General features: G+C 66.8%; 56 protein-coding genes. 32 read left to right on the forward strand and 24 right to left on the reverse strand.

The features are described 5' to 3' along the window. Positions 1 to 152: 152 nt before the first annotated feature. The 5 genes from NWF34_RS21120 to NWF34_RS21140 form a co-directional block, all read right to left on the reverse strand. Positions 153 to 1,094 (reverse strand): phytanoyl-CoA dioxygenase family protein, encoded by a 942-nt coding sequence (locus tag NWF34_RS21120; protein ID WP_024499676.1) that lies wholly within the window; start codon positions 1,092 to 1,094, stop codon positions 153 to 155. A gap of 246 nt (positions 1,095 to 1,340) precedes the next feature. Continuing rightward, the gene (locus NWF34_RS21125; RefSeq protein WP_024499675.1) at positions 1,341 to 2,129 is read right to left on the reverse strand and encodes an acyl-CoA thioesterase domain-containing protein; all 789 of its coding nucleotides are present in this window, start codon (positions 2,127 to 2,129) and stop codon (positions 1,341 to 1,343) included. 13 nt (positions 2,130 to 2,142) lie between these two features. Beyond that, positions 2,143 to 3,720 (reverse strand): FAD-dependent oxidoreductase, encoded by a 1,578-nt coding sequence (locus tag NWF34_RS21130; RefSeq protein ID WP_332108854.1) that lies wholly within the window; start codon positions 3,718 to 3,720, stop codon positions 2,143 to 2,145. Beyond that, positions 3,617 to 4,480, reverse strand: a complete 864-nt coding sequence (locus tag NWF34_RS21135; protein WP_024499673.1) for an SDR family oxidoreductase — start codon at positions 4,478 to 4,480, stop codon at positions 3,617 to 3,619. The genes NWF34_RS21130 and NWF34_RS21135 overlap by 104 nt, the downstream gene beginning before the upstream one ends. A 146-nt stretch (positions 4,481 to 4,626) precedes the next feature. Next, entirely contained in the window at positions 4,627 to 4,776 is a 150-nt protein-coding gene (locus NWF34_RS21140; protein WP_232513026.1) for a hypothetical protein, read from the reverse strand. Positions 4,777 to 5,026: 250 nt separating this feature from the next. On the opposite strand from NWF34_RS21140, the gene NWF34_RS21145 reads away from it, so the two are divergent. The 5 genes from NWF34_RS21145 (at position 5,027) to NWF34_RS21165 (ending at position 9,952) form a co-directional block, all read left to right on the forward strand. Beyond that, entirely contained in the window at positions 5,027 to 5,674 is a 648-nt protein-coding gene (locus tag NWF34_RS21145) for a PAS and ANTAR domain-containing protein (RefSeq protein ID WP_159405826.1), read from the forward strand. A gap of 160 nt (positions 5,675 to 5,834) precedes the next feature. Beyond that, positions 5,835 to 7,001: a glycosyltransferase gene (locus NWF34_RS21150; RefSeq protein WP_024499671.1), complete on the forward strand. Its 1,167-nt coding sequence runs from the start codon at positions 5,835 to 5,837 to the stop codon at positions 6,999 to 7,001. Beyond that, on the forward strand, positions 6,994 to 8,103 hold the full coding sequence (locus NWF34_RS21155) for a glycosyltransferase family 4 protein (protein ID WP_159405794.1): 1,110 nt from the start codon (positions 6,994 to 6,996) through the stop codon (positions 8,101 to 8,103). The genes NWF34_RS21150 and NWF34_RS21155 overlap by 8 nt, the downstream gene beginning before the upstream one ends. Further along, the gene (locus NWF34_RS21160) at positions 8,100 to 9,077 is read left to right on the forward strand and encodes a hypothetical protein (protein WP_159405793.1); all 978 of its coding nucleotides are present in this window, start codon (positions 8,100 to 8,102) and stop codon (positions 9,075 to 9,077) included. The genes NWF34_RS21155 and NWF34_RS21160 overlap by 4 nt, the downstream gene beginning before the upstream one ends. After that, positions 9,074 to 9,952 (forward strand): glycosyltransferase family 2 protein, encoded by an 879-nt coding sequence (locus tag NWF34_RS21165; protein ID WP_159405792.1) that lies wholly within the window; start codon positions 9,074 to 9,076, stop codon positions 9,950 to 9,952. The genes NWF34_RS21160 and NWF34_RS21165 overlap by 4 nt, the downstream gene beginning before the upstream one ends. Positions 9,953 to 9,962: 10 nt before the next feature. Here the strand turns inward: NWF34_RS21165 and NWF34_RS21170 are convergent, their stop codons facing one another. Then, positions 9,963 to 10,388 (reverse strand): anti-sigma factor, encoded by a 426-nt coding sequence (locus NWF34_RS21170; RefSeq protein WP_024499667.1) that lies wholly within the window; start codon positions 10,386 to 10,388, stop codon positions 9,963 to 9,965. Between the two features lie 314 nt (positions 10,389 to 10,702). Between NWF34_RS21170 and NWF34_RS21175 the strand changes: the two genes are divergently transcribed. Continuing rightward, complete coding sequence (locus NWF34_RS21175; protein WP_024499666.1) at positions 10,703 to 11,137, forward strand: hypothetical protein; 435 nt, start codon at positions 10,703 to 10,705, stop codon at positions 11,135 to 11,137. A 4-nt stretch (positions 11,138 to 11,141) separates the two neighbouring features. After that, positions 11,142 to 12,320, forward strand: a complete 1,179-nt coding sequence (locus tag NWF34_RS21180) for a zinc-dependent alcohol dehydrogenase (RefSeq protein WP_159405791.1) — start codon at positions 11,142 to 11,144, stop codon at positions 12,318 to 12,320. 83 nt (positions 12,321 to 12,403) lie between these two features. Here NWF34_RS21180 and NWF34_RS21185 read toward each other — a convergent pair whose 3' ends face one another. Beyond that, entirely contained in the window at positions 12,404 to 13,210 is an 807-nt protein-coding gene (locus tag NWF34_RS21185) for a SigB/SigF/SigG family RNA polymerase sigma factor (protein ID WP_159405790.1), read from the reverse strand. Between the two features lie 416 nt (positions 13,211 to 13,626). On the opposite strand from NWF34_RS21185, the gene NWF34_RS21190 reads away from it, so the two are divergent. After that, positions 13,627 to 14,070, forward strand: a complete 444-nt coding sequence (locus NWF34_RS21190) for an STAS domain-containing protein (RefSeq protein WP_024499663.1) — start codon at positions 13,627 to 13,629, stop codon at positions 14,068 to 14,070. A gap of 25 nt (positions 14,071 to 14,095) precedes the next feature. On the opposite strand, the gene NWF34_RS21195 is transcribed toward NWF34_RS21190, so the two are convergent. Together NWF34_RS21195 and NWF34_RS21200 are read right to left on the reverse strand one after the other, a co-directional pair. Continuing rightward, positions 14,096 to 14,779, reverse strand: a complete 684-nt coding sequence (locus NWF34_RS21195) for a GAF and ANTAR domain-containing protein (protein ID WP_159405789.1) — start codon at positions 14,777 to 14,779, stop codon at positions 14,096 to 14,098. A gap of 212 nt (positions 14,780 to 14,991) precedes the next feature. Next, complete coding sequence (locus NWF34_RS21200; protein WP_159405788.1) at positions 14,992 to 16,164, reverse strand: acyl-CoA dehydrogenase family protein; 1,173 nt, start codon at positions 16,162 to 16,164, stop codon at positions 14,992 to 14,994. 128 nt (positions 16,165 to 16,292) lie between these two features. On the opposite strand from NWF34_RS21200, the gene NWF34_RS21205 reads away from it, so the two are divergent. Then, positions 16,293 to 17,312 (forward strand): LacI family DNA-binding transcriptional regulator, encoded by a 1,020-nt coding sequence (locus NWF34_RS21205; RefSeq protein WP_159405787.1) that lies wholly within the window; start codon positions 16,293 to 16,295, stop codon positions 17,310 to 17,312. A gap of 17 nt (positions 17,313 to 17,329) precedes the next feature. Here the strand turns inward: NWF34_RS21205 and NWF34_RS21210 are convergent, their stop codons facing one another. Then, positions 17,330 to 18,142 carry a mycofactocin-coupled SDR family oxidoreductase gene (locus NWF34_RS21210; protein WP_024499659.1) on the reverse strand — a complete coding sequence of 271 codons (813 nt, stop codon included), beginning with the start codon at positions 18,140 to 18,142 and terminating at the stop codon, positions 17,330 to 17,332. Between the two features lie 125 nt (positions 18,143 to 18,267). Continuing rightward, the gene (locus NWF34_RS21215; protein WP_159405786.1) at positions 18,268 to 18,756 is read right to left on the reverse strand and encodes a nuclear transport factor 2 family protein; all 489 of its coding nucleotides are present in this window, start codon (positions 18,754 to 18,756) and stop codon (positions 18,268 to 18,270) included. 148 nt (positions 18,757 to 18,904) lie between these two features. Here NWF34_RS21215 and NWF34_RS21220 point away from each other — a divergent pair, with 148 nt between their 5' ends. The 6 genes from NWF34_RS21220 (at position 18,905) to NWF34_RS21245 (ending at position 25,342) form a co-directional block, all read left to right on the forward strand. Beyond that, the gene (locus NWF34_RS21220; protein WP_159405785.1) at positions 18,905 to 19,531 is read left to right on the forward strand and encodes a TetR/AcrR family transcriptional regulator; all 627 of its coding nucleotides are present in this window, start codon (positions 18,905 to 18,907) and stop codon (positions 19,529 to 19,531) included. 88 nt (positions 19,532 to 19,619) lie between these two features. Then, entirely contained in the window at positions 19,620 to 20,813 is a 1,194-nt protein-coding gene (locus NWF34_RS21225; RefSeq protein ID WP_159405784.1) for an acyl-CoA dehydrogenase family protein, read from the forward strand. Further along, positions 20,810 to 21,544: a hypothetical protein gene (locus NWF34_RS21230; RefSeq protein WP_258326004.1), complete on the forward strand. Its 735-nt coding sequence runs from the start codon at positions 20,810 to 20,812 to the stop codon at positions 21,542 to 21,544. The genes NWF34_RS21225 and NWF34_RS21230 overlap by 4 nt, the downstream gene beginning before the upstream one ends. Then, entirely contained in the window at positions 21,541 to 22,413 is an 873-nt protein-coding gene (locus NWF34_RS21235) for an alpha/beta fold hydrolase (protein ID WP_258326005.1), read from the forward strand. The genes NWF34_RS21230 and NWF34_RS21235 overlap by 4 nt, the downstream gene beginning before the upstream one ends. Further along, positions 22,410 to 24,107: an AMP-binding protein gene (locus NWF34_RS21240; RefSeq protein ID WP_258326006.1), complete on the forward strand. Its 1,698-nt coding sequence runs from the start codon at positions 22,410 to 22,412 to the stop codon at positions 24,105 to 24,107. The genes NWF34_RS21235 and NWF34_RS21240 overlap by 4 nt, the downstream gene beginning before the upstream one ends. Beyond that, positions 24,104 to 25,342, forward strand: a complete 1,239-nt coding sequence (locus NWF34_RS21245; protein WP_258326007.1) for an acetyl-CoA C-acetyltransferase — start codon at positions 24,104 to 24,106, stop codon at positions 25,340 to 25,342. The genes NWF34_RS21240 and NWF34_RS21245 overlap by 4 nt, the downstream gene beginning before the upstream one ends. An 8-nt stretch (positions 25,343 to 25,350) precedes the next feature. On the opposite strand, the gene NWF34_RS21250 is transcribed toward NWF34_RS21245, so the two are convergent. After that, positions 25,351 to 26,058 carry a tyrosine-protein phosphatase gene (locus tag NWF34_RS21250; RefSeq protein WP_024499651.1) on the reverse strand — a complete coding sequence of 236 codons (708 nt, stop codon included), beginning with the start codon at positions 26,056 to 26,058 and terminating at the stop codon, positions 25,351 to 25,353. Between the two features lie 76 nt (positions 26,059 to 26,134). Further along, positions 26,135 to 26,449: a DUF2470 domain-containing protein gene (locus NWF34_RS21255; RefSeq protein WP_258326008.1), complete on the reverse strand. Its 315-nt coding sequence runs from the start codon at positions 26,447 to 26,449 to the stop codon at positions 26,135 to 26,137. Between the two features lie 104 nt (positions 26,450 to 26,553). On the opposite strand from NWF34_RS21255, the gene NWF34_RS21260 reads away from it, so the two are divergent. Further along, positions 26,554 to 27,186 carry a flavin reductase family protein gene (locus NWF34_RS21260; RefSeq protein WP_258326009.1) on the forward strand — a complete coding sequence of 211 codons (633 nt, stop codon included), beginning with the start codon at positions 26,554 to 26,556 and terminating at the stop codon, positions 27,184 to 27,186. Here NWF34_RS21260 and NWF34_RS21265 read toward each other — a convergent pair. The 3 genes from NWF34_RS21265 to msrB form a co-directional block, all read right to left on the reverse strand. After that, the gene (locus tag NWF34_RS21265) at positions 27,183 to 28,136 is read right to left on the reverse strand and encodes a PfkB family carbohydrate kinase (protein ID WP_258326010.1); all 954 of its coding nucleotides are present in this window, start codon (positions 28,134 to 28,136) and stop codon (positions 27,183 to 27,185) included. The two genes, NWF34_RS21260 and NWF34_RS21265, sit on opposite strands and share 4 nt — an antisense overlap. 114 nt (positions 28,137 to 28,250) lie before the next feature. Further along, on the reverse strand, positions 28,251 to 28,799 hold the full coding sequence (msrA, locus tag NWF34_RS21270) for a peptide-methionine (S)-S-oxide reductase MsrA (RefSeq protein WP_024499647.1): 549 nt from the start codon (positions 28,797 to 28,799) through the stop codon (positions 28,251 to 28,253). After that, a complete protein-coding gene (msrB, locus tag NWF34_RS21275) occupies positions 28,796 to 29,281 on the reverse strand; it encodes a peptide-methionine (R)-S-oxide reductase MsrB (protein WP_258326011.1) in 486 nt (161 codons plus the stop codon). The genes msrA and msrB overlap by 4 nt, the downstream gene beginning before the upstream one ends. A 191-nt stretch (positions 29,282 to 29,472) precedes the next feature. Between msrB and NWF34_RS21280 the strand changes: the two genes are divergently transcribed. After that, a complete protein-coding gene (locus NWF34_RS21280) occupies positions 29,473 to 30,885 on the forward strand; it encodes an amino acid permease (protein ID WP_159405776.1) in 1,413 nt (470 codons plus the stop codon). 94 nt (positions 30,886 to 30,979) lie between these two features. Here the strand turns inward: NWF34_RS21280 and NWF34_RS21285 are convergent, their stop codons facing one another. Beyond that, positions 30,980 to 32,713 (reverse strand): PEP-utilizing enzyme, encoded by a 1,734-nt coding sequence (locus tag NWF34_RS21285; RefSeq protein WP_024499644.1) that lies wholly within the window; start codon positions 32,711 to 32,713, stop codon positions 30,980 to 30,982. Positions 32,714 to 32,985: 272 nt separating this feature from the next. On the opposite strand from NWF34_RS21285, the gene surE reads away from it, so the two are divergent. Then, the gene (surE, locus tag NWF34_RS21290) at positions 32,986 to 33,774 is read left to right on the forward strand and encodes a 5'/3'-nucleotidase SurE (protein WP_258326012.1); all 789 of its coding nucleotides are present in this window, start codon (positions 32,986 to 32,988) and stop codon (positions 33,772 to 33,774) included. A 98-nt stretch (positions 33,775 to 33,872) separates the two neighbouring features. Here surE and NWF34_RS21295 read toward each other — a convergent pair whose 3' ends face one another. After that, entirely contained in the window at positions 33,873 to 34,502 is a 630-nt protein-coding gene (locus NWF34_RS21295; RefSeq protein WP_258326013.1) for a MarR family winged helix-turn-helix transcriptional regulator, read from the reverse strand. Beyond that, on the reverse strand, positions 34,499 to 36,070 hold the full coding sequence (locus NWF34_RS21300) for an AMP-binding protein (RefSeq protein WP_258326014.1): 1,572 nt from the start codon (positions 36,068 to 36,070) through the stop codon (positions 34,499 to 34,501). The genes NWF34_RS21295 and NWF34_RS21300 overlap by 4 nt, the downstream gene beginning before the upstream one ends. A 165-nt stretch (positions 36,071 to 36,235) precedes the next feature. On the opposite strand from NWF34_RS21300, the gene NWF34_RS21305 reads away from it, so the two are divergent. The 8 genes from NWF34_RS21305 to NWF34_RS21340 all read left to right on the forward strand — a co-directional run bounded on the left by NWF34_RS21305 (position 36,236) and on the right by NWF34_RS21340 (position 44,724). Further along, positions 36,236 to 37,435 (forward strand): cytochrome P450, encoded by a 1,200-nt coding sequence (locus NWF34_RS21305; RefSeq protein WP_258326015.1) that lies wholly within the window; start codon positions 36,236 to 36,238, stop codon positions 37,433 to 37,435. Next, a complete protein-coding gene (locus NWF34_RS21310) occupies positions 37,432 to 38,886 on the forward strand; it encodes an aldehyde dehydrogenase family protein (protein ID WP_258326016.1) in 1,455 nt (484 codons plus the stop codon). Before NWF34_RS21305 ends, NWF34_RS21310 begins: the two co-directional genes overlap by 4 nt. Continuing rightward, the gene (locus NWF34_RS21315; RefSeq protein WP_024499638.1) at positions 38,883 to 39,707 is read left to right on the forward strand and encodes an SDR family oxidoreductase; all 825 of its coding nucleotides are present in this window, start codon (positions 38,883 to 38,885) and stop codon (positions 39,705 to 39,707) included. The genes NWF34_RS21310 and NWF34_RS21315 overlap by 4 nt, the downstream gene beginning before the upstream one ends. A gap of 13 nt (positions 39,708 to 39,720) precedes the next feature. Beyond that, positions 39,721 to 41,205, forward strand: coding sequence for a pyruvate, phosphate dikinase (locus NWF34_RS21320; RefSeq protein WP_258326017.1), 1,485 nt, complete (start codon positions 39,721 to 39,723; stop codon positions 41,203 to 41,205). Beyond that, positions 41,202 to 41,915, forward strand: coding sequence for a TetR/AcrR family transcriptional regulator (locus NWF34_RS21325; protein ID WP_024499636.1), 714 nt, complete (start codon positions 41,202 to 41,204; stop codon positions 41,913 to 41,915). The genes NWF34_RS21320 and NWF34_RS21325 overlap by 4 nt, the downstream gene beginning before the upstream one ends. After that, a complete protein-coding gene (locus tag NWF34_RS21330) occupies positions 41,912 to 42,955 on the forward strand; it encodes a ferredoxin--NADP reductase (RefSeq protein ID WP_258326018.1) in 1,044 nt (347 codons plus the stop codon). The genes NWF34_RS21325 and NWF34_RS21330 overlap by 4 nt, the downstream gene beginning before the upstream one ends. A gap of 135 nt (positions 42,956 to 43,090) precedes the next feature. Next, positions 43,091 to 43,972: an NAD(P)-dependent oxidoreductase gene (locus NWF34_RS21335; protein ID WP_051349652.1), complete on the forward strand. Its 882-nt coding sequence runs from the start codon at positions 43,091 to 43,093 to the stop codon at positions 43,970 to 43,972. Then, positions 43,969 to 44,724, forward strand: coding sequence for an enoyl-CoA hydratase/isomerase family protein (locus tag NWF34_RS21340; protein WP_258326019.1), 756 nt, complete (start codon positions 43,969 to 43,971; stop codon positions 44,722 to 44,724). Before NWF34_RS21335 ends, NWF34_RS21340 begins: the two co-directional genes overlap by 4 nt. A gap of 110 nt (positions 44,725 to 44,834) precedes the next feature. Here the strand turns inward: NWF34_RS21340 and NWF34_RS21345 are convergent, their stop codons facing one another. After that, a complete protein-coding gene (locus NWF34_RS21345) occupies positions 44,835 to 45,053 on the reverse strand; it encodes a hypothetical protein (protein ID WP_024499632.1) in 219 nt (72 codons plus the stop codon). A gap of 143 nt (positions 45,054 to 45,196) precedes the next feature. On the opposite strand from NWF34_RS21345, the gene NWF34_RS21350 reads away from it, so the two are divergent. Next, entirely contained in the window at positions 45,197 to 45,838 is a 642-nt protein-coding gene (locus tag NWF34_RS21350; RefSeq protein ID WP_096274702.1) for a TetR/AcrR family transcriptional regulator C-terminal domain-containing protein, read from the forward strand. Then, positions 45,838 to 47,520, forward strand: a complete 1,683-nt coding sequence (locus tag NWF34_RS21355) for an acyl-CoA dehydrogenase family protein (RefSeq protein ID WP_159405825.1) — start codon at positions 45,838 to 45,840, stop codon at positions 47,518 to 47,520. Before NWF34_RS21350 ends, NWF34_RS21355 begins: the two co-directional genes overlap by 1 nt. Positions 47,521 to 47,539: 19 nt before the next feature. Here the strand turns inward: NWF34_RS21355 and NWF34_RS21360 are convergent, their stop codons facing one another. Then, positions 47,540 to 48,451, reverse strand: a complete 912-nt coding sequence (locus tag NWF34_RS21360; protein ID WP_024499629.1) for a LysR family transcriptional regulator — start codon at positions 48,449 to 48,451, stop codon at positions 47,540 to 47,542. Positions 48,452 to 48,782: 331 nt separating this feature from the next. On the opposite strand from NWF34_RS21360, the gene NWF34_RS21365 reads away from it, so the two are divergent. Continuing rightward, a complete protein-coding gene (locus NWF34_RS21365; protein ID WP_035760776.1) occupies positions 48,783 to 49,952 on the forward strand; it encodes a diguanylate cyclase in 1,170 nt (389 codons plus the stop codon). Here NWF34_RS21365 and NWF34_RS21370 read toward each other — a convergent pair. Next, positions 49,930 to 51,294: an FAD-binding oxidoreductase gene (locus tag NWF34_RS21370; RefSeq protein WP_159405772.1), complete on the reverse strand. Its 1,365-nt coding sequence runs from the start codon at positions 51,292 to 51,294 to the stop codon at positions 49,930 to 49,932. The two genes, NWF34_RS21365 and NWF34_RS21370, sit on opposite strands and share 23 nt — an antisense overlap. An 87-nt stretch (positions 51,295 to 51,381) precedes the next feature. Between NWF34_RS21370 and NWF34_RS21375 the strand changes: the two genes are divergently transcribed. Both NWF34_RS21375 and NWF34_RS21380 read left to right on the forward strand, forming a co-directional pair. Continuing rightward, complete coding sequence (locus NWF34_RS21375) at positions 51,382 to 51,807, forward strand: nitroreductase/quinone reductase family protein (RefSeq protein WP_024499626.1); 426 nt, start codon at positions 51,382 to 51,384, stop codon at positions 51,805 to 51,807. A gap of 72 nt (positions 51,808 to 51,879) precedes the next feature. After that, positions 51,880 to 52,824, forward strand: a complete 945-nt coding sequence (locus NWF34_RS21380) for a serine/threonine-protein kinase (protein WP_024499625.1) — start codon at positions 51,880 to 51,882, stop codon at positions 52,822 to 52,824. 14 nt (positions 52,825 to 52,838) lie between these two features. Here NWF34_RS21380 and NWF34_RS21385 read toward each other — a convergent pair whose 3' ends face one another. Beyond that, positions 52,839 to 53,966 carry an amidohydrolase gene (locus tag NWF34_RS21385; protein WP_024499624.1) on the reverse strand — a complete coding sequence of 376 codons (1,128 nt, stop codon included), beginning with the start codon at positions 53,964 to 53,966 and terminating at the stop codon, positions 52,839 to 52,841. A gap of 132 nt (positions 53,967 to 54,098) precedes the next feature. Between NWF34_RS21385 and NWF34_RS21390 the strand changes: the two genes are divergently transcribed. Then, complete coding sequence (locus tag NWF34_RS21390; RefSeq protein WP_024499623.1) at positions 54,099 to 55,250, forward strand: FAD-binding oxidoreductase; 1,152 nt, start codon at positions 54,099 to 54,101, stop codon at positions 55,248 to 55,250. Here the strand turns inward: NWF34_RS21390 and NWF34_RS21395 are convergent. Next, positions 55,244 to 55,477 carry a hypothetical protein gene (locus NWF34_RS21395; protein WP_309148655.1) on the reverse strand — a complete coding sequence of 78 codons (234 nt, stop codon included), beginning with the start codon at positions 55,475 to 55,477 and terminating at the stop codon, positions 55,244 to 55,246. The two genes, NWF34_RS21390 and NWF34_RS21395, sit on opposite strands and share 7 nt — an antisense overlap. Positions 55,478 to 55,652 lie beyond the last annotated feature (175 nt).

Genomic DNA, 55,652 nt, shown 5'->3' on the forward strand with positions numbered 1-55,652 from the left:
TGAAACAAGCCGACATTCCGAGATCGGCAGACCACCCACGCCCACATACCACCACCCCCAAAACCGCACGCCCACAACACCCTCCACCACCACCGGCACACCACATCGGTGCATCCAGGCTCAGGCAGCAGGGGGCCTGCACTCCTCACACCTCAGGCATCGATGGGCCTGTGCGCCAGGTGATCCGGACGAGGTGCCGTACCGTCGAACGGTTCCTGCAGGGCGTTCGACTTCGCGTTGAACACGACGAAGAGGTTGCTCCGCGGGTACGGGGTGATGTTGCCGGCCGAAGCGTGCAGGCAGTTGGAGTCGAAGTAGAGCGCCGACCCCGCGGGGCCGGTGATCGTGTCGATCCCGAGTTCGTCGGCGAGGGTCGCGACATCCTCCTCGTCCGGCGTGCCGAAGGGCGGACGGTACGAGGTCAGCGATTCCCGGTGGTAGCCATCGGGTGTCGCGCCGACGCAGCTGACGAACCGACGGTGCGAGCCGGGGATGATCATCAGCGGCCCGTTGGTGGACAGGTTCGGGGTGAGTGCCAGCGACACGCTGAGTGCTCGCGGTGCGGGCATCCCGTCCTCGGCGTGCCAGGTCTCGAAGTCGGAGTGCCAGTAGAACGGTCCACCGGCGAAGCCCGGCTTCAGGTTGATCCGGCTCTGGTGGATTGTGACCTCGTCGTCCAGGATCTGTTCGGCGACACCGCGGATCGAGTCGCGGTCACAGATCTCGGCGATGATGTCGCTGAGGCGATGTACCGCGAACAGCGAACGCACGTCACCGTTCGAGGACTCACGGATGACCCGGTCGTCCTCTCCGAGTCGGTCGGTGATGTCGGAGACCTCACGGAGACACGCGTCGATGTCGGCGGCCGACAGGACCTTGTTCTCGGTGTGGTACCCGCGGTCGGCATAGTGGCGCAGCTCGGGCGCCGACAGCGGCCCCGGGTTCCCCATGCTGCCCCACACGGTGTTGTGGGGTCGCGGTTCGATCTGGCTGCGGTGGGCGAGACGGGTCCGGTACACGTCGACGCCTCGGGTCAGGCTCTCGGTTCGGGCATTGCGGATATCGATGTTCTGGCTTGCTGTTTGAGTTACCACGATCGATTCGATCCTTTCCCTCATCCGGCAGGCCGCTCGGGACAGGGCATTCCGGCGGCAGGCAAGGTGATTGTGTTGTGCGCGAATCCGTCTCACGGGAACGGACCGCGAAAGATACGGCCGCACGAGGCACGCGATGATCTGCACGCACCTGACAGGGCCGTATGTGTGCAGCCTGCCAGGGAAATGCGGCCCCCCGCAACCATGCTGGTATGCCGGTTGCGAAGGCCGTGCATCGTCGCGATCTCAGATGTGTTGCACGACCACGGTTGCGATCGACGACGGTTTGCCCGACGAATTCGCCGATATGACGCGCACCACGGACAGGCTTCGGCCACGGTGCAGGGTCTCCGACGTGAAGGTCGTGGTGTCGGCGGCGTTGCACGGGCGGACATAGCTGATGTCGATGCTGGTGGTGCGCAACTGCCCGTCCGCCTCGACCGACGACATCGCCGCGAGTTCGGAGGCGCAGATCAGGATTCCGCCGTGCACGCTGCCCATCCCGTTGGCCGAGAGGAAGGTCGGGGGCATGGTCAGAACGCCGGGCGCGGTGGGGACCAGGCCGAGCTGGTCGCGAACCGGGCTGGCCGGCGCGTCGAGCACGTCGGCAGTCGCATGTGCACCCGGTGAGGTCGGGGCGTCGATGAGGTGGGACCGCTGGACGATCGTCGCGATCGTGCGACCGGAGGGATCCGAGATCCTTCCGGTGGTCATCGCGCCCCGCTCGTCGCGGGCGACGAGTTCGCCGGTGACGTCGAGGACCGTCCCGTCGAGCGGCGGGTCGGCGACGAAGTCCATCCGGATCCCGAGGGACACCGGCCAGCGTCCCTCGGGGCTACCCGCGTCCACGACATATCCCGTCACGTCGTCACAGACGACGGCCAGCGCCGCCCGGGTGACGCCGGCGGCGGGATCGGCGAGCCACGGCCCGGTCTCGATGCGGGCCTCACCGCGTTCGGCGGACATCGAGAGTCCCCTGATCCGCAGCATGACCTCGGGTCCGCCGAGGTAGAAGTCAGACGAAGTCGTCGGCATGGAACGAACTTACTCAGCGTCGGGAATCGGCGTACTCCAGGATCACGTCGACGGCCCGCGCCGCGCTCTGGCAGGCGCCCTCCATCGTGGTGGTCCAGTCTGTCCTGGTCCAGTCGCCGGCGAGGGCCAGACCGTCGACGGTGGTGCGCTGGTCCGGCCGGATTCCCGCGGTACCGGGACGCTGGGCGAACGTCGATTTCGGCATCCGGACCACGTGACTGTGGATGACCTGCGCGTCCGCGGCCTGCGGGTAGTACCTGCGCAGCATGTCCATCTGGATGTCGGTGATCTCGGCGTTGGTCTTGCCGATCAGGTCATACGACGCCGACACCGTCGTCGAGTAGAACCAGTTGTCCTTCGGTTCCCGTCCGTGCATGCGCTGACGGTCCCAGACCTGTTCCAGCACTCCCTCACCGCCGTGGAGGATCTCACCCCAGTCGGTCATCCCGATCGACCGGTCGAGGTAGAGGTTGACGCTCACGATCGGGACGGGCGTGAGGTTGTCGACGGCCTCGTAGATCCGTTCGTGTCCCGGGACCTGGTCGAGCAGCCCCTTGACGCTCCACACGGGTACCGCGCAGATGACCGCATCCGCCGCGACCTTCTCCCCGTCGGCGAGTGTCACCCCGGTGACGGTGCCGTCAGCAACGTCGATCGTCGAGACCACGGCGCGATGCCGGACGTCGACGCCGGCGTCGGCGAAGCGTTTCTCCGCGCCCGCGATGAACAGGGTGTCGAGGTCGACGGTCGGGAATCCGATGGAGACCGGGGTGCGGGTCGCGAGAGCGCGCCGCGCACCTGTGACGAGCAGATCGGCGGGCACCTTCGCCGACGAGATCTCGGTCTTGTCGCCGGTCAGGCCGATGACGATGCCATCCCACAGTGCGTCGCGTGCCGACTGTGGCATGCCGATGCGGCGGAACCACTCGTCGGCGGTCACCTCGTCGAGCCACTCGGGCTGGCGGAACGCGTGCCGGATCAGCCGTGCCTGGGCGATCGCGGTCCGCACGCGGTCCACACCGGTCACCCCGGGGAGGTCGCCGATCGCGGCACGCAGTCCGGTCACGCCGCCGAACGCCGACTTGCGGGTGGCGCCGCCGGGCATCCGGAACGTCATGTGTCCCGGGAACTCGACGTGTTCGCGGGTCCCGACGCTCTCGAGGTACCGCATGAGGTGTTCGTATCCGCTGGCGAAGACGTGTTGCCCGTTGTCGGGGACGTCGTCCACCGCGGCCAGCGGCATCGAGATGGTGCGGCCACCGAGCGAACCGCGCCGCTCCAGGAGCGTGACCCGCTGCCCGGCCTCCGCGAGCCACACCGCCGACGCCAGACCGGCGAGTCCCCCACCCACGACAACGCAATGCATGCGCCACAGCGTATCGGCCAGCGGTGACCGATGTGAGATGGTTCGACCGTTGCGTCTCAGTTCGTCATCCTGACGTTCCTGGCAGCACGCGGTCACTGCGCTACCGGCGGGCGAGCACCGGTCAGCCCGGCAACGTCTCACCACCGATCGGGGCGAGCACCTCGCCGGTGTAGTAGGACGACAGCTGCTCGGCCGCGAAGAACACATAGGACGGCGCGATCTCATCGGGTTGGGCGGCTCGGCCCATCGGCGCCTGCGTCCCGAAGTCCTTCACGGCCTCGGCCGGCATCGTCGCCGGGATCAGCGGGGTCCACACCGGTCCGGGCGCGACGCAGTTGACGCGGATCTTCCTCTCCAGCAACGACTGTGCGAGCGAATAGGTCAACGCCAGGACCGCGCCCTTGGTCGCCGAGTAGTCGATGAGACTGTCGTTGCCGCGCAATCCGTTGATCGACGAGGTGTTGATGATCGCGCCACCACCGGTGAGGTGGGGCACGGCGGCGCGGGTGGTGTGGAAGAAACTGTGGATGTTCACGTCGAACGTCCGGTACCACTGTTCGGGGTCCACCTCGAGGAAGTCGTCGACGACCTCCTGGTAGGCGACGTTGTTCACCAGGATGTTCAGCCCGCCGAGCTCGGCGACGGTGCGTTCGACGACGTCGGCGCAGTGGGCCGGGTCACCCAGGTCGCCGCGGTAGGCGCGCGCCTTGCGACCCTCGGCCTCGATCAGCGCGACGGTGTGGCGCGCGTCCTCGTCCTCGTCGAGGTACGCGATCGCGACGTCGGCCCCTTCCTTGGCGAAGGCGATCGCGGTGGCCCGGCCGATACCCGAGTCGCCGCCGGTGATCAGCGCCTTCTTGCCGGCCAGCAGGTCGCGGCCGCGGTACTCGCGCATCTCGTCGCGCGGACGGTCCGGCATGTCCCCGGTCTCGCCCGGGTAGGGAATCGTTTTCGCTTCGTGTGGGGAGTTGCCCTGATCGGTCATCGTCGTCGGTTGCCCGCTGTGCCGCAATCGAAAACCTGCTACCGCGTTCAGGGATTCTCGTCGGGGATCTCCTGATCGAGTTTCTCGTCGAGCGTCTCTCCCTCACGCTGCTCGCGGGCCGTCGTCCCGGTACGGTCACTGGCCGACTAGTCCTCCGGCGGGTCCATCCCGTCCTCGAGCGGATCGCGGGCGAGATGGTCCTCGTCGAGGTCCTCGGCACCCACCGTCGAGGTCAGATCGGGGTTGACTCCCTCCGTCGCCGCAGTCGCGTCGGTGCTCTCACTGTCGGTGCTCACCACGACCTCCTCAATCTTCTCGGGAAACGATCTCGTCGGCGACAGGTACGTTCGCCACGGCACCGTGCCTACCCGAGCACCGAACGACCAAAACAAGAGCGTTGACCTGCTTGTTCGTCCATGTCTCCGATCGGTCCGCGACACGGGTCGGGCCAATTCTTGCCGCTGATGAAACCCGGGTAAGCTCATATCTCGCCCGAGACCGCCGGCGCTGTCGTTTTTGCGTGCCTTCTTAGCTCTAGGGGTGACCGTGCCAAAGACCAACAACATTCCTGCCGATGATTCTCGGATTCGTCACGTCGGCAGCTTCCGGTTCCTCTTCGACACCGAGGAGTGGTGGTGGTCCGACGAGGTGGCCGAGATGCACGGTTACCAGCCAGGTGAGGTCACCCCGACCACCGAGCTGCTGGCCGGTCACAAGCATCCCGACGACCGCCACGCCTTCGACGAGATGGTCGCGACGATGCTGAGCCGACGCACGCCGTTCTCCAGCCGTCATCGCATCATCGATACCTCCGGCACGGTCCATCACGTCGCGGTGGTCTCGCAGCAGATCATCGACGAGCACGGCGTACCCATCGGAGCCGAGGGCTTCTACCTCGATCTGACCGGGTACGACGAGCAAACCGTCAAGTTCCAGGTCGACGAGCACGTCGCCCGCTTCCGCGAGAACCAGGGCGTGATCGAACAGGCCAAGGGCATGATCTCGATGGCGTATGGGGTCAGTCCCGAGCGCGCGTTCGAGGTGATGCGCTGGCGTTCGCAGACCGCCAACGTCAAGGTCAACGAGCTGGCCAAGAACATCGTCTCGGGCGTCCACAGGTACGTCGTGCTTCCCGACCCGGTGCGACAGTCCTTCGACCACCTCCTCCTGAACGCTCACCAGAACGAGAACTGAGACCTTCCCGACACGCATCGTCGTCGGGTTTCACAATCGTCGTACCGGGGTATCCGCAAGCCAACTGCCGCTCTCGGCAATTCTGCGGTGAAGACGCCGCAATCCTGCGGACCCGGTTGAGCCAACAGCCGTTCATGTCTCGAAGTGAACGGATGGAACAGTGGACGGACGTGTTATCGGGCAGCTCGGCGGTGCGGCAACCCTCGAGAAGGTGCACAGCTCACGGACGACGCGGTCGAGCACCGCGCACATCCGCGTCGCTTCCGTCCCGCAGTCGCATGTCTACGTCCGGCATCTCTCGCCGGTGAACGGGTCGGTCAGCCTCCTGGACACCGGTGCCGTGTCGGTGACCCGGCTGCCCGACCCGGTGCCTGCTGACGGCGCCAAGGTGCCCGGCGGATGGTGGCCGCCGTTGATGCTCGACCCGCGGTGGATTGCCGAGCACCACAACGAGTTCGACGTGTTCCACATCCACTTCGGCTTCGACGCCGTCGAACCGTCGGTGATGGCCGACGTCCTCGGTGAACTCGACCGTCACGACAAGCCGCTCGTCTACACGCTGCACGACCTCCGCAACCCTCACCACCCGGAGCCCGGCGCCCACGAGGAGGTCCTCGACCTCCTCGTCCCGGCCGCGGACGAGGTCATCACGCTGACCCCGGGTGCGGCCCAACAGATCTCGCAGCGTTGGGGTCGGTCCGCGGCGGTACTCCCGCACCCCCATGTGGTGCCGCCCGCCCGGTTCGCCCCCCGCGAGGCACCGACCGACGAGTTCATCGTCGGCGTGCACGCCAAGAGTGTGCGCGCCAACATGGACCCGCTCCCCGTCATCATGACCCTGCTGGACGCCGCCTCCGACTATCCGGACATGACGATTCAGATCAACCTCCACGACGAGGTCTTCGTCCCCGGGAACCACTGGTACAACCCGGACTTCGGCACCGCCGCACTCGCGCTGTCGCGCCACCCGTATGCCCGCGTGCGGGTGCACGAGTACTACACGGACGATCAGCTGTGGGACTACCTCGGCAAACTCTCGGTCTCGGTCCTGCCCTACCGGTTCGGTACCCACTCGGGGTGGCTGGAGGCCTGCCACGACCTGGGCACCGCGGTGATCGCGCCCAGCTGCGGCTTCTACCACGAACAGCAGGAGTGCTTCACCTACGACTTCACCGAGGACCATTTCGATCCGGAGTCGCTGGTTGCCGCACTGGCGCAGGCATATTCCGCTCGTCCGGCACCGGCGATGTGGCGCGATCGTCGCGCACAGCGGCTGTCACTCGCCGAAGCCCACGCGGGCCTCTACACCCGGGTGCTGCATGAGTGAGTCGCTCCGAATCGCCGTTGTCGCGTCCAGCCGGTACCCGATCGCACAGCCCTTCGCCGGCGGCCTCGAAGCCCACGTCTGGCATCTGACGCGGGCGCTGACCCTTGCCGGTCACGAGGTCACGCTGTTCGCGGGAGCCGGCAGCGACCTGCCGGTCGAGTCGGACCGATTACGTGGCGACCTGTTCGAGCCGTCGGCGGCGGCTCGGTCGGATGTGTCGATGCCGCCGATCGAGGTGCTGCACGATCATCACGCCTATCTGTCGCTGATGCTCTCGTTCACCCGGAACCCGGATGACTTCGACGTCATCCACAACCACAGCCTGCACTACCTGCCGGTCGCGATGGGTCCAGCCGTCGACACTCCGATGGTCACCACCTTGCACACCCCGCCCACGCCGTGGCTCGAATCGGCACTGGCGCTGGCACCGGATACCAGGTGCGTCGCGGTGAGCCGGCACACCGCCCACGCGTGGTCGCATGTTCTCGGTTCGATACCGGTGGTACACAACGGTGTTCAGCTGAATCACTGGCCGATCGGCACCGGCGGTGACGACCTGGTGTGGTTCGGCCGACTCGTGCCGGAGAAGGGCGCCCACCTCGCGATCGAGGCCGCCCGAATCGCCGGTCGTCGGCTCCGGCTCGCCGGACCGATCAGCGACAAGACCTACTTCCGTGATCACGTCGCGCCGGCCCTCGGCGACCAGGTCAGCTACGAAGGTCATCTACACCAGCACGAACTGGCCCGGCTGGTCGGGTCGTGCGGCGCTGCGCTCGTCACACCGGTGTGGGACGAGCCCTACGGACTCGTCGTCGCCGAATCCCTCGCCTGCGGAACACCAGTGGCGGGATTCGCTCGCGGCGGCATCCCGGAGATCGTCGGTGACACCGCCGGCATGCTGGTCCCGGGCGATGATGTCGTCGCGCTCGCGGAGGCCGCCGAGAAGGCATTCACGATCGACCGACGGGAGGTGCGCCGGCGCGCCGAGCAGCATTGTTCCGACATCGCGATGATCGACCGGTACACCGACATCTACACCGAACTCGTGGCCGAGCGAGAGCGCCGAGGCTCCCGCCGACTTGCCGGGGCGTTCTCGGCATGATCGGCTATTACGTCCACCATCAGGGTCGCGGACACTGTTCGCGGGCCGCCGCCATCGCCGCGCGCTTACAGACCGACATCGTCGCACTCACGAGCGCCGAACTGACCGATCCGGCCTTCGACGAGGTCGTCGTCCTGGACCGCGACGACGCCGATCCCGCTCCCTCCGACATCGACGCCGGCGGTCTGCTGCATTGGGCGCCTCGGCACGACGCCGGGTTGCGCAACCGGATGGCCCAACTGGCGGATTTCGTCGCGACGCGGCGGCCGGCCGCGATGGTCGTCGACGTGTCGGTGGAGGTCACTCTGTTCCTCCGGCTGCTCGGCGTACCGGTCGTGGTCATGGCGATGCCGGGCGTGCGCGACGATCTTCCCCACCAACTCGCCTACCGCGCCGCCGACGCCATCATCGCTCCCTGGCCCGGCGACCTGTACCAGCCGGACTGGCTCGTCGAGCACCTGTCCAAGACGGTCTTCACCGGCGGCATCTCCCGCTTCGACGGCCGGCCACAGGTCGCCCACCCGACCTTCGCCGCCGACATCCTCGTTCTCGGCGGGGCCGGCGGCAACGCCGGGGCAGCGCATCCGGCGATCGGCCTGGCCGACGCATTCCCCGATCTCAAGGTGGTGGGCCTCGGCCCGGCCTTCCGAACCTGGGTCGACGACCCGTGGCCGTTCCTGTGCAGTGCCCGCCTCACCGTCATCGGCGCTGGGCAGGGGAGTGTGGCGGATGCCGCCGCGGCTGGACGTCCCGCTGTCGTCATGCCGGAGGACCGTCCGTTCGCCGAGCAGCGCGCCACCGCGAACACTCTCGCGCGTTCCGAGCTCGCTCTGGTCGCCTCGACGTGGCCCGACATCGACCGTTGGCGATCGATCGTGGATTCGGTCGGTGATTCCGAACCGGCGTGGTCCCGGTGGCAGACCGCCGGCGCCGCCGAACGGGCGGCCCGCGCCATCGAAGCGGTGGCGAGATGACGACCGGAAGTGCAGAGGAGACCGTCGCGGTGATCACCATCGTGTCGGGACGCCACCTGCATCTGCGCCGGCAACTCGAGGCGTTCGAGCACTCGACCGCGCGACCCGACGTCCACATCGTCGTCGCCATCGATGACCCCGACATCGATGGGGTCGTCGCCGATTCGGCTCCCGCGGCGCATCCGACGCGGGTCGTCCACGTCGAGAAAGAGGAGTCCGGCACGTTGCCGCTCGCCGATGCTCGCAACACCGGCGCGCAGGCCGCCATCCACGCCGGGGCAACCCTGCTGGTGTTTCTGGACGTCGACTGCATCCCCGGGCCGGACCTGGTGCAGCGTTATCTCCGCTCATGCGCTGCGACACCAGAACTGCGTCTCCTCTATTGCGGGCCCGTGACCTACCTGCCACGCGACCAGGAGGTGTTCGACGCACGAGAGCTCCACCACTTCACCGACCCACATCCCGCGCGTCCGGTGCCTGGGCCGTGCCAGACTCAACTGTCCTCCGAGATGACACTGTTCTGGTCGCTGTCCTTCGCCGTCCGCTCGATCGACTGGCTCAGGATCGGCGGGTTCCACATCGGTTACCGAGGCTACGGAGGAGAGGACACCGACTTCGCGATGTGCGCCGCACGCAACGGCTTTCGCATCGCCTGGGTCGGCGCCGCCCACGCGTACCACCAGCACCATGCGGTGTCGGACCCGCCCGTCGAGCACCTCGAGGACATCCTCCGCAATGCGCGAGTGTTCCACCGGCGGTGGGACCGATGGCCCATGGAGGGATGGTTGAACGCCTTCGCGCGACAGGACCTCATCACCTACGACGAGACCGTCGACGACTGGCGCCGGACTACGGTCGAACGGTTGAGCAGATGATTGGCCGGACTTACTTCCGGACCTTCGAGAACCTGATGGTCACGTCGCGAGTCGCCTCGGCGGGCGACGATTCCGCGTAACTGATCGCGTGGGTGTCGGTGACGGTCTGGACGACTCGCCATCCGAACGTCGACTCGTCCAGCTCGACGCCATCCACGAGCTGACCCCGGACCTCCCCGACCACGCCGTTGGAAGCGAGGTGCAGAGTGACCTCCATCGAGGAGCTCTCGGCTGCTGCGGAGATTATCTGTGAGCAGATCTCGTCCACCGCGACCTTCGCGTCGATCACGTCGTCGAGCGACCAGTCGTCGATGTACAGAGCCGTCTCGACCAGCGCGCGCACCAGCGCAAGTCGATCAGTGGCCGCCGGGACCCGCAGCACCGTTGGCAGACTGCCTTCGATCGATAGCTGGGAAGTGGCGTCGGAGTCGGTCATCAAGTGAGTCTTCTTCGCACGTCGATATGAGTGGATCTTCATCGGTCTGCTCATGAATGCCCCGCGATGGTCTCGTCCAAACCGTGGTTGTTCAGCCGACATGCTGATCGTGCTCCCCGAAACACGTCTTCCGACGTTAGCAGAGGCGTCAACTGAATCGACTGCACCCGCCGACCCCAGAACGCGACGTCCACCCGCCCTCATCTGGGACAACGGCCGACGGCCGCAACGGCGACGTTTCAGCGCGAGGCGCCTGCGGTACCCGACGGACACAGTCACATCGGAGTTCACCACCACCTGGCGAAGGGACAGCTATGCCAGATCTCACACCTGAACGGGAGGTCGCCTCGCGCGAAGCCATCGCCCGACGACCGGCCCGGAAGTCGCGCGGACTCAACGCCATCGGTCTTCTCGGAATCTTCTGTCTCGGACTGATGCTGGTGCTCGGCGGTATGGCGATCGCGGCCGGTGCCGGCGACCGGGACGCGACCGTCTGGCTCGCCATCGGCGCCGTCATCGCCGGTCTCCTCGCGGTCGGCCTCCTCATGGGCAGCCGAGTTCTCCTGCGGCGGCGGGCAGGTCGCGACGGCGAACGAGCCCACCAGGATCCGATCCAGCCCGAGACCACGGCCGAGGAGGCCGAGCGCTACGAAGAGCGGTACCACGGTTTTCCCGTCGACCACGACGGCAAGCACGAACGGGCGCGGGTAGAACGCCGCGAAGACCACAACGACCACGGAAAGGCCTGAAAGCATGCGCGCAGTGACCTGGCAGGGCAAGCGAAACGTATCGGTGGAGACTGTGCCCGATCCGAAGATCATCGAACCGACGGACGCCATCATCAAGGTCACCTCGACCAACATCTGCGGTTCCGATCTGCACCTCTACGAGGTGCTCGGTCCGTTCATGAACGCGGGGGACATCCTCGGCCACGAGCCGATGGGGATCGTCGAGGAGGTCGGTTCCGACACCGGGGATCTACGGGTCGGGGATCGCGTCGTCATCCCGTTCCAGATCTCCTGCGGCTCATGCCAGTTCTGTAATGACGGATTCATGACGCAGTGTTCGACCACCCGCGTCACCGACCAGGGCACGGGGGCGGCACTCTTCGGCTACTCGCAGCTCTATGGCTCGGTGCCGGGCGGGCAGGCGGAGTATCTCCGTGTGCCGCAGGCACAGTTCACCCACATCAAGGTGCCGGTGGAGAACCCGGATTCCCGCTATGTGTACCTGTCGGACGTTCTCCCGACGGCATGGCAAGCCGTCGAGTACGCCGAAATCCCCAGCGGCGGAACGGTGACCGTCCTCGGACTCGGACCCATCGGTGACATGGCCGCACGTATCGCCGCCCACAAGGGCGCGCGGGTGATCGGCGTAGATCGCGTGCCCGAGCGCATCGCGCGTGCACAGGCGCGCGGCATCGAGACGGTCAACATGGACGACGTGGACGATGTCGGCGAGGCGATTCGCGACCTCACCGGTGGACTGGGCACGGACTCGGTCATCGACGCCGTCGGCATGGAAGCCCACGGTTCACCACTGAACAAGGCCATGCAGACCGTCGTTGGTCTGCTCCCCGACGCGATCGCGCGTAAGGCGATGTCGGAGGCGGGTCTCGACCGGCTGGGCGCGCTCTATTCCGCCATCGACATCGTCAAGCGCAGCGGGACGATCTCCTTGTCCGGCGTGTACGGCGGTGCCGCCGACCCGTTGCCGATGCTGACGATGTTCGACAAGCAGATCCGGCTCCACATGGGACAGGCCAACGTGAAGCGGTGGGTCGACGACATCCTTCCGCTGCTGACGGATGAGGACCCGCTCGGTGTCGACACCTTCGCGACGCATGAGCTCCCGCTCGGCGAGGCACCCGACGCCTACGCCAAGTTCCAGCGCAAGGCCGACGGGATGGTCAAGGTCATCCTGAAGCCCTGACCGAGACCGAGGGCCCGCGCCGATGCCTCCGGCGCGGGCCCTCGGTACCCGAGCGTGTGACCGCAGTTGGTGGACCGCAGTGGTTACGCGTGCTTGAGCAGGGGCTCCTCGTACTCGTCGTCGGCAACCTCTTCACGCAGCGTGTCGAGAATCCGGGTGAGAAGCCTCGACACATGCATCTGTGAGATCCCGACGTGCCGGGCGATCTCACTCTGGGACATCGAACGGAAGAACCGCAGGGTGAGGATCGTCCGTTCGCGTTCGGTGAGCCGCTTGAGCGCCGGCTGGAGGGTCACGAACTCCTCGATCATGTCGAGTCGCTCGTCCTCGTCACCCAGAGTGTCGGCGAGCGTCCAGCCGTCGGTGGACGAACCCGCCTCGGCATCTATGGAACTCGCTGTGTACGCCGACCGCGCGACCATCCCTTCGATGACCTCGCTGACCGGTAGTCCGAGGTGCTCGGCGATCTCACTCGGCCGCGGTGACCTACCGAGGGATTGCAAGAGCTCCTCGCTGGCCTTCGCGATGTTGAGTGAGGCCTCCTGCGCACGGCGTGGCACTCTGATCGACCACGTGCTGTCACGGAAATACCTCTTGACCTCACCCATCACCGTCGGAACGGCAAAGGCGAGGAAATTGTTGCCACGCTCGACATCGAATCTGTCGACTGCGTGCATGAGACCGATCCGCGCCACCTGGCGGAGATCGTCGACCGGTTCACCACGATCGGAGAACCGTCGTGCGACATGATCGGCGAGCGGTAGACACCGCTCGATCACTTCGTCGCGTTTTTTCGCACGTAAATCGTCATCGCGTTCACTGCGGATCTCACGCAGTATCGGGAGGACGTCGCTGTAATCGTCGTGCTCGGCGCGTTCTTGTGCCGCCATTTGTCACCACCCAGACGTTCTGATCTTGCGACCGATGGGCTGACTACTGCCCCATCTAGCATGGATTGCGATGTGCGCACGCGACTCGACGCACATCGCTACTAGACAACCACGTTCTACGGCGCAGGTCCAGCTACGGCGTCTCACGATGCGGGATTCCGAAACCTACGAACGTAACCTTCTCGACCTTGTTCGGCACTCGAAACACCCGTAGGGTTGGTAGAGCGGTTCAGGTAGGAGCTGCACAGTAATAGCGAGAGGGCACCCAGGGCTCCTCGGCTCACGCGACATCACGGTTTATCTCCATTCAGGACGATCGTGAACTTGGGGTCTCGCGCCGTCACCGGCGTCGGACACTGACCGGGCTCGATCGTCGATCGATCGCTCGGCACGCTTCCTACTGAGACGAGCAATCCATGCCACTCACCACCTCGACAGTCTTCCGTTCGGCGTTCGACACCGGCAGAGGGCCGTCGACAACCACACCCAGGCGCTTCGATTCCGCGAAATCCTATTGTGTACAGCGCTTTTCCGGCAGCGTCGACCGTGAAACGGCCGCCGACTTCGCGGCCGCCCTCGACCGCGTCGCGCGTGATCGAGTCCATGGCGTCGTCCTGGACTTCTCCGCGGTGAACTTCTTCGGCACGATCGGACTCGTACTGCTCCAGACCTTCGTCGACGACGCCACCGAGCGATCGATTCCCGTTGTCCTGGTTGGCGAACGAACCGTCAGCCGTCCACTGGAGATCTGCGGGATGACATCCTACGTACGGGTCTTCGACACCGTCGACGACGCCGGACGCCAGCTCACCGAAGGTGAGATCGGTCCCAGTGCAACGGAATTCGCTACCTTCGAGTAGAACTCCGCCGGCTCGCCCCGGCAGGTCACCTCTTCAGGGTGATCTGCCGCGCTATCTCGACGAGCTTGGTGTTCGATTCCTGGGACAGCTTCTTCAACAGCTCGAAAGCCGCCACGGCATCGATGCTGAAACGCTCCATCAGGATGCCCTTCGCCTGGCCGATCACATCGCGGTTGGCGAGGGCGCTGTGGAACTGATGGTCCTTCTTGATGGTGTTCCAGGCCAACGCGGCGTGGGTGGCGTAGACAACGCCGATGTCCTCGGCGTGTAGGTCGAAGACCTGCGGCTCATCCGCGAAGAGGTTGAGCGCACCGATCTTGTTCTGATTGGCGAAGAGTTGGAAGGACAGCACGGAACGGATCGGCACCTCGTCCATCGCGCGACTCCGGTATACCGGCCACCGCTCGTCCTTCTCGAGATCGTCGACGCGGACAACCCGGTCGTGGAGGGCAGCCGAAAGGCACGGTCCCTCACCGACCTCCGCCTGGATGCGATCATGCAATTCTGCGATCTCGTGCGTCGAACCGAAGGACTCGATGGATCGTCGATCCGTCGCGACCGTGAGTCCGGCGTATTGGGCACCGGGGATCTCCGACACCGCACCCTCGACGATGGTCTTGGCCACCAGTTCGTCGTCGGCGTCGTCCCCGTGCAGCTCCCGAGCCATCTCCGCGATGCGGAGATGGACGTCGTCGTTCGCGTCGGTCACGATCGAACTCCTTCCCGGCGGGCGGGGCGTAGCGGGACCGTCCATGGCCGCCGTGACTATACGAACCCGAGTACCCAACGTACCGCCTGCAAACCCCCTGAACGGGGTTTCAGTGCACTGGACGATCTCCACCCGTCCAGCTCGCAAATCCACCCCTTTTCCGCAACGTCACCCCCGAGTGGGTGGTATGGCGGAAAAGGGGTGGGACTACCTCAGCGGAACGCGGTTTCGCCGGTGAGGGCACGTCCGATGGTGAGCTGGTGGACCTCGGAGGTGCCCTCGTAGGTGAGGACGGACTCGAGGTTGTTGGCGTGCCGAATGACCGGGTACTCGAGCGTGATGCCGTTGGCGCCCAAGATGGTTCGGCATTCGCGGGCGATCTTGATGGCCTCTCGGGTGTTGTTGAGCTTGCCGGTGCTCACCTGTTCGGGGGTGATCTCGCCGCGGTCCTTCAGACGGCCGAGGTGGTAGGCCAGCAGATGCCCTTTGCCGACCTCGAGTGCCATGTCGGCGATCTTGGCCTGGGTGAGCTGGTACCCGGCGAGCGGCTTGTCGAAGACCTCGCGGGACCGGGCGTAGTCGATGGCGGTCTCGAGGCAGTCGCGGGCGGCGCCGATCGCACCGAAAATGATGCCGAACCGGGCCTCACCCAGGCTGGTCAGCGGGCCGCGCAGGCCCTGTGCCTTCGGCAGCACGGCGGATTCCGGCAGGCGGACGTTGTCGAGGACGAGTTCGGAGGTCACGGACGCGCGCAGCGACATCTTCTTGTGGATCTCCGGCGCGGAGAACCCGGGGGTGTCGGTGGGGACCACGAAGCCGCGGATGCCCTCATCGGTCTGGGCCCACACGACCGCGACGTCGGCGATCGAGCCGTTGGTGATCCACATCTTGGTGCCGTTGAGCAGCCAGTCACCGCCGTCGCGCTTGGCGTTGGTGCGCATGCCGGACGGGTTGGACCCGAAATCGGGTTCGGTCAGGCCGAAACATCCGATCGCGTCACCGGCGGCCATGCGCGGCAGCCACTCGTTCTTCTGCTCCTCCGAACCCCAGTGGTGGATGGAGAACATCGCGAGCGAGCCCTGCACCGACACCAGGCTGCGGATACCGGAGTCGACGGCCTCGAGTTCGAGGCAGGCGAGACCGTAGGCGGTGGCACTCATGCCCGGGCAGCCGTAGCCCTCGAGGTGCATACCGAGCGCGCCGATCTGACCGAGTTCCTTGGCGATCTCGCGGGCCGGGAGTCTCGCGTCCTCGAACCAGTCGGCGATGTGCGGCCGCAGACGCGCGTCGGCGAAGTCGCGGACGGTGTCGCGGATCGCGATCTCGTCGGCGTCGAGCAACGAGTCCAGGGCGAAGAGCTGGGTCAGAGTGCTGGGGCGAGACATCGGAACCTCCGGGGAGTCGGGCGGCGTAGAACTGATCCTACAAGTCCGTCGAGAACGTTTGCGAGAACGTTTGCATGGACTAACGTAAGGGGTCCGACGCGCAGCGTCAACAGAGGCACTCGACAGGAATGGGGACCAGCGTGGCCGGTGGTCAGCGGACGCCGACGCTCAAGGAGATCGCCCGACGCGCGGGGGTCCATGTGTCGACGGCGTCCCGGGTGCTGCGACAGTCGGAACCCGCCGACGGCTGGTCGGAGTCGGCACTGAGGGTCCGCGAGGTCGCCGACGAGCTGGGCTACCAGCGCAATCTGTGGGCGGCGAGTCTCCGCACCCGCAAGACCACCACCCTCGGCGTCGTGATGACCCGACTCACCGACGGCGTGGTCGCCACGACCTACCAGGGCATCGAGCAGGAGGCGACCCGCGCCGGCTACTCGGTGCTCCTGTCCAGTCCGCCCGACGACCCGGAAGCCCAGCGTGCGGCTATCGAACTGCTCGTGGGACGGCAGGTCGACGGTCTCCTCCTCAGCGGATTGCATCGCCCGGGCCGGAAGTTCATCGCCTCGTTGCGGGTCGGCGACGTACCGATGCTGACCCTGACCCGGCACGCAGACGCCGGACTCCCCTTCGTCGGCGGCGACGACGTGCGCGGCGGCGCCCTCGCCGCACGGCACCTGATCGATCGCGGGTACACCGACCTCGCCGTCATCGCCGGTCCGGCCCACGCGACGACGGCAACGGATCGACTCGCCGGCTTCCGGGCCGAGACCACGGCGGCAGGTATCGAACTTCCCGACTCTCGGGTCGTCGCATCGAGTTTCGAGGTGCGCGGCGGCACCGAGGCCGGGCAGGTTCTGCTCGACGCACCGAACCGGCCGCGGGGGATCTTCGCGGTGTCCGACACCATCGCCGTCGGTGTGCTCGGCGTCGCCCGCGACCTCGGACTACGTGTCCCCGAGGACCTGGCCCTCGTCGGCTACAACGACATCCCGATCGCCGCGCAGCTTCCGGTGCCGCTCACCACGATCCACTCCCCCGCCCTGGAGATCGGGCAGACCGCGGTGCGCGGGTTGCTCGATCTGATCGCGGGACGCGACGTCGAGTCGCGGCGCCTGCCGGTCGAGCTGATGGCACGCGGAACCACCTGAAAGCCGCGCGCCGCGTATCAGAAATGCTGCGCGCCGCCGTCGATCGAGATCTCCTCGGCGGTGATGAACTTCGACTCGTCCGATGCCAGGAAGGCCACCACGCCGGCGACCTCGTCGGCCTCGGCGGCGAACTGGTTGAGGAATGTCATGCCCATCCCGGCAAGGCGCGGGTTGGCCTTGTTCGTCTCCTCGATGCGTTCGACCATGCGGCCCGAGCCCATCGGCGTGATCACCGCGCCGGGATGGACGGTGTTGACACGAATGTCGTGCTGCCCCAACTCCGCGGCGAAGGCGCGCGACATCCCGACGAGCGCGTGCTTGCTCGTCGTGTAGTGAACCATGAACGGCTGCAGCTTCTTCCCGGCGAGCGAACTGATCAGGACGACCGATCCCCCGCCACGGCCGATGAGGTGGGGAGCCGAGGCGGTGACGGTGTTCCAGACGCCGGTCACATTGATGTCCATGGTGTCGCGAAAGCTCTGCGGGGTCACCTCGTCCCAGGTCTCGGGGATGCAGATACCCGCGTTGGCGACGACGACGTCGAGCCCGCCGAGCTCCTCGACCCCATCGGCAACCGCCGCCCGAAGACCGTCGAGATCTCTTGTGTCGCAGCGGGTGAGAATGGCCTTGGCGCCGAGGTCCTCGACCAGACGCTGGGTCTCGGCGAGATCGTCCTCGGTGGCCGGATCATACGGAACGCCCGGAAGCGGTCCGACGACGTCGACGCCGATGATCTGTGCCCCCTCGGACGCGAGCCGTACCGCGTGGGCTCGCCCCTGTCCTCGGGCGACGCCCGTGATGAACGCAACCTTGTCCGCCAAACGCGCCATGCCGATCCTTGTCTGCCGTAGATGTCGGGTCCGTGATCAGTCGACCGACTGCATACTGGCCGACCCTACCGACGACGGCCGGACGCGAAGTGGTTTCCCCCACTCACCGGTACGCGACGGCCCGATCAGGGATTGACCGCCGCGGCATGTGCCGAGTCGAGCGCGAACCGATTCTCGTCCCATCCGTCGGCGAGCGGGCCGAAGAAATGGAAGCGCACCCTCTTCACGCGGTAGAGCCACCGCCCGTCCTGCTTGACCAGCTCGTCGGTGTAGCGACCGGCAGCGATCGACGCGACACCGTCGAGGACGCACGGCTGCCAGAGAAATGACCGGGCAACAGCCGTGTCATCGTCGATCTCGATCTCGAGGTTGGTGATGAAGTGCCAGAACGAGGTGAGGCCGCCGTCGGCGAGACCTGCGAAGAAGGCGCGCATCTCGATCTTGCCCCGCGGGTTCGACAGGCCGTCGAACTCACCGTCGTCCGTGAACAGAGTCATCAGGTCATCCCAGTTCCCGTCGTCGAGGTGACGGCAATATCGCGCGTCCAGTGCGCGGATCGCCTCGAGATCCTCGAGGCGCGTCAACCGCGCGGCCAGATCGGGTTCGGTGCTCATGCTCATGCTCCAGAGTTCGTCGACGGACAGCGCAGCATATTAACGATTGTTCACGTGATCCACACCATAAGCCGGGTCGCCTGAGAGCGTCAACCAACCCGCGATCCGCTTCCTTGCTGGTGGAACCGCACCGCCCTACCCTGAGCGGATGAACACCCGATCGCCATCGGCCACCGCCGCATCCCGCGACCGCATCCTCGACGCCGCGCTCGACGAGTTCTTCACCGCCGGATTTCACGGCGCGACGATGCGCACCATCGGTAATCGCGCTGGTTGCAGCGCCGCAAACGTGTACAACCACTTCGAGAACAAGTCCGATCTGCTGGTCGAGATCCTCCGCACCGCGAGCGACGAGCAGTTCACCGCGACCCGCAACGCGATCCGCCGGGCCGGCAAGGACCCCGTCGAACAGTGGCGCGCAGCCGTCGTCGCACACGCCCTCTACACCGCGCAGAAGCCGCGCGAATGTCTGGTCGCGAACACGGAACTGCGCTACCTGGGCGAGATCGACCGCAAGCGTGTCGTCGGCTCGCGCGACGCCCAGGAGCAGCAGTTCATCGACATCGCCGAAAGAGCGGTCGATCAGGGGCTATTCCACATCGACCGCGTACACCAGGCTGTCACCGCGGTTCTCCTGATGTGCGCCGGAATCCCGGTGTGGTTCCGCCCGGACGGGCCGCGGACCGCGTCCGAGGTCGCCGAGGACTACGGCCAGTACGCCCTCAACCTCGCCGGATACCGCCCAGACGTCGGTCAGGCATTGACCGCGGGCTGACCCGGTGCTCTAATGGTGAACGCACGTTAATGAGTGGCCGGCGAGTACGACCCGGTTCACTCCGGCCCGCATTCACCAGGAGAAGGCCATGACCCATCGGCCGTCACAGCCCCGGACCGACAGCCCGCGATACCTGACCGAGGATCGGATCGCCATCCGCGACCTCGCCCGCGACTTCGCCATGAAGCAGGTGCTGCCGGTCGCCAACGAGCTCGACCCCGTCCAGGGGACCATCCCCGACACGCTCAAGAAGGCGATGGCCGAGGTCGGGTTCTTCGGCATCATGATTCCCGAGGAGCACGGCGGCCTCGGGCTCGGCGTCTTCGAATACTGCCTCGTCGCCGAAGAACTCTCGCGTGCGTGGATGAGCGTGTCGGGACTGTTGGCGCGCGGCAACGGCATGGGCGGCGGATTCACCCCCGAGCAGGAGTCCGCACTCCTGCCACGCGTGGCGCGCGGCGAATACCTCGGCGCCTATGCGCTTTCCGAGGCCGAGGCAGGCTCCGACGTCGCCAACATCTCCTGCCGGGCGACCCGTGACGGCGACGACTGGGTCGTCAACGGCACCAAGATGTGGTGCACCTATGCCGACGAGGCCGACTACCTCGTGCTGTTCGCCCGTACCGATCCGAACAAGGACCCGGCCAAACCGCATCGCGGCATCAGCGCCTTCCTCGTCGAGAAGGATCGCGGCGTGTTCCCCGAGGGCATCTCCGGCACCAAGGTCCGTAAGATCGGCTACTTCGGCTGGAACACCTGGGAACTGTCCTTCGACGATTTCCGCATCCCCGCCGACCGCATGCTCGGCGGGGAGGGCAAGGGCTTCTACCTCGCGGTCAGCGGGCTCGAGGTCGGTCGTGCCCACACGGCGGCTCGCGCGATCGGCCTGGCCCGCGCCGCACTCGAGGACTCCATCGCCTACATGCACACCCGCAAGCAGTTCGGCCACGAACTCGCGGACTTCCAGCACCTGCGTTTCAAGATCGCCACGATGGCCGCCGACATCGAGGCCGCGCGGCAGTTGATGTACTCGGTCGCCACCGACATCGACACCGGCCGGCGTTGTTCGCTCGAGGCCTCCATGTGCAAACTCGTCGCCACCGAAATGGCCGAACGGGTGACCAGCGAGGCCGTCCAGATCCACGGTGGCGCCGGCTACACCACCGACTTCCAGGTCGAACGTCATTGGCGCGACGCACGTCTCACCAAGATCTTCGAAGGCACCAGCGAGATCCAGATGCGGATCATCTCCGACGAGTTGCTGGGCAGGGCCGGGTCATGAGCTCCGCCCTCGCATCGATCCGCGTCGGCGTCCGGACCGCGACCGGCACCGAACCGGCCGCCGATGTCCTCGACCGCCACGGGCTCCGCATCCCCGCTCGTTCACCGTCGTTCGGGATGGTGGTGGCGGAGTGGCTGACCGACCCGGTCCCGGCTGCCGAACGGGTCGGCGTCACCTGGTCGGCCACAACGCCGATCACCGGGTCGGACCGTGTCCACGCCACCACCGTCGTGACCCGCGTCGGACCCGACGGCATCGACCGCGAGGTCCGGCTGCTCGACGACACCGGGCGGGTTCGCGAATCCGGGACGGAGACCTGGCGTACCGAGATCCGGACCGAAGTGATTCCGTCGCTTGACTTCTGCTCGATCGAGTGGGGTGAGCAACTGCGTGGACGCCTGCATCACGACGCCGCGTTCACGTCGTCGGTCTCCACCTGGGACGGCACCGTCGGACTGCGGTGCGGCAACCGCGAAGTGCACCTGCGCATCTACAAGGGCCAGGTCATCGACGTCACGCGGCGCGCGCTCCTGGGTGCCACGTTCACCTTCGAAGCGGCCCCTGTCACCTGGGTGGATCTGATGCTGTCCGACTCAGACGACTTCATGCGTCGCGCACTCCGTGGTGAGTTCTCCTCAGCCGGAAACGGATACGAGTATCTGCGATTGACCAAGCCGTTACACGCGATCATCCAGAACGCGCGAGCGATGGCGCGGGAGGTGCACTCATGATCGAGGCACGCTACCTCGAGATCCAGGGCGCCTTGGCGTTCGTCGAGATCGTCACCGCCGACCCCACCGCGCCGGGCCGACGCGTCGCCGACATACCGACGGTGCTGTGCATCCACACCGCCGGACAGAGCGGCGTCCAATGGCGTTGTGCCGCACAGGACATCGCCGACCGCGGCTACCGCGTCATCGTCCCGGACCTACCGGGTCACGGACGCTCCGAGCCCTGCCCAACCGGCCCGATCACCGGCCTCGGCGACTACGCCGACTGGCTCACCGCCGTCCTTCGGCGTCTGGACGTCGAGCGGCCGTATGTCATCGGGTGTTCCATCGGCGGCAAACTCACGCTCGAACTGGCGACGCGGCCGGAGTACCCGCTCGCCGGGGCCGTCGCCATGGCCGCCGAGACCGGGCCGGGCCGGGTCAGGATCGCCGGTCTACGACGCGAACTCGAGGATGTCGCCGGGCCCGCCCGCGCGGACCGCACCTACCTCGGCAGCCTGGCCTCCGTAGGACGGGCGGTGCCTGCGGCGCGGGCACATCTCATCGGCCTCATGCACAAACGTGAGGACCCGGAGATCTCCTCGTCGGATCTCATCGGCTGGGGCAGTCACGATGTCCGCGACCGGCTCACCGAACTCACCTGTGGCCTGCACCTGGTCTGCGGCGCCGACGATCCGTGGATCAGTGTGGACGCCGTCCGCCGAGCCGCCGACGAGATCAACGAACTCGACGGTCCGCGTGCGGAGTTCACCGAGCTGGCCGGATACGGCCACTATCCGATGGAGGAGCTCCCCGACTTCGGTTCACGCGCCGACGCCTGGCTGCGGTCCCTGTCGTCCGGCATGCGCACCCCGGAGGTCGTGTCATGACCGTCACCACCCGTCCCACGCTCGCGGGAATGCTCGCCGACCTCGTCCAGAAGTCCCCGGACAGTCCGGTGGCGATGGACGTCGCCGACGGCGAGGTGATCACCCTCACCCGATCCGAACTCGCGCGACGAGTCGAGCAGCTGCGCGAAGAGCTGTCCGACATCGGTGTCCGTCGAGGCCAGTGTCTGGCGGTATATCTGCCGAACTGGTCCGACGCGCTCGTCTGGCAGTTCGCCGCGTCGGCCGTCGGTGCGCACGTCATCGGGGTCAACACCCGGTACAACGTCGGCGAGGTCGCCCACATCCTGAACTCGGCGCGGCCCGTGGTGGTCGCCGTCCCCGCACAGTTCCACGGGCTCGACATCTCCGGCACCTTGCGCGATGCGAGTTCGGCGGCCGATCCCGTTCCCGCGATCGCGGTCGTCCCCGGGCCGTTGAGTCCCACCGCGACGCCGTCCGACTTCGATCTCGGCGCGGGAGCCTGGATCGCCGGAAGTGGCGACACCACCGGCGTTCACGCACCCGCGACCCCGTCGACGGCGGCATGGACACCTGCGGGTGAGCGCGCTGCGGACACCGGTGAACTCGGGGTCGCATTCACGACCTCGGGCTCCACCGGGACCCCCAAGCTCGCCGCGCACCGGGATTGTGCCGTCGTCCGACATGCGCATGCCGATTCCGTCATCATGGACGTCCGCGAGGGCGACGTGGTCCTCGGCGTCCTACCCGTGTCGGGTGTCTTCGGATTCAGCACGGCCATGGCTGGTCTCGCCGGTGGCGCAGCCATCCTGATGGAGCCCGTCTTCGACGCGGTGGCCGCCCTCGATCGAGTCGAATCGCTGCGTGTGACCCACATCGTCGGCGGCGACGACCTCTTCGGGCGCCTGTACGACACCTGGCATGACGGCCGGCGTACCGACCTGAGTTCGTTGCGTTGGCTCGGCATCGCGGACTTCCTCGGCCGGTCCCATGACATCGCCCGGTGGGCGCGTGACGAGGCCGGCGCCGAGACGACCGGTGTCTTCGGTTCGTCGGAAGTCTTCGCCCTCGCTCTGCTGTGGTCGTCGGACGACCCGGAATCGTTGCGCTGGAACGGCGGTGGCCGGCCGGTGGAGGATGCCATCGAGGTCCGTGTCGTCGATCCGTTCGACGACCGCATCCTGGGAGCCGACGAGGAGGGTGAACTGCAGTTCCGCGGTCCCAACGTCGTCGACGCGTATCTCGGCAACCCGGAAGCCGCCACGCGGGCATTCACCACCGACGGCTGGTTCCGCAGCGGCGATCTCGCGCGCACCCTCGGCACCGGCGGCTTCCGTTATGTGTGCCGTATGGGAGATGTGTTGCGGCTACGAGGTTTCCTCGTCGACCCGGCGGAGATCGAGCACCGCCTCGCCGAACACGAGAACGTGCAGACCGCGAAGGTCGTCGGGGTCACCGGTTCTGGTGGTTACACCGAGGCGGTGGCCTTCGTCGTACCCGTCGACCCCGACGCCGACCTCGACGCCGCCTCGTTGAAGGCCTGGTGCCGCGACCGCCTGGCCGCATTCAAGGTGCCTGCCGCCGTACACGTGATCGAGGAGATGCCGACCACGGTCGGGGGCAACGGAACCAAGATCCGGGCCGTCGAGCTGCGAGACTGGGCGCAGCGGTGGTCAGGCCAGGAAGTGGACTACCGCAAAGGAACACCCGCATGAGCGTCAACACCGCACCACCCGCAGCCGACGACGTCGTGCTCTGTGAGCCACTCCGTACGCCCGTGGGACGCTACGGCGGTTCGTTCGTCGACGTCCCGGCGACCGACCTGGCCGCGACGGTGATCTCGGAACTGTTGCAACGCACCGCGATCGACCCGGAGAGTATCGACGACGTGATCTTCGGCCAGTGTTACCCCAATGGCGAGGCGCCGGCCATCGGTCGCGTCGCCGCACTCGATGCGGGACTCCCCGTCACCGTGCCGGGTTCCCAGCTCGACCGGCGTTGCGGCTCCGGTCTACAGGCCGTACTCGACGCCGCGATGCGCATCCAGACCGGGGTCGCCGAGCTGGTGATCGCCGGCGGCGTCGAATCCATGAGTCGCGCAGAGTATTACACCGAATCGATGCGATGGGGCGCCAAGGGCGCGCCGGCCGCCCTGCACGACCGGCTGGCCCGCGGCCGCGTCACCGCGGGCGGAAAGAACCATCCGGTCCCCGGTGGCATGCTCGAGACCGCGGAGAACCTCCGCCGCGAGTACTCGATCCCGCGCCGGGAACAGGACGAGTTGGCCGTCGAATCGCATCGACGCGCCGTGGCCGCCATCGAGAGCGGCAAGTTCGCGGAAGAGATCGTGCCGGTGTCGGTTCCGCAGCGCAAAGGCGACGACCAGGTCGTCGACCGCGACGAACATCCCCGTGCCGACACCACGCTGGAGTCACTGGCCCGACTGCGCCCGATCATGGGCAGATCCGATCCCGAGGCGACCGTCACCGCCGGCAACGCCAGCGGCCAGAACGACGGCGCCGCCGCCACACTGGTGACCACCCGGGCGAATGCCGAACGCCTGGGTCTCGATCCGCTCGCCCGCCTGGTCACCTGGGCGGTCGCCGGTGTCGGCCCGGAGGTGATGGGCATCGGCCCGGTCCCCTCCACCGCCAAGGCACTCGCGCGGGCGGGTCTCGAACTGTCCGACATCGATCTCATCGAACTGAACGAGGCCTTCGCCGCCCAGGCGCTCGCGGTCACTCGAGAGTGGAAGTTCGCCGACGCCGATTTCGAGCGCACCAACGTCAACGGGTCGGGTATCTCATTGGGTCACCCGGTCGGTGCGACCGGCGTGCGGATCCTGACGACACTGCTGCGTGAACTCGACCGTCGTGAGGCACGTTTCGGACTCGAGACCATGTGCATCGGGGGCGGCCAGGGGCTCACCGCGATCTTCGAGCGGGTCTGAGACCCGGTTCAGCCGACGAAGGTGGCGACCCAGCGCTCGAAGCGCGGGACGTCGCCGCCGTGGGCCTCGAACCATCCCCAGGCCCCGCCCGGCGTGCCGGTCACCTCGTCGATGACGAGGTCGATGGCCTCACGCGGAGTCCGCAGGATCGGAGCGGCGAGTGTGGTGCCGGCCGGGATTCTGCGCCGCTCGCGCAATCGTGCGAAGACCCCGGCGATGAAGTCCTCGGTGCGCTGGTAGTCGGCGATCACCGAATCCGCCTCGACCCCGGCGAGGAGCAGTGCGATCGCCACGACCATGCCCGTGCGATCCTTGCCGGCCGCGCAGTGCACGAGTGTCGAACCGGTGGAATCGAATTCGTTGAGAGCCGCGGTGAGCCGGTGTTGCCCGGTGCGGATGACCGACGAATAGATCTCGATGAGCGCCGTGTCGGCGAGCCGGTCGATACGCGCACTCGACGACACCTGCCGATTGACGACCCGCACAGCCGACGGCCAGGTGACGGCTATCGGCTCGATCTCCGTGGGGTTCCGCAGGTCGACGACGGTACTCGGCGGCCACGGCACCCCCGCCGGGTCCTCGTCGGCGGGATAGGGCGCGTCGCTGCGGATCAACACGTTCGGCACCGTCACACCGCCCGACGCGAGGGGCAGCCCACCCAGGTCCCGAAGATTTGCGAACGTCCGGAGCCTGGCATCGGAGGAGGAGAGGGTCACGCGATTCCCGTCGTTGTCACTGACAAGTCGCACCTCAGGATACTGAAGTCTGGACCCTGCGGTATCCGTGCGTGAGCTATCTCTCCGGAGTCGCCTCCAGGCGGGCCTGCGCATCCCGGAACATCGCCACCACGGCCATGCGTACGTCCGTCCGGTTCACCACCGGACGGTCCCACTCGAATCGCATCTCGACGACCCCTTCCGGGACGGTGACGTCGAAGATCGCGGCTTCGTGATCGAATCCGGTCATCACGGCCGCAGTCGCGTCGCGTCGTTGTCCGAGAGCGTGGCAGATGACCAGCGAGTCGTCGGCGTGGTCGCCGTTCATGTGCGCCAGCACCCCGGCCACCACGTCCTCGGTGAACTGCGGTGTCGTGTCATGACCAGCCATGTCAACCTCTCTCGTCGATCTCGTCGAGGGTACTCGGCGCCGTCACCTCGTCCCCGGACGGTGTTGCCCCGGGACACGATGCAGCACTCACGTACGGTGAAGCGATGACCGGGTACCACTCCTACGAGCCGGCCGCGGGCCACCGGCTCGCCCATGACCCCCTCAACGCGATCATCGCGCCGCGTCCCATCGGCTGGATCTCCACGGTGTCCGACGACGCGGTGCGAAATCTCGCCCCCTACAGCTTCTTCAACCTCTTCAACTACTCCCCTCCGATCATCGGCTTCGCCAGCATCGGCTGGAAAGACACTGTCGCCAATGCCAAGTCGACCGGTGAGTTCGTGTGGAACCTCGCGACCGAGGCGATCGGCGAGCAGATGAACCAAACCTCCGCCGCGCTTCCTGCAGACGTCGACGAGTTCGACCACGCCGGCCTGACCGCGGTCGACTCCGACCTGGTTCGCCCGTCCCGGGTCGCCCAGAGCCCGGTCAACTTCGAGTGCCTGGTCACCGAGGCCTTCCAACTGCGGTCCGCCGCAGGCGAGTCCGTGGACACCTGGATGGTCCTCGGCGAGGTCGTGAAGGTGCACATCTCGACGGCGCTTCTCGATGACGACCTGACCTACGACACGGCGCGCCCCCGGCCCCTGTTACGCGCCGGCGGCAAGGGTGACTACTTCATTCCGAGCGACGAACATCATCTCTACATGGAGCGGCCCCAGCCGATGACGCGTTAGGTTCCCGACGCCGCGCGCTGGATCGCCGGCGCCGTCGGCATCCCGGTGCGCGCCCCCACGTGAACCACCGACAACGACGCTGCTGCCGCACCACGCCGCGCAGCCGTCACGAGATCGTCGCCGGCCGCAAGGGAAGCCGCCAGCACGCCGTTGAAGGTGTCGCCGGCACCTGTCGTGTCCACCACCGTCTCGACCCTGCCCGCCGGCACGGCGGTCGCACCGGCGCGGTCGACGACCAGCAACCCATCGGCGCCGAGCGTGACGATCACGGTCACCTCGAAGTGTTTCGCGAGGGCGACTGCCATCTCGGTCTCGGTCATGCGGTCATGATCCGCGACCACCGACGTCCGCACGTACAGGTCGCGCAGTTCCGAGGCGTTGGGGGTGAGGATGTCCGGAACCGAGATCACGCCGACGAGTTCGTCGAGGACGGGGGCCGGATTGACGACGCACGGGACACCAAGTTCCGCAGCGGCTTTCACCGCTGCAATGGCTGCATCGGGGGCTATCTCGGTGCTGACGAGTACGCAACCGACTCCCCAGTCCGCGGCGCGGTCGACGGCCGCGCGTACCCGCTCGGGGTCGACACGCGCATTCGCCCCCGATCCCACCGCGATCTGATTCTCGCCGGACGGATCCACCACGATCAGCGCGGCGCCGGTGGCGACTCCGGCGACCCGGGTGACCTCGGTGACGTCGACGCCCTCGTCCGCGAGCTCCGCGAGAGCCCCCGCTCCCATCTCGTCGTCACCGACCGCGCCGCAGTATCGGACAGCCGCGCCTGATCGCGCCGCCGCGACAGCGGCGTTCGCACCCTTGCCACCTCCGTGGCGGGCCACGTCCGGCCCGACGACGGTCTCCCCGGGGCCGGGCAGCCGATCGGCACCGACGACGAGGTCGACGTTCACGGCCCCGACTACGAGCACCTTCCCGGTGTCAGCATCGGTCATGAGGGCTCCTTCGACGTCGGCACAGGCAGGTGCGCACGATTCTGGCACCTCAGAAAGGCGCCGGACCGGGGCGCGCGTGAAGGAGACGCACACGTCCCGCGCGACCCCGGTACGTCACGGCGTGGTCGACGCACCGCGCCTGGGAAGTACCCAATCGGCGCGCGGGAAGTGGCAGGTGTAGCCGGACGGATACCTCAGCAGGTAGTCCTGATGCTCGGGTTCGGCCTCCCAGAACGGCCCTGCGGGCTCGATGGTCGTGACGGCCGCACCCGGCCACAGGCCCGACGCGTTCACATCGGCGATCGTGTCCCGGGCCACCTGCTCCTGCTCCGGGCTCAGCGGGAAGATCGCCGACCGGTAGCTCGTCCCGACGTCGTTGCCCTGGCGGTTACGAGTGGTCGGATCGTGGATCTGGAAGAAGAACGCCAGAATGTCCCGGTACGTGGTCTGCGTCGGGTCGAACACGATCTCGACGGCCTCGGCGTGACCGGGATGGTTGCGATAGGTGGCGTGGTCGTTCTGCCCGCCCGTGTAGCCGACGCGGGTGTCGAGGACACCCGGCTGCTTGCGGATCAGGTCTTCCATCCCCCAGAAGCATCCGCCGGCGAGGACCGCGGTCTCGGTGCCGGGTCGGACGGTGATCTGGCCGGTGTCGGTGGTCATGCGGTCTCCCCTTCGGTATGGGTGTCTGCGGTTGTGGTGTCGCGGAACAGCCCGGCGTACTGCCCGTAGCCCTCGGCTTCGAGGTCGCTAGCCGGGATGAAGCGCAGCGCTGCCGAATTCATGCAGTAGCGCTGTCCGCCGGCTTCGCGCGGACCGTCGTCGAAGACGTGGCCGAGGTGGCTGTCGGCCCCCGACGAACGCACCTCGGTGCGTCGCATCCACAGGGTGCGATCGGACTTGGTCGTCACGGCGGCGGCGTCGATGGGTCTGGTGAAGCTCGGCCATCCGGTGCCGCTGTCGTACTTGTCGGTGGACGAGAACAGCGGCTGGCCGGAGACCACGTCGACGTAGATACCCGGCTCGTGGTTGTCCCAGTACTCGTTGTCGAAGGCGCGCTCGGTGCCGTCGCGCTGGGTGACGCGGAACTGCGCGTCGGTGAGGCGGTTCAGGGCCTCGGGGGTCTTGCGGTATTCGGTGCTCACGATTCCTCCTGTCGACGCCGGCCGCTCGTCGATCTGGCAGAGCTTTCCGGCGTCATCATGCGCAACAACGCGGGGTCCCGATTTGGTCCCGCGTGAGTGAATCCGACAATTCAGGCTGGTGAATCCGGCTGCGAGGTCGTCGTTACCCTGAGGACCGCCAACCAACACAAAGGCGGTCAGGAGTTCTCCACGTGACGATCGAGCACGGAAGCGCCGAAACCGGCGTCGAGGCAGACGAGGGTTACCAGCGCGGGCTCACCGCGCGCACCGTCCAGATGATCGCCATCGGCGGCGCGATCGGCACCGGACTCTTCTACGGGTCGGGCGGAGCGATCGAGAAAGCCGGACCGGCGCTCGTCCTCGCCTATGCACTCGCAGGCCTGGCCATCTTCATCGTGATGCGAGCCCTCGGCGAGTTGCTGATCTACCGTCCGATCTCGGGCGGGATCAGCGAGTACGCCGACGAGTTCCTCGGCCGCTTCGCCGGGTTCAGCCAGGGCTGGACCTACTGGGCCGTGTGGACCACCACGTGCATGGCCGAGATCACCGTCGCCGGCAAGTACATCAACTACTGGTGGCCGGCGGTCCCCGTCTGGCTGACCGCACTGGTCGCGCTCCTCGTCCTGTTCTGCGCGAACCTCATCTCGGTCGGGCTGTTCGGAAAGGCCGAGTTCTGGTTCTCCACGATCAAGGTGACCGCCATCGTCGGCATGATCGTCGTCGGCATCGGCGTGCTGCTCCCGATCTCCGGGTTCGGCCCGGAGACCGGACCGTCGGTCACGAATCTCTGGAACGACGGCGGATTCTTCGCCACCGGCTTCAGCAATGCCCTGCTCAGCCTGCAGATCGTGATGTTCGCCTATGTCGGCGTCGAGCTGGTCGGCGTCACCGCGGGTGAGGCCGAGAATCCGCGGGTCACGCTGCGCAAAGCGATCAACTCGGTGCCCTTCCGCATCGGCATCTTCTACGTCGGCGCCATCATCGTCATCCTGTCCGTGCGCAGCTGGAAGGACTACCAGGAGGGCGAGAGCCCGTTCGTGTCCGTCTTCTCCTACATCGGCATCCCCGGAGCCGCGGGGATCGTGAACTTCATCCTGCTGACCGCTGCCCTATCGTCCTGCAACTCGGGTATCTACTCCACCGGCCGGATGCTGCGGTCGCTGGCGCACACCGGTGACGCCCCGAAGCAGCTGACGAAGCTGTCGAGCCGCAAGGTCCCGGCCGCGGGCATCGCCGTGAGCGCTGCGGTGATGGTCCTCGGCGTGGTGGTCAACGTGCTGGACCCCGAACACGCCTTCGCGTACATCACGGCGGTCTCGACGGTCGGCATCATCGTGATCTGGTCGACGATCCTGCTGTGTCAGATGGCCTTCCGGCGCCGGGTCGCACGAGGCGAATTACCCGCCTCCGACTACCGGGTGCCCGGGGCGCCGGTCACCACCTGGCTTGCACTCGCCTTCCTGGTCATGGTTTTCGTATTGCTCTTCTTCGACGAGGACGGGCGTATCGCGCTCATCGTCGGCGCGGTGTGGTTCACCGGAGTCGGCATCGGTTACCTCGCCTGGACGCGCAACGCCGGGGAGCTGGCCGACCGCGAGGTCTGACGATCCGCCGACGAACGAACCCGGACCAGATGGACGAGCGGCCCCGACGGAGATGTCCGTCGGGGCCGCCCGGGTTCGGGGGCGCCGAATCCGGTCAGAGAAGAGTGACCCTGCCAGAGGTGCCGTCGACCTCGACCATGGCTCCGTCGGTGATCCGCCGGGTGGCTTCGGTGGCCGACACGACGCAGGGGATGCCCAGCTCGCGACTCACGATCGCGGCGTGGGAGAACGGGGCGCCCACGTCGACGACGACCGCAGCGGCGGCGACGAACAGCGGAGTCCACGACGGATCGGTGATCGGTGCGACGAGGATGTCACCCGGCTCCAGGGCCGAGGGATCATCGGGATTCGTGAGAACCCTGGCGCGGCCGCGTGCAGTGCCGCCACAGGCGGGAACGCCGGTGATGGTGTCACCGCTGGATGCGGCAGCGACACTCGACTCCGAACGCAGCGGCCATTCGCTGACCGGGGGCGGGGTGCCGTCCACGACGAACGGCGGTGTGCGATCGAAGAGGTCGAGGTAGACCTTCTCCCGCTCCACGAGGGTTTCCCGGTAGGACTCCGGGTTCTCGAGGAAGTCCGGCAGTTCGTCGGCGAACACCATGAAGATCTGGCGGCTCGAGTCGATCGCGCCCTTGTCCGCGAAGCGACGACCGAGTTCGAGAGCCGGTAGACGGAGCTCGTGGATGAGCATGGCAGCGGTTGTTCGGCCTCGTTCGCGGCCTCGCATCCACAACGCGGACGCATTGAGAACCGCCTCGAACTGCGCGGAGGCTTCCGCGTCGGCGGCCAGGGTCTCGCGGATCGCCGCTGCTGCAGCATCGCGTTGCGCGGCGCGCTCGGCGGACTTCGCCTCCGGTGCTTCGTCATCCGAGACATCGCGCATTCGATCGATGGTTGCAAGGGCCAGGTCCGGGTCGACACCCCAGGTGATGGCTCGGATCTCCCACTCGGCGGGGCCACGGAAATCCCAGTCGGCGAGGAATGTGTCGAGCTCAGCGGTGAACTCCGCGACCGCGGCCGACTCGGAAGCCCTGAGCTTCGCGTAGAGGCCCTTGGTGCCTGCGTCGAACAGAGCCGCGACGTCCGGATGCTGAGCCCGACGGCTGAGATCCCACATACGCAGCGAGGGGCCGGCGGAATCGACGTTGCCGAGTCCCGCGACGAGGGTGAGGGACTGTTCCGGCTTACCGACCGCCTCGGCCAGCTGTGCGATGGCACCGAGCCCGACACCGGACTTCAGGCTCGCCTCGATGTGATGCTTGAAGAGTCGACGCAAGAGGGTCTCGAACGAATTCATCCGCTCGACCAGCTCGGCGTCGGACAGCGTGGTCATGTCCGGCCGATTTCGACGGATCTCGTCGACCTCGTCGCGATCGGCGTCGTAGGCGGCGAGGTCGGTCGCGCCGAGGACCTGCTCGGCGAGCCACGCGTCGGCCTTGGCCTCGTACTCGGGGCTCTGGTCGAAGTCCCGCTTCTCACTCTCGTAGCTCGGGATGCCCGGCATGTCGCCGAAGTACTGCAGGTCGACCGCCTCGGCGCCCATGCCCGGTACCCGCACACCGAACAGGCGCATCAGGGACATGTTGATGTAGAGGTAGCTCCCGAAGGCCGGAAGGATGTTGAAGTCGACCGAGTCGTCGTAGAGGTCGTCGTCCCACACCCCGCACGCGATGAACGCATCGCGCCATCCGGGTTCAAGAGTGTGCTGGAACCCGAGGGAAGCGTTCAGCGGGGTGATCGGGTCGGGGAAGATCTCACCGACGTTGGCGCGGGAGTACAGCGGGAAAATTTTCGAAGTCTCGTTCGAGATCGGCCAGGCAGTCATGTGTCCGGGCGTCCTTCCATTTCGTCTTGAGCCAGCGGCCGAATCCTCGAACCGCTTCCGGCATCGCGCCACCGATTTGTCGGTTAGCGAACGCTGTGTCACATTATCCTGTGACACCACTCACGTTGTCAACCACCTGTGACTGCCTATTACCCGTCCAAACACGCGCTTTCGTCCGAACGTCCCATCTCCACTGGACACAGATGTGATGAGTGAGTCACTATTTATGGCAGGCACGCCGGTGATGACAGGCTGCCGAGAGGAGAAGTCTGATGCGAGTGCTGGTCACCAACGACGACGGATACGACGCCGATGGGTTGATCGCGGTCGCGTCGGCGCTAATCACGGCAGGACACGAGGTGGTCGTCGGCGCGCCGAGTTCCGAGCGCAGCGGCAGTGGCAGTTCGTTGGGCACCATCGAGGACGGCGCGCTGATTCCCACGACCGAGCACCGGCTCGCCGAACTCGGTGACACCCCGGTGTTCGCGTTGGACTGTCCGCCGGCATTGACGACAATCGCGTTCTGCTCGGGCGCGTTCGGACCGCCGCCTGAGCTCGTGGTCAGCGGCATCAACGAGGGCCACAACACCGGACGGTCGATCCTGTTCTCGAGCACGGTCGGGGCCGTCCTCGCCGCGCGCGTGGCCGGCGTCGGCGGCATCGCGGTCAGTTCCGGCTTCGCCCCGCATAGCCGCTACGACACCGCCGCAGCGGTGACCGAGCGCATCGTCGGCTGGATCGCCGAATCCAACACCCCGCGAATGACGTTGAACGTCAATGTTCCTGACGTCGACTTCGCCGACCTTCATGGTATCCGGATGACATCGCTCGCCGCCAGGAGCATGTTCTCCCTTCGACTCTCACGCACCAAGAACGCACTGCTGATCAATCGCGTGCTGCGGGACGCCGGCTTCCGCGAGGGCACCGACAGTGCCGCCGTGGCCGACGGTTTCGTCTCGGTGTCGGCGTTGCGCGGAGTCGACGCGGACAGCGATCCCATTCGCGACGCGGACGCAGCGGCGCGATTGGACGACGCATTGGGTCTAACGCGACTCGCCTGACAGCGCCGAGCAACCTGTACACCGATTGAGCCGCCCGTCACCAGGTGACGGGCGGCTCAATCGATATGGGGCTCAGTCGCTGCTGCCGGACCGAGTTCTCACTCGTCGCCGGCGCCGCGCTCGCGGCCCGACGTCAGCAGCAGGTCCTGGTGCAACTCCATCCAGATGTCGTGGTAGCTGTCGTACATCGGACGGGCGAACGCCGCGGTGTCGCCGTCGCGCACCTTCTGCAGTGCGACCGACAGTCGGGCGCTGTAACGACCCAACCGGGGAATGTCGGTGCCGACCGCATCCAGCGCAGCGGAGACCCGCTCGTGAACCTCACCCAACTCGGCGACGACAGATGCGTCGTAGTCGGGATCGGTGTGATCGTTGGGCGTTTCGTCCGGACGAACCTGCCACGCGGAGCAGATTTTCTTGAAGTCGCCGTTGATCGGTCTGAAGGCTTCGTGGAACGTATCCACTGCCACACGCTCGGAATCACCGAGCACGAACTCCGTGGCCAACCGCTCGTACTCCTCGCGGCCTGCCGGAGTGATCATCGTGCCGGAGATGCGTCCGCCCTCACGGCGCAGGACGAAGCCCGTTTCCCGGAGCGCATCGACCGTCGCGGTCAGTGTGTCGGAGGCCAGACCCGTCAGCGCGGCCAAGGCCTCGTCACTGGCGAGTCCTTTCACCTTGAGGGCGTGCAGCACATCGAATTCGGCGGTTGAGGTCTTCGTCGTCATACTTTCTCTCCTTGAAACGTCGACGGACTGGGCAACTGTTGCGAATCGGGGAACTTCGACGAACCGGGGCCGGCGCCTTCGTCCGCGGTGGCGAAGCGGTCGACCAGTGTGCGCTTGTCGAGCTTGCCGGTGGGTAGGCGGGGTAGGTCGGTGGTGAAGCCGACGGATCGGGGCGCCTTGAAGTGCGCCAGGTGCTCGCGCGCGTGGTCGATCAACTCGGCCTCGGTGACCACCGCTCCGGGGCGCACCTCGACGACCGCCTTGACCGACTCGCCGAACTCGGCATCCGGGACACCGACCACCGCCACGTCGGCGACGGCGGGGTGAGCCATCAGGGCCGTCTCGATCTCCTCGGGGTAGATGTTGACCCCGCCCGAGATGATCATGAAGCCACGACGCCCGACGAGATAGAGGAAACCCTCGTCGTCGAGGTACCCGATGTCTCCCATCTGCTTCAGTGCCGGACGGGACGCGTCACCGGAACCGGCGGTGGCCTCGAAGCAGACTGTGCCCTGTTCGCCGGGGTCGACGTCGGCGCCGTCGGCGTCGGTGATGTGCACCCTGGCAGCACCGAGGGGGCGGCCGACCGACCCGGGGTGCGACTGCGCCTCCAGCGGCGAGATGTAGGTGTGGCCGTAGCCTTCGGAAGCTCCGTAGTACTCGTGGAGGATCGGCCCCCACCAGTCGAAGATCGCCGTCTTGACGTGCGGCGGACACGGGGCACCAGACGTGAAGGCCACCTGGTGACGGGGCGAGAGCGCGATGGACTCCCGATCCGGTAGACGCAGCAGGCGGACGAGCATGGTCGGCACCCACTGTGAGTGGGTGACCCCGTAGTCAACGATCGCCCTCATTGCCCCCGCGGCGTCGAACCTCTCCATACACACCACCGTGCCGCCGGCAGCCAAGGTGATCAGTTGGAACGTGAACGGCGCCGCGTGATAGTTGGGTGCCGGGGAGAGCAGGACAGAGTCGGAACCGACCCCGAGCTTGTCGACCAGCCCGGAGTGTCGGCGCGGCGCCTCGGAGGGATGTATTCCGAGCAGTGGCTGGGCGAACCGTTTCGGGCGCCCGGTGGTCCCGCCGCTGTAGAGCACTCGCGCACCGAGCAACTCGGTTTCCAGCGGGTCGGTGGATTGATCGGCGAGGGCCGTATCCCACTCGACACACCCCTCGGCCGCCCCGTCGGCGCACACGATCACCGGGTGCTCGTCGGTCGTGCCGCCCACCGCGGCGACCACCTGCTCGGCGAGCGCAACGCTGGTGACTATCGCCGCCGGACGGTCCTCACTGATGAGTGCCGCCAACTCGGCAGGCTTGAGGTGCCAGTTCACCGGCGTCACGTAGAGGCCACTGCGCATCCCGGCGGCCACCGCCACCGGCCAGGCCAGGTTGTTCTCCATCACCAACACGACCGAGCCGCCCGGGCCGACGCCCCGCGACTGCCAGAATCGAGCCAGCTGGTTCGATCGTCGATCGAGCTCGGCGTAGGTGATGCGCTCCCCCGACCCCGCCATCACATAGGCGATGGCTTCGGGGCGGTCACGCACGGTCGACGGTGGGTACACGTCACTCCTGATTGCGAATCGCAAGTCGCATTGCTTACCCCCGGCCGATCACCCGGTTATCGCAGGCAAGCAACCTCCGACTTTTCTACTGTTGTGGTTCACAACACACCATAGACTATGGTTTAGTGAAAGTGCAGTCACAAACCAGAGTCTTTTGGAGACGACATGACAATCGCTGACAACATCGACCTGATGGATCTCAGCCCCTTCGCCGCGGGCGTCGACCACGAGCTGTTCGCACAGCTGCGCGACACGGACCCGCTGCACTGGAACGCCGAACACGATGGCCCGGGATTCTGGTCGGTGACCCGCTACGAGGACATCAAGGCCGTGGCCTCCAACGCCGAAGACTTCACTGTCACGCAGGGTACCCAGATCGCCAGTCGACGCGCGGAAGGAGAGGGTGCGCGCAGCATCCACCACGTCGACCCTCCCGAGCACGGCAAGCTGCGCGGCATCGTCACCCCGCACGTGCGGCCCGTGAAGCTCAAGTCGCTCGAAGGGGACATCGCCGCCGTCATCGACGAACTCCTCGATGCCCACACCGGCACCGGTGACATCGACTTCGTCGCCTCCATCGCCGCGCAGCTCCCCCTGGTGATGATCGGGCGCCTCCTCGGCGCACCGCTCGAGGACTGCCCGAACCTGTTGCGCTGGACGAACCAGATGGCCAGCGAGGATCCCGACTACTCCGAAGGACCCGAAACCGCGGTGAAAGCGCGTGACGAGGTCTTCGCCTACTTCCGCGGAGTGGAGAAGCTCCGCCGCGAATGCCCCGCCGACGATCTGATCAGCGTGCTGACCGCGGCCGAACTCGACGGTGTACCGCTCAGTCGTGGCTACCTCGACGCCTACTACCTGATCCTGATGGTCGCGGGCAACGAGACGACGCGCAATCTGCTGTCGGGCGGGGTCAACGTCCTGTCCGAGAATCCGCAGTGGTGGGACTTCATGCGTGAGAACCCCGCCAAGATCCGGGTGGTCGTCGAGGAGATGGTTCGCTGGGTCTCGCCAGTCCTTTCCATGCGGCGCACCGCAACCCGCGACATCGAGATGCACGGCAAGACCATCCGAGAGGGCGACAAGGTCGTGATGTGGTTCTGCTCGGCAAATCGCGACGAACGCGCCTTCGAGAACCCGGAGACGTTCGTCGGCAACCGCTTCCCCAACGAGCACGTCGGTTTCGGGTGGGGCGCGCATGCCTGCCTCGGCTCGAACCTCGCGCGGATGGAAGCACGGCTGTTCTTCACCCGCGTCATCGAGCGCGGACTGGACATCAAGGTGATGGATCAGCCGAATCGGTTGCAGAGCAACTTCTTCCGTGGAATCAAGACGCTCCCGGCCCGAATCGAAGCGACCCGATGAGCACTATCGGCGAGCTGGGGACACCCGCCGGCGTCGGAGCGGGTCCCGCGGCCCTGATCGAGGACCGCGTCATCGCCGATGGCGCACCGATCCCGGTGATCAACCCGTTCACCGACCGCGAGATCGGTACGACCCATGAGGCCGGTAGTGCCATCGTCGACGAGGCCGTCGCCGCAGCCGTGGCCGCCCTGCCGTCATGGTCCCGGACCAGCGCGGCGCATCGGGCAACGGTGTTGCGTGCGACCGCGGATCTGATCGATCACCATGGTCACCGGATCGCGGCGACCGTGACCTCCGAAATGGGAATGCCGACCGCTCTGTCGACTGCCACCCAGCAGGTATTGCCTGCATCGGTCCTGCGCGCCACCGCAGACGCTGCCGAGCGCTTTCCCTGGGAACAGACCGTGGACGGGGCGATCGTGCGCCGCGTTGCCGGCGGCGTCGTCGCGGCGATCACACCGTGGAACATGCCCGTACATCAGATCATCGCCAAGGTCGCCGCCGCCTTCGCCGCCGGCTGCACCGTGGTGCTCAAGCCCTCCGAGGCGACGCCCTTCGATGCCGCACTGGTCCGTCGGTGCTTCCTCGAAGCCGGACTTCCCGCAGGCGCATTCGCCATCGTGAACGGCACGGGACCAGAGACCGGGCAGGCGTTGTCGTCACATCCCGACATCACCCACGTGTCGTTCACCGGTAGCGTCCGCGGCGGAAAAGCAGTCGCTGCGGCGGCCGCAGAGTCACTGGCCCGGACCACGCTCGAACTCGGCGGCAAGTCACCCGCCGTCGTGCTGCCCGACGCCGACCTCGACGCCGTCGTCCCGAGGATCCTGGCCTCCGGGCTGGTCAACTCCGGCCAGGCCTGCAACGCGACCACGCGACTCGTGCTCCCCGCCGCGCATGCCGACCGCATCGAGCAGCTGATCGGCGATGCGCTCGCCGAACTCGTGTTCGGCGACCCGACCGCACCCGAGACCACCCATGGTCCGCTGGCATCAGCCGCGCACGCCCGACGAGTTCTGGACCACATCGATCTCGCCCGGCACGACGGTGGTCGCGTGATCGCCGGTACCGGAGAGCAACTCGGCATAGGCAACTCCCGCTGCTTCGTGGCCCCGATCGTCTTCGGTGATCTCGACCGCTCCGCGTCCGCGGTGCGCGAGGAGATCTTCGGGCCGGTCCTGGTGGTGCAGTATTACCGCGATGTGGCCGAGGCGATCGAGGTGGCCAACGACAGCCAGTACGGCCTGTCCGCTGAGGTGTGGTCCGCCGACCGGGATCACGCGGTCGAGGTCGCGACACACCTCGAGGTCGGCCAGGTCAAGATCAACGGGGTGCGTACCCGCGAACGGCCCACCGTCCCCTTCGGTGGGGTCAAGAACTCCGGCTACGGACGCGAACTCGGCAGTGTGGGTATCGCCGAGTTCACCGAGGTATCGGCGGTGATGGCATGAGCGACGCCTCCAGCATCGCACGTACGGTGGTCATCACCGGCGCCGCGTCGGGAATCGGTCTGGCCCTGGTGAATCGGCTGCTCGACCGGGAGCCGGACACCCGCGTCATCGCGATCGACATAGCCGCCTGCCCGGACGATCGCGCACACTCCCTCCGGTGCGACCTGTCCGACCTGGCGGCCATCGCCGCACTGGATCTACCCGACCACGTCGACGCATTGGCCAACGTCGCCGGCGTGCCGGGCACCGCGCCGGCCGAGACCGTCCTGGCGGTGAACACCCTGGGCCTGCGGGCGCTGACATTCGCTGTGCTCGAACGGATGTCAGGAGGTGCGGTCGTCAACGTGGCCTCGATCGCGGCACACCGGAACACCCTGGGACACGACGATATCGTCGGACTCCTCGAGGTCCGCGACCGCGACGAGCTACGTGAATGGCTGGACCGGACACAGCTCGACGGCCCGGCGGCCTACGACACGTCCAAGCGTGCTGTCGTGGATTGGACCATCGCCTTGTCGGCGTCTCTGCAGGCCCGAGGTATCCGCGCGCTGTCGGTCAGTCCCGGACCCACCGAAACCCCGATCCTCACCGACTTCGAACAGTCCATGGGCGTCGACGCCATTGCACGATCGGCATCGATGGTCGGCCGCCATGGCACCGCCGCGGAATCGGCGTCGGTGATCGACTTCCTGCTCAGCCCTGCTGCAGACTGGGTCAACGGCATCGACGTCCCCGTCGAAGGCGGACTCACCGCGCTGCGTTCAGCAGCCCTCCCCACTCCTCTGTCCCAGCCTCGAGCTCGGGTCGACACCACCGAGTGAAAGGACCACTCTGATGAACACACCCGCTGTCCTGGCACTGGACGGGACCGCTCCGGCCGACCGGGAGTTACTGGGAGGCAAGGCCTACAGCGTCAACCGCATGCGGTCGCTCGGGCTGCCGGTCCCGCCCGCCTTCGCCATCACCACGCCGGTCTGTGCACGGTTCCACGACAACGGAGGCCAACTCCCCGACGAGGTGTGGGACGAGGTCGTCAATCAACTGCACGTCCTCGAACAGCAGACCGGAAAGACCTTCGGTGCCGGACCGTTTCCCCTTCTTGTGTCGGTGCGTTCGGGTGCCGCGCAGAGCATGCCCGGGATGATGGACACCGTCCTCAACCTGGGGCTGACCGAGCAGCTGACCGCCGACCTCGCCGAGGCGACCGGGGACCACGACTGGGCGCGCGACACCTGGGCGCGGTTCTGCGCGGGATACGGCGAGGTCGTTCTCGGTGACGCCGCGTCCGCACCGCCCGTCGATCCGCACGACCAGTTGCGCGAGGCCATCGGCGCGGTGTTCCGCTCGTGGACCAATGAGCGGGTCACTGCGTATCGCCGCCACCACGGACTCGGCGAGGGCGGTGGCACCGCGGTGACCGTGCAGGCCATGGTGTTCGGGAATCGCGACGAGCAGTCCGGTACCGGTGTGATCTTCAGCCGCGACCCGGCCACCGGCGACCCTCAGCTATTCGGCGAATGGCTTTCGCAAGCACAGGGAGAGGACGTGGTCTCCGGAGAACGCACTCCGCAGACGATCGATCAGTTCCAGGTTCACTCCCCGCAGTTGCACCAGGAGCTGAGTGCGATCTCGGCCACTCTGGAAGCCGAGCATCGCGATCTGGTCGACATCGAGTTCACCGTCGAGAGCGGCACGCTCTACATGCTGCAATGTCGATCGGGCAAGCGGTCTGCACGTGCGGCGGTGCGCATCGCCGTCGATCTGGTCCGTGAGGGCCTCATCAGCCGTGAGGAGGCCGTCTCGCGCATCAGCGCAGAGCAGGCCGAGACCCTCGCCCAGCACAACTCGGCCGACGCGGGCGCCGAACTGCTCGCCTCGGGCACGGGCGCAGGACCGGGAGCCGCCGTCGGCGTCGTCTACACGGACACCGACGCCGCCTGCATCGCGGCCGCCGAGGGCGAACGCGTGGTCCTCGTGCGCCCATCGACCTCCCCGGCCGATGTCCCGGCGATGTTCGACTCCGTCGCCGTGGTCACGGAGGTCGGCGGAACCACGTCTCATGCCGCACTGGTGTGCCGCGAGATCGGCGTGCCGTGCGTCGTCGGCTGTGGGATCGGCCTCTCGCAGACCTTGGCGGGACAGACGGTCACCGTCGACGGTTCGACCGGAAAGGTCTACGCAGGCGACGCACTGAACTCCGGGGACACCAGCGACGAGTATCTCGACGAACTGCTGTCGTTCCTCCCCGACACCATGCCGGATGGCCATCCGCTGAAGGCACTACAGGCAGCACGGTCGCTGGAAGGAGCGACCCGATGAGTACCGAGACCGGCCCCGACACACGCGAGCATGACGGGATCAACGCGGCCTATTCGGCGGCCGGACTGCTCGACGAGACAGCGGTCTCGACCAAACGCGCCAACAAGCGCGGTGAACAGACCCGCGACAAGCTGGTGAAGGCGGCCACCGAGTGCTTCACCGAGTACGGATACACCCGCACCCGCATCTCGGACATCACCCACCGCGCCAACGTTTCTCAAGGCAACTTCTACCGCCACTTCGTAGGCCTGGACGACATCTTCCTCGCGGCTCTCCGTCCGTCGCTGCAGGAACTGGCCACCGCCCGGCTGCGGCCCGACCGAACCCACGGTGAGTTGGAATCGCTGATCGAGGTCAACACGACATATCTACAGGCCTACGCCCGTAGCCGCCACATGCTGCGCCTGCTCCGCGAGGCCGCCGCGGCCAGCGAGAATCCGGGATTCAAACAGTTGTGGCTCAACCTTCGTGGCGACTTCGTCAAACGCACCGAACGTTGGCTGGAACGCCTCGTCGCGAGCGGCGCGATCGAAAGCTGTGACACCAACCTGCTCGCGGAGACGCTGGGATGTGCCACCGAACAGATGGCCTACATCCATGTCGGCCTGCCGACCAGCACGCCTCGACGAGAACGACTCGAAGCGCTCGGCACCGCACTCGGCGAACTGTGGTACCGAGCGATTCCCCTCATCTCCAGGACCACCACATGACCCAATCGACCATCTCTCCCGTCGCACGGACCCTCGGCATCGACGTGACCGTCACCGCGGTCATCGACGAGACCCCGGAGGCCCGCACGATCGTACTGGACTTCCCCGACGGCACCGACTACCGGCCCGGACAGTTCATCACCGTCCGTATTCCCAGTGACCGCACCGGCCTCGTCGCCCGCAGCTACTCCCTGTCCACGGCCCCGAACGTCGACGCTTCCCCGGCGATCACCGTCAAACGAACCCGCGACGGCTACGGGTCGAACTGGTTGTGCGACAACGCCGAACCGGGATTGGTGCTGCATATCCTCCCACCGTCGGGCGTCTTCACGCCACGGTCCTGGGAAGGACCGCTGTACCTCTTCGCGGCCGGCAGCGGGGTGACCCCGGTGATGTCGATACTGCGTTCGGCACTGGCGGAGCACGACACCGACGTGGTGTTGTTCTACGCCAACCGCGACCATGAGTCGACCATCTTCGCGAGCGCGATCGACGAACTGACAGCTCGTCATCCCGCGCAACTGACCGTGAACCACTGGCTCGAGACCGAGCGGGGTCTTCCCACCGCGGATGCGGTCAGCGGGGTCCTCACCGACGCAGTCGGTACGGGCGAAGCATTCATCTGTGGCCCAGCACCTTTCATGGACCTCGTCGAGCACACCCTGCGGGAACACGGCATCCACCACGACCAGGTTCACGTCGAGCGATATGTGTCGTTGACCGGCGATCCGTTCACGCTGGACACTGCCGACCACGAGGGCTCCGGTGCATCGGAGATCACCGTCACCATCGACGGAGACGTCCGAACCGTCCGGTGCGGCACGGACACCGTCCTGCTCGACGCGCTCCTCGCCTCGGATGTCGACGCCCCGTACTCGTGTCGCGAAGGGGACTGCGGGTCGTGTGTGGCACGCCTGACCGCCGGGGAAGTAGACCACGGCAACGGGATCGCACTGGAACCCGAGGACATCGACGACGGCTACCTGCTGACCTGTCAGGCGACCCCGAAGAGCGGCCGCATCGGGATCGAGTTCGACTGAACTCTCAGACCTGATCCGATCCGGTCATCGGCGCAGCGCCGTCCGGAGCACTCGCGCCCGGGGAACCCTCCGGGCCGGATCTTCTCGTGTAGTTCCTGGAATACATTGAGAATCACCACTTTCCATCGCGCCTGAATGTGGCGCCCCTTCGTGAAAGGACCAGTCGTGCAGACTGAACCCGAGGACAGATCGCTGGAAGGCCGCACCCTGATCATGTCAGGCGGCAGCCGAGGCATCGGCGAGGCGATCGCAATCCAGGCGGCCCGTCGAGGAGCCAACATTGCCCTGATCGCGAAAACGACCGAGCCGCACCCGAAGCTGCCCGGCACCATCTACACCGCGGCTGCTGCGATCGAGTCGGCCGGCGGCAAGGCGCTGCCACTTGTCGGTGACATCAGGGACGACGAGTCGGTGGCCGACGCCGTCGCGCGCACGGTCGAACAATTCGGTGGCATCGACATCGTCGTGAACAACGCCAGCGCGCTCGATCTGACACCGACTGCAGATATCAGCATGAAGAAGTACGACCTCATGCAAGACATCAACGCGCGCGGCGCCTTTCTCCTGACGAAGACCGCCATCCCGCATCTACGGCGATCGGCCAACCCGCACGTCCTGACCCTGTCGCCGCCGCTCAACCTCGAACCGAAATGGTTCGCGGATATAGGGACTGCGTACACGATCTCGAAATTCTCGATGTCCCTCGTAACCATCGGACTTGCCGCCGAGCTCGCCGGCGACGGTATCGCCGTGAATTCCCTGTGGCCGCGAACGACCATCAACACGGCAGCGGTTCGCAACATCTTGAGTGAGGAACTCGTCGCGCGTAGCCGAACGCCGGACATCATGGCCGATGCAGCGATCAGCATCATCACCAAGCCCTCCGACCTCGTCACCGGACAGTGCTTCATCGATGACGAGGTCCTGGCCGGTGACGGTGTGACCGATTTCTCGGGCTATCGAGTCGTACCGGGCGACGTGGAGCTGGAACTGGACTTCTGGATGGAGTGGGCATGAGTTCGGTCATCTTCCGAGTGGACGAACGAGGTGTTGCGTCCATCGAACTCAACCGGCCATCCGCGGGCAATGCACTCGATCTCGAGGTCGCCGACGGCCTCGCCCAGGCGATCACGTCGATCCGCGAGAATGCCGACGTACGGGTCATCCGTCTGTCTTCGACCGGAAAGATCTTCTGCGCGGGCGGCGACGTACGGGCAATGGCGGCGGCGTCGGACCGCCCGCGGTTCCTCGCCGACCTCGCGGGGTCCATACACCGTTCACTCATCGCACTCGACGAGCTGCCCGTCCCGATAGTCGCCGCAATCCAGGGACCGGTTGCGGGCGCCGGGCTCGGCCTTCTACTTGCAGCCGACTACGTGGCCGCCACTCCCGCCAGCTCTTACGTAGCTGCGTACTCGACGATCGGGTTGTCACCGGATTGCGGGGTGTCGATCGGCCTCCCCCGCGTGATCGGCATGCGGCGGGCGCTTCAGATGCTCGTTCTCAACGAACGTATCGATGCGTCGACCGCACTCGCGTGGGGCCTCGTGGATACGGTCGTGGAGCTGGACGAACTCGCCTCCGACGTCGACGGTGTTGTGTCCCTGCTTCTCGATCGGCAGACGTCGGCTGTCGGCCAGGCACGGAGGCTCGTTCGAGCGTCCTACCAGCGGGATTTTGCCGAGCACCTCGACGATGAAGCCCTGACCATCACCCGTCTGGGCGGTACCGAAGAAGTGGGCGCCTTGCTCTCTTCCCGTTCGAAGTGACCGCCTGGAAGCGGTCCTGTCCGGGCTGGTGACCGGCCGCGCTTCCGGCTGATCGTCGGCTCACCGCGTCGTCGACGTCGCAGACTGCGCGGTCGACGTACTGGACACGTTCAGCCTCGACAGCCGTCGACGTCTTCGATGCCGCGATACTGCCACAGGTCCGACCCACGCACGGAGGTTGCGGCGATCTTGATGATCGCGTTGGTGGGCTGCTGGATCGTCGGGTTCTCTCGTTCGTCCATCCGGATCTTCCCAGGGTCGTCCATGATCACGCCGAGCAGTTTCTTCCACTTCAGCCCGCCGTCCGCGGCGGGGCGGTCCGTACTCATCGACGCAGGCGACTTCGTCAGGGCGGGTTCCCAACGACTTGGGAGCGAAACCCGCTGACCCGTCGGCGATCAGCCCTTGCCGTCGCCCTCGTGGGTGTTTATTGTTTGTCATACAAACATCTACTTCGACCAGGCAGGATGCTGTGGCGACCTCCGGACGCGCTAGCCGGGAAGCGGGCAAGGCGACCCGCCAGACCCTGCTGCGTGCCGCTGCCGAGGTCTTCGCCGAACAGGGGGAGACGGCATCGGTCGCCCAGATCTGTCAGCGAGCCGACGCCTACCCGAACCAGGTGACGTACTACTTCGGTTCCAAGGAACAGCTGTTCGTCGAGGTCGCCTGCGTCGGCGTGCTGCGCGCCGGGCGTCGAGCCGAGGAAGCCGCCGCCGGAACGACGACCGTTCGCGACTACACCAACACGCTCGTCGGCACCTTGCTCGGCCCCTGCGCGCGGGACGTCGAATTGTTCACCACCGCCATGCTGCTGACGGCGCGTCGGACCGACCTGCGCGAGCACATCACCGACACGCTGCGCACGCTCCACGAACGCGGCGAACAGGCGCTGATGTCGACGCTCGTGCGCACCGGCTGGAAGCTGCGCGCGGGGATCGACGTCGAGGCGAAGGCGTTCTGGTCCGCGATCTTCGGTCTCGCAGTCCAGAAGGCCGCCACCGGAGCCGATTTCGGCTATCGGCTCGAGGACGCGGTCGCGGTGATCTTCACGAACCTGCAGATCCCGGACCGGGTTCTGGATCGGCCACTCGTACCCACGTCCCAGGAGGCATGATGTCCCAGTCCGCAACGCACATCCATCCGCAACCCCACCTCACCCACGAGGTGTTCAACCAGTCCGCGCCGCGGGTGGACGTCAACGAATACGAACTCGACACCGTCCTGACCGAGGCGGTCGCCCGCCACGACGGCGCCTGGGGCGACGCCGAGCTCCGCGAGATCGGTGCGCTCGTCGGCAGCGAATCCTTCAAGCACGACGCCCATCTCGCCAACACCGTCACCCCCGTACTGCGGACGTTCGATCGCTGGGGCCACCGCATCGACGAGGTCGAGTACCACCCGGCATATCACCGGATCATCTCCGCCTCCATCGCGCACGGTGCCCATACCCGTTGCTGGGCCGACCCGCAGCCCGGGTCGCACGTCGTCCGCGCGGCGGCCTTCATGCTGTTCGGTCAGATCGAACCGGGCCACGCCTGTCCGGTGTCGATGACCCATGCGGTCATCCCCTCGCTCGAACTCCAGCCCGACGTCGCCGCGAGCTGGGTGCCGAAGGCGTTGTCCCGCAGCTACTCCCCCGATCTGAGCGCCACCAAGGAGTCGGCGATATTCGGTATGTCGATGACGGAGAAGCAAGGTGGCTCCGACGTCCGCGCCAACACCACGGTCGCCGTCCCCGCCGGGACCGGCGGACAGGGCGCCGAGTACCTCCTCACCGGGCACAAGTGGTTCTGTTCGGCGCCGATGTCCGACGCATTCCTCGTCCTCGCCCAAGCGCAAGGCGCTGGCGGCGAGGGACTTTCGTGCTTCCTTCTCCCACGGATACTGCCCGACGGGACCCGCAACGTCTTCCGCATCCAGCGACTCAAGGACAAGCTCGGCAACAAGTCCAACGCCTCGAGCGAGATCGAACTCGACGGCACCGTCGCCGTGATGGTCGGCGAACCGGGACGCGGCGTGCGCACGATCATCGAGATGGTCGCGCAGACGCGGCTCGACTGCGTCCTCGGTTCGGCGGCCGGCATGCGGCAGGCGGTCGCCGAGGCCGTGTGGCACGCCCGCCACCGCGCCGCCTTCGGCGCGACGCTGGCCGACCAGCCGGCGATGACCGCCGTATTGGCCGATCTCGCACTGGAATCGGAGGCCGCGACCACCACCGCGATCCGGCTGGCACGCGCCCACGACGAGGATGCCGATCCCCAGGAACGGGCCTTCCGCCGGCTCGCGACCGCCGTCGCCAAGTACTGGATCTGCAAGCGCGGACCCCACCACGCCTACGAGGCGCTGGAATGCCTGGGCGGCAACGGATACACCGAGGACTTCCCGCTCGCCATGCGCTACCGCGAACAGCCGGTGATGGCCGTGTGGGAAGGCTCCGGAAACGTCATCGCCCTCGACGTCCTGCGCGCGATGACCCGCGAACCGGAGTCGGTGGCCGCCTTCGATGCCGAGGTGTCACTCGCCCGCGGCGCCGACCGCACTCTCGACGCCCACCTGGACCGGCTCCGCGACCAGCTCGGCGAACTGTCGCGCCTCGGCCCGGCCGACGCCCAGCGCAGGGCCCGGTCGACCGTCGAGGCGATGGCCCTGGCGCTCGAGGCGTCACTGCTGGTGCGGCACAGTCCGTCCGCCGTCGCCGACGCCTTCATCGCCAGCCGGCTGGGTCCCGACCGCAGCTTCGAGTACGGCGCGCTTGCCGACGGTGCCGACCTCGCCGCGATCCTGGAGCGTCACTGAGGTCCACACCCTTCCGCTCTCACACAACACCTTCCGCCGCGGCCAGGATCTGTCGGCGTAGCGTCGACGCGGTGTTGGGCAGCCACATCGCCCGGACGGGGGCGAGCGGCGGATCGGTGAATTCGATGATGCGGATGGAGTTCGCATAGATCCAGCCGGGTTCGTTGGTGACGAACGCGCAGGCTTTCGGGTGTGCGATCACCGCGGTGTGCGGTGGCGTACCCAGGAGCGTCGACAGGATGATCCGCGGTTCGAATCCCGCACGCCGACACAGTCCGACGAGGATGTCGGTGTACTCGTATTCGTGCTCGGGGCCCCACACGACGATCTCGTAGTCGGCGAGGTCGGCCATGTCGACGTGAGCGTGCGCGGCGAGCGGGTGATCACTGCGCACCGCGAGCCGGAGTTCGTGCTGGGTCGCGATCGTCGTCGCCATGTCCGGGGGCGCCGCCACACCGCGGCCCAGTGCCAGATCGATCGAGCCCGACAGCAACTCGTCTCGCATGAAGTCGGCGAACACCGGGCGCACCGTGATCGGTATCGAGGGGTCGGCGAGGACGACGGGTTCGATGATGCGGAACACCTCCGACGACGCGAGGTCTGGTGCGTGGCCGATGACGAACGGTGCCGGCGACCCGGAATTGACGCGCCTGACCTGGGTGGCGAGCTGTTCGCCACCGGCCAGCAGCGGCACCGCGCCGCGGTAGAGCGCCTCCCCGGCCGGCGTCGGCGTCAGGCTGCGGCGCGACCGGGAGAACAGCTCGACACCCAACTGCCGCTCGAGTTCACGAATCGCCGACGACAACGCCTGCTGGCTGATGAACAGGGTGTCGGCCGCGACGCGAAGGCTCGGAGCTTCCATGACGACGACAAACATTCGGAGTCGACGCAAGTCGATATCGCGGAGTCCGGCGTCCCCAGAACCATTCATCAACCTTCTCCTGTCAGTTATCCAGATTGATGTGATTGTAGGTTGACCTTTGACCCAATATGCTCATTTCTGCATGGCGTCGTATTCAGATGTCAGTCGCGTTTGGGCTACCTGCTGAGGTCCCCCCGCGGAGGGGACGGGAGGACCTCGGCAGGTGCTTCCCACTCATATCTTCCTGCTTTCGCTTCTGCGACCGGGCTTCGGCGAATATTTCTCGCGCTGATGAAGTATCGTTAACGCCCCTCTAGACTTCGCATTGTTCGCCACACCCTCATTTCCGGAGCTCGATCAGGTGGAAGAAACGGTCGGCCGTTCGCCGAGATCCAGACCGTTGAGCGGGCTCGGTGGCGACTCGCTCACCGCTGAGATCGCACGAGGCGGGCAGCTCTACGACGAAACGCATCACGTCCTTCGGCAATTACGACTGCGCGAACGTCATATCCGCTACACCATCGCCGGGCTGGTACTGATCTTCGGCGTCGTGGGGGCACTCGGGCTCTTCACACCGAGTGGTTCGCAGGGGTCGGTATGGCGGTCACTGATCCTCGGCACCGCTGCCGCCACCACCGTTCCCACCGCGATGGCGGTGAGCCGAGTTCATCTGGGCGAGATGTGGTGGACCAAGAAATCACACGTCCGAGGATTCAACAACGTATTCGTCGCCTACGCGGACATCGGAGTGGCGGTGTGTCTGTTCGCCATCGCCGACCCACGTCTCGCGTTGTACTTCTCGGCGCTGTTCGCCGTGGTGGGTTCGTACAGCGCACATTTCGTGCGGGCACGCGTCGTGTATCTCCACATGGCTTTTTCGAGCGCGGTGACATGCACTCTCGGCATTCTCGCGTGGCACGACGGCGTTCCGCCGGTCACCGCGTTCTCCGCGACGCTCGCGCTGCTCGTCGCCGTGAACGGGACCGTCACCCTCCACCACGGTTACACCTCCGATCTCCAGCGGACCCTGAAACATCAGCTGCGGATGGCCAACACCGATCCGCTCACCGGATTGCTGAATCGCCGCGGATTCATCCTGGCGACGTCCACGCTGTTGCGCCGGGGGCAAGGGGATCGGTTCGCACTCCTCATCGCCGACGTCGACCGCTTCAAACGGATCAACGACGACCACGGCCACGGCGTGGGTGATCTCGTACTGCAGCAGGTCGCCGAGATCCTCCAGGGAGCAGTGGACGAGCCGGCGGTCGTCGCCCGGCTCGGTGGGGACGAGTTCGCGATCGCGATGCGGCTCGACGAAGCCGCGGCGCGTGCCGTCGCCGAAGACATCCGGGCTCAACCGATCGATACCGAGGACGGCGAGTGGGCGACCGTGAGTCTGGGTATCGCGGTGGGTCCGCTGGACCGCGACCAGATGTCCGACGTGGATGCAACCGCACGGATTCGACGCGACCTCGCCCTCGCCGACGATGCCCTGTTCTCGGCCAAGGCGAAGCGCCGCGGCAGCTATGCCGTCGTGCTGACCACGTCTACAGGATCACGCCCGGATTGAGGAGCCCCTCCGGGTCGAGGGCGTTCTTGATGAGCGCGGTCAGCTCCATCACGTCCGGTCCCACCTGGTCGGGCAGCCAGCCCTTCTTGAGGCGCCCCACGCCGTGCTCGCCGGTGATGGTGCCACCGAGTTCGATGGCGAGGTCCATGATATGACCGAACGCGGTCTGCGCACGGCCGGCCTCGGCGGCGTCGGTCGGGTCGAAGACGATCAACGGGTGGGTGTTCCCGTCGCCGGCGTGCGCGATCACCGAGATCATCACCTGATTGTCCGCGGCGATCTTGGCGACGCCGTCGATGAGATCGGGCAACGACGGCAACGGCACGCCGACGTCCTCGAGGAGCAGCGACCCGAGCTTCTCCACGGCCGGGATGGCCGCGCGCCGGGCGGCGGTGAACGCCTCCCCCTCGGTGGGATCGTCGGTGGCGAAGACCTCACCGGCGCCGTTCGTCTCGAAGGCGTTCCGGATGAGTTCGACCTCCTGGGCGCCGGCCGCCCCGGGTGCGTCGGACTGGGCGACGAGCAGCGCGCCGGCGTCGCGGTCGAGCCCCATGCGCAGCATGTCCTCGACCGCGTTGATGGCCACCGAATCCATGAATTCGAGCATCGCCGGACGGATCTCGCCGGTGACGGCGAGGACGGCACGGCTCGCGTCGTGGACCGAGTCGAAGATCCCGACGACCGTGCTCGCCGGCCCCTGGGGTGGCAGCAGCCGCAGGGTCACCTCGGTGATGATCCCGAGGAGTCCCTCGCTGCCGACGAAGAGTTTGGTCAGCGGGAGGCCTGCCGAGTCCTTGAGCTGTTTGCCGCCCACTCGCACCGCGCGGCCGTCGGCCAGCACCACCTGCAGGCCCAGGACGTAGTCGGTGGTCACCCCGTACTTCACGCAGCACAGTCCGCCGGCGTTGGTGGCGACGTTGCCGCCGATCGAGCAGATCTCGAACGACGACGGGTCCGGCGGGTACCAGAGACCCTCGGCCGCCGCCGCGGCCTTGACCTCCGAGTTGAACAGCCCGGGCTGCACGACGGCGGTCCGCGTCGCCGGGTCCACCGCGATCTCGCGCATCTTCTCGGTGGAGAGCATGATGGCGCCGTCCACCGCGGTCGAGCCACCCGAGAGGCTGGTGCCGGCACCCCTCGTGATGATCGGCACCCGGTTCTCGTGACACCAGCGAACCGTCGTCTGAACGTCTTCGGTCGAGGTCGGGCGGACGAGTGCGAGCGGGGTGCCCGCGGTCGGGTCCAGGGCACGGTCCTGGCGATACCCGGCAAGGATGTCGGGGTCGGTGATCACCATCCCATCGGGCAGCGCGGCGGCCAACGAACTCGTATCGGCACTCATACGTTCAGCGTATTCTTCGCCGCCCGGACCGCGGTTTCACTTTGACACACCGGCCGGTCGTCGCCGGGAAGGCGTATCAATGAGATCGTGAACGACTTCAACACCACCATCATCAACGAGTTCCGCACCAACAACGGACATGTCGAGACCGCAGGGTTCGGGAAGAACCTCGTCCTGCTGCACACCGTCGGCGCCAAATCCGGTGAGCCGCGGATCAGCCCGCTGTTCGGTCTCGCCGACGACGGCTCCTGGCTGGTCATCGGGTCCTTCGCGGGTTCCCCGACGACGCCGGCGTGGGTGCACAACCTGAGGGCCCACCCCGACTCGGTTGCCGTCGAGGCCCCCGCCGTCGACGGCATCGAGCGTCACGACACGCAGGTCACCGAGATCACCGACGACGACTGGGATGAGGCCTGGGCGAAGTTCACCTCGTTCACCGATCAGTTCGTCAAGTACACCGAGACCGCACAGGGCCGAAGGTTCCCGATCTTCCGCCTGACGCCGACGGCCTGACCGCGAGCCCGGGTCCCGACACCCCGATCGTCGCACCGCTCCGACCGGTCGTCGTCGCCTTACGCTGACAAGGTGTTCGAGGTTGGCGAATGCGTGGCCGGCTTCACCATCGACGAGTTCCTCGGCGGGGGTGCGAGTGCCGACGTCTTCCGTGCCCATCGCGACGACGGCAACGGGCCCGTCGCGCTCAAGGTGCTGCACCCGAACGCCTCCGACCACGGCCGGGTCCGCGAACGGTTCGAGCGGGAGTTCGGGATCGCCTCGCTGCTCGACCACCCGCACATCGTGCGGATTCGCGCGCACGGCGAGATCGCCGCGCCGCCCGGGTCTCTCGGCCCCCACCACCTACCGTCGATGTGGCTGGCGATGCAGTACGCGCCCGGCCCGTCAGCCACTGCACTCATCCCCGGTCGCACCGACGAACCCCACGTCGACACGATCCTTCGGGTCGCCGCACAGATCGCCGATGCCCTCGACTACGCCCACCGCCAGGAGATCCTCCACCGCGACGTCAAACCAGCCAACATCCTGCTGTCCCGACCGGTCAGCCCCGACGGCGACACCCCCACACCGGTCGACGCCTATCTCTCCGATTTCGGGATCGCCCAGTTCCTCGACGACACGAGGCCGCTCGCCCGGAACGGGCGGGTGCAGGGTTCCATCGGGTACGCCTCACCGGAACTGCTTCAGGCACAACGTCTCTCGCCGGCCAGCGACAACTACTCCTTCGCGTGCAGCCTCGTCGAGATGTTCACCGGCGAACCGCCGTACCCTCGACACACGTCGTTCGCGATCACCTACGCACACATCAACGACGAGCCGCCACGCCTCACCCGACGCCGGCCGTGGCTGCCGTCGGCGATGAACTCCATCTTCGCCAAGGCGCTCGCCAAGGCGCCGCAGGACCGCTATCCGACGTGTACCGAACTGGTCGACATACTGGTCCGCCTCATGCGCGACGTGCCCGTGCCCGAACCGACCCGCTCACGAAGGTGGGGGCGTCCGCGTAATCCGTGACGGGATTCGACACGTCACGCGTCGTCGAGCTTGTAGACCCGGACCGCGGTGTCGCGGAAGATCCGTCGCAGGGCCTCGTCTCCCCATTGCGACGCGCAGTCGACGAGCGCTCCGACGAGTACGTCGATCGCGGCGTTGGGCCGGTCGATCGGGTAGTTGGACCCGAACATGACGCGATCGGTACCGAAGTGGTTCACGACGTGTTCGACGAACGGACAGATCATCTCGCCGAGTGTCGTCTGCCCGCCGATGTTGCCCCACCGTTCGTGGCCGTAACCGAGGACCGGCATCGCGAGACCGGAGAGTTTCACCACCACATTGCGATACGACGCCAGGGTGGTGATGCGTTCCCGCCACAGCCGCCAGATGTCCGCGCGCGCGGCGGCCGTCGCGCCCGTACGAGTCCCGATCGGGCCGAAGACCCCGGCCGGCATCCCGAAATGATCGAGCACGATGGTCGTGTCCGGATACTCCCTCGCCAGCACGATGACGTCGTAGAGCTGATGGGAGTAGACCGCCGCCTCGAAGACGAGCTTGCGCCCCGCGAGCTCGGCGAAGCCGTCGAGGAAGGAGGTCGACGACAGGATGTTGTCGGCGTCGCCACCGTCGCGGACGCGCGGATCGGGGTGACGCGTCGCCACCAGCCGGACGCCCCGGACCCGCGGTGAGATGGTGAGCTGCTGATCGAGTGTCTCGGCGAAGTCGTGGTCCCGTGGATCACCGTGGGCGACGATCGCCCCGAGACGGGGAGCCCCGGCCTGACCGAACGGGAGGTTCTCCAGGTAGCGCGTCTCCTCCACCGCGGTGCTGTGGGCGGACGCCTGTTCCCCTGCGGGTAACGCCTTGCGCCAGTGCGACTCGACGTGCACGACGGTGTCGATGGGCACACCGACGACCGTCGGCACGAGTGCGGCATCGGTGGCGTACTGCCGCGGCTCGTAGGGTCGCGCGACTGTCCGCGGGGTCAGTACGAACTCGCGGTCGGCGCGCGAGGCGACGAGCGGAAACACCCGGTCCCCCAATCGGGGGACGAACCCGTACAGGCGCGACGAACGGGTTGCCGCCCAGGGAGTGCGCCGCGGATTCCAGTGCTGCACATGCGCGTCGACGATGGCCGGGAGGACACCGTCGAGGGACGTCATGCTGGTACCTTGCCACACCGGATCACAGTCCGACATACGATGACGGATCCTTAATTCTGTCGGGTCGAGAGGCTAGTGTTGGGTCTCTTGGAAGAGGCGGGGACGAACGCCGACGGAGGTTGTCCAGAGAGAATGGCGAGCCACTCACGCCACACGTTGCATCAGCTGCGAACAGCGGTGAACCGGCAGCCCGACCGGTTCGCGACCAACGTCTTCACCCGGATGTTCGCGATCGACCCCGACCTCCGGGACCTGTTCGGCGTCTCGATGGCCGCCCAGCAGATCGCCTTCCATCGCGTGATCGATCACGTCCTCGAAGCCATCCCGGCAGAATCCGGCCACGCCGACCTCGTCGAGTTCCTCGCCCAGCTCGGTCGCGACCATCGCAAGTTCGGCGTCGAACCCGAGCACTACCACGTGATGTACGCAGCGCTCATGGGCGAGTTCGCCAGTCTGATGGAGGGGTACTGGGACTCCGAGGCCCAGCAGACGGTCTCCCAGGCGATGATGCTCGTCACCGGCGTGATGCGTGGGGCGGCCGAAACCGCCACCCATCCGGCGCGGTGGACGGCGGAGGTCGTCGAGAAGTACCGCATCAGCCGCGACCTCGCCGTCGTACGGCTCATCGCGCACGCGCCGCTGACGTTCATCGCCGGCCAGTACCTCGAGGTCCACATCCCGCAGTGGCCGAAGCAGTGGCGCAACTTCTCGCCGTCGATCCCCCCGAATCCGGCCGGTGAGCTGGAGTTCCACGTACGGGCGATCCACGGTGGGACGGTCAGTTCGGCGATCGTCAGCGAGACCGCCGTCGGGGATGTCTGGACGCTGTCCCAGAGTCACGGCACATTGCACGTCGACCGGGATCAGCCCGTGCTGATGGTCGCCGGCGGTACCGGCCTCGCCCCGCTGCGTGCGCTGCTCATCGAGATGTCCAAGCGCGCGGACTCGCCGCCGACCCACATCTTCTACGGCATGCGCCATCCCGGCGAGCTCTACGACCTCAGTGTGCTGCGGCGGATCGCCGCCACCAATCCGTGGTTGCAGGTCACCGCGGTCTCGGAGGAAGAACGCGACCCGTGGTGGATCAGGGCGGTGGCGACGCCGGCCGAACTCGGGATCGAACACCGCATCGGCACCCTCGCCGACGTGGTCGTCGGCGCCGGGAACTGGGAAGACCATCAGGTGCTGATCGCGGGGTCGGCGCAGATGATCGAGGCGACCCGGCGACAGCTGATCATCGCCGGGGTGCGGGCGAGCCGCATCCAGCACGACCCCGTCTACTGACCCCGGGGCGCTAATTCTCCCGGCGCCGGCACCTCGATGGTGGTCGTCTCCGTCTCTGTGATCGTGGCAGCCGACACCTCTTCGGTCACCGTGGTCGTCCGGGTGACCGGACGCGGCGTGCTGGTGACCGTCGTGGTGCGGGCCTGCGGCGTCTCGGTCTCGGTCTCGGTGACCGTCGTCGCGTCGGCGGTGACGGTCACCGCCGCAGGGGTCTCGGTGACCGTCACCGGAACAGCGTCGGGGGTAGCCCGCCGGAGCGCACACTATGCGCGGAATGCGTCGGACGGAGCTGGCCGTCCCGAGAAGATCAGAGGGCCGTAGGCAAGCCGCAGGCCCGCCAGGATTTCCTCGAGGGGCAAGTCGTTGTAGACGCCGCGTTCGTGCACGTACTCCATGTGCGCG

It is taken from the genome of Gordonia sp. GONU (assembly GCF_024733855.1).
GTDB classification, from domain to species: domain Bacteria; phylum Actinomycetota; class Actinomycetes; order Mycobacteriales; family Mycobacteriaceae; genus Gordonia; species Gordonia amicalis.

What these genes read in the sequence shown, in the direction of transcription:
- NWF34_RS21285 (WP_024499644.1), bottom strand. Translation starts at nt 32,713, where the DNA reads ATGACTGCCTGGCCGATCTCGAACGAGACTTCGAAAATTTTCCCGCTG.
- NWF34_RS21335 (WP_051349652.1), top strand. Translation starts at nt 43,091, where the DNA reads ATGTGGCGCCCCTTCGTGAAAGGACCAGTCGTGCAGACTGAACCCGAG.
- NWF34_RS21385 (WP_024499624.1), bottom strand. Translation starts at nt 53,966, where the DNA reads ATGACGTCCCTCGACGGTGTCCTCCCGGCCATCGTCGACGCGCATGTG.
- NWF34_RS21325 (WP_024499636.1), top strand. Translation starts at nt 41,202, where the DNA reads ATGAGTACCGAGACCGGCCCCGACACACGCGAGCATGACGGGATCAAC.
- NWF34_RS21220 (WP_159405785.1), top strand. Translation starts at nt 18,905, where the DNA reads ATGAACACCCGATCGCCATCGGCCACCGCCGCATCCCGCGACCGCATC.
- NWF34_RS21265 (WP_258326010.1), bottom strand. Translation starts at nt 28,136, where the DNA reads ATGACCGATGCTGACACCGGGAAGGTGCTCGTAGTCGGGGCCGTGAAC.
- msrA (WP_024499647.1), bottom strand. Translation starts at nt 28,799, where the DNA reads ATGACCACCGACACCGGCCAGATCACCGTCCGACCCGGCACCGAGACC.
- NWF34_RS21225 (WP_159405784.1), top strand. Translation starts at nt 19,620, where the DNA reads ATGACCCATCGGCCGTCACAGCCCCGGACCGACAGCCCGCGATACCTG.
- NWF34_RS21240 (WP_258326006.1), top strand. Translation starts at nt 22,410, where the DNA reads ATGACCGTCACCACCCGTCCCACGCTCGCGGGAATGCTCGCCGACCTC.
- NWF34_RS21345 (WP_024499632.1), bottom strand. Translation starts at nt 45,053, where the DNA reads ATGAGTACGGACCGCCCCGCCGCGGACGGCGGGCTGAAGTGGAAGAAA.
- NWF34_RS21130 (WP_332108854.1), bottom strand. Translation starts at nt 3,720, where the DNA reads ATGAGATCGCGCCGTCCTATGTGTTCTTCGCGGCCGAGCAGCTGTCGT.
- NWF34_RS21230 (WP_258326004.1), top strand. Translation starts at nt 20,810, where the DNA reads ATGAGCTCCGCCCTCGCATCGATCCGCGTCGGCGTCCGGACCGCGACC.
- NWF34_RS21175 (WP_024499666.1), top strand. Translation starts at nt 10,703, where the DNA reads ATGCCAGATCTCACACCTGAACGGGAGGTCGCCTCGCGCGAAGCCATC.
- NWF34_RS21185 (WP_159405790.1), bottom strand. Translation starts at nt 13,210, where the DNA reads ATGGCGGCACAAGAACGCGCCGAGCACGACGATTACAGCGACGTCCTC.
- NWF34_RS21170 (WP_024499667.1), bottom strand. Translation starts at nt 10,388, where the DNA reads ATGACCGACTCCGACGCCACTTCCCAGCTATCGATCGAAGGCAGTCTG.
- NWF34_RS21315 (WP_024499638.1), top strand. Translation starts at nt 38,883, where the DNA reads ATGAGCGACGCCTCCAGCATCGCACGTACGGTGGTCATCACCGGCGCC.
- NWF34_RS21200 (WP_159405788.1), bottom strand. Translation starts at nt 16,164, where the DNA reads ATGTCTCGCCCCAGCACTCTGACCCAGCTCTTCGCCCTGGACTCGTTG.
- NWF34_RS21205 (WP_159405787.1), top strand. Translation starts at nt 16,293, where the DNA reads ATGGGGACCAGCGTGGCCGGTGGTCAGCGGACGCCGACGCTCAAGGAG.
- NWF34_RS21235 (WP_258326005.1), top strand. Translation starts at nt 21,541, where the DNA reads ATGATCGAGGCACGCTACCTCGAGATCCAGGGCGCCTTGGCGTTCGTC.
- NWF34_RS21340 (WP_258326019.1), top strand. Translation starts at nt 43,969, where the DNA reads ATGAGTTCGGTCATCTTCCGAGTGGACGAACGAGGTGTTGCGTCCATC.
- NWF34_RS21180 (WP_159405791.1), top strand. Translation starts at nt 11,142, where the DNA reads ATGCGCGCAGTGACCTGGCAGGGCAAGCGAAACGTATCGGTGGAGACT.
- NWF34_RS21190 (WP_024499663.1), top strand. Translation starts at nt 13,627, where the DNA reads ATGCCACTCACCACCTCGACAGTCTTCCGTTCGGCGTTCGACACCGGC.
- NWF34_RS21260 (WP_258326009.1), top strand. Translation starts at nt 26,554, where the DNA reads ATGACCGGGTACCACTCCTACGAGCCGGCCGCGGGCCACCGGCTCGCC.
- NWF34_RS21295 (WP_258326013.1), bottom strand. Translation starts at nt 34,502, where the DNA reads ATGACGACGAAGACCTCAACCGCCGAATTCGATGTGCTGCACGCCCTC.
- surE (WP_258326012.1), top strand. Translation starts at nt 32,986, where the DNA reads ATGCGAGTGCTGGTCACCAACGACGACGGATACGACGCCGATGGGTTG.
- NWF34_RS21305 (WP_258326015.1), top strand. Translation starts at nt 36,236, where the DNA reads ATGACAATCGCTGACAACATCGACCTGATGGATCTCAGCCCCTTCGCC.
- NWF34_RS21320 (WP_258326017.1), top strand. Translation starts at nt 39,721, where the DNA reads ATGAACACACCCGCTGTCCTGGCACTGGACGGGACCGCTCCGGCCGAC.
- NWF34_RS21255 (WP_258326008.1), bottom strand. Translation starts at nt 26,449, where the DNA reads ATGGCTGGTCATGACACGACACCGCAGTTCACCGAGGACGTGGTGGCC.
- NWF34_RS21245 (WP_258326007.1), top strand. Translation starts at nt 24,104, where the DNA reads ATGAGCGTCAACACCGCACCACCCGCAGCCGACGACGTCGTGCTCTGT.
- NWF34_RS21390 (WP_024499623.1), top strand. Translation starts at nt 54,099, where the DNA reads ATGGCGAGCCACTCACGCCACACGTTGCATCAGCTGCGAACAGCGGTG.
- NWF34_RS21355 (WP_159405825.1), top strand. Translation starts at nt 45,838, where the DNA reads ATGTCCCAGTCCGCAACGCACATCCATCCGCAACCCCACCTCACCCAC.
- NWF34_RS21135 (WP_024499673.1), bottom strand. Translation starts at nt 4,480, where the DNA reads ATGACCGATCAGGGCAACTCCCCACACGAAGCGAAAACGATTCCCTAC.
- NWF34_RS21160 (WP_159405793.1), top strand. Translation starts at nt 8,100, where the DNA reads ATGATCGGCTATTACGTCCACCATCAGGGTCGCGGACACTGTTCGCGG.
- NWF34_RS21310 (WP_258326016.1), top strand. Translation starts at nt 37,432, where the DNA reads ATGAGCACTATCGGCGAGCTGGGGACACCCGCCGGCGTCGGAGCGGGT.
- NWF34_RS21125 (WP_024499675.1), bottom strand. Translation starts at nt 2,129, where the DNA reads ATGCCGACGACTTCGTCTGACTTCTACCTCGGCGGACCCGAGGTCATG.
- NWF34_RS21370 (WP_159405772.1), bottom strand. Translation starts at nt 51,294, where the DNA reads ATGAGTGCCGATACGAGTTCGTTGGCCGCCGCGCTGCCCGATGGGATG.
- NWF34_RS21155 (WP_159405794.1), top strand. Translation starts at nt 6,994, where the DNA reads ATGAGTGAGTCGCTCCGAATCGCCGTTGTCGCGTCCAGCCGGTACCCG.
- NWF34_RS21215 (WP_159405786.1), bottom strand. Translation starts at nt 18,756, where the DNA reads ATGAGCACCGAACCCGATCTGGCCGCGCGGTTGACGCGCCTCGAGGAT.
- NWF34_RS21165 (WP_159405792.1), top strand. Translation starts at nt 9,074, where the DNA reads ATGACGACCGGAAGTGCAGAGGAGACCGTCGCGGTGATCACCATCGTG.
- NWF34_RS21210 (WP_024499659.1), bottom strand. Translation starts at nt 18,142, where the DNA reads ATGGCGCGTTTGGCGGACAAGGTTGCGTTCATCACGGGCGTCGCCCGA.
- NWF34_RS21330 (WP_258326018.1), top strand. Translation starts at nt 41,912, where the DNA reads ATGACCCAATCGACCATCTCTCCCGTCGCACGGACCCTCGGCATCGAC.
- NWF34_RS21360 (WP_024499629.1), bottom strand. Translation starts at nt 48,451, where the DNA reads ATGAATGGTTCTGGGGACGCCGGACTCCGCGATATCGACTTGCGTCGA.